We start from the raw sequence: 57,671 nt of genomic DNA, 5'->3' as shown, positions 1-57,671 counted from the left end.
GCCGCTCGCCTATCACCGCGCTTTCCTCGATCAGTGTGCGGAACTGGAGCACCAAGTGCGTACCGACACGGGCGTCGACACCGACAAGCCTTTCCGCTCGCTGCACATGAGCAGCGGACCGGGCGAGGCACCCGACGTCCTGTATGGCTTCTTCACCATGCTGGTACCGGAGCGCACCATGGGCAGCTTCGGCCTGCGCCCGCTGGTGATGCTGTTCTTCTACCATCCGAGCTCGGCCCAGGAAATCGATTCGGACCTGCTCGCGGCCGCCTTCGGCCTGTCGCATGCGGAATGCCGCATCGCCTCGCTGCTGGCCGACGGCCTGCCGCTCAAGAGCATTGCCGATACACTCGGCGTCCAGTACGACACGGTGCGCAAGCAGCTGATGTCGATCTACCAGAAAACCGCGACCAACCGCCAGCCGGAACTGGTGCGGCTCCTGATGAACCTTCCCGCGTCGGCGGTGCAACGCGCACTCAAGGCCGACGGCAACATACCCAAAGGATGTGCCTCTTGACTCCGACCGCTTCACCGACCATCTTCATCAGCATCGCGTCCTACCTCGACCCCATGCTGTTCTTCACCCTGAACGACGCGGTAGCCAAGGCCAGCCGTCCCGAGCTGCTGTCGCTGGGCGTGGTCGACCAGCACGTCGAGGACCAGCGCGCCGCGATCGCCGCCCTGCCCTTCGCGCGCCAGGTGCGCTACGTGCACCTGCATCCGCAGGACACGCTGGGCGTGAGCTGGGCGCGCAGCACCGCCTTTTCGCTGTATGACGGCGAAGCCTTCCTGCTGCAGGTCGACTCGCACACGCTGTTCGAGCCGGGCTGGGACGAGCAGCTGCGCAGCCTGCACGCCAGGCTGCGCGAACGCTCGGCCAAGCCGATCGTGAGCACCTATCCCTACCGCTTCGACATGGTCGACGGCGTGCCGCAGTACACCCCGAGCGAGGGCCGCACCGCGCTGGTGCTGCGCCCGCATCCGGAAAAGAACCCGACGCCCGGCGACGCCGTGCTGCGCTTCATGGCGCGCCACCTGTTCACCAGCGAACCGGTAATGGGCTGCCACGTCTCGGCCGGCTTCCTGTTCGCGGCCGGCGCCTTTGTCGAGGAAGTGCCCTACGACCCCTACCTGTACTTCCACGGCGAGGAGCAGAGCCTGGCGGTGCGCGCCTTCACGCGCGGCTGGGACATCTTCCACCCGCTCACCACCCCGGTGTACCACCTGTACAAGACCGAAGGCACGCCCTACGAAACCCACCACTGGCACGGCGAGACCGATGCGCAGCGCGCCTTCCAGTCGGCCTACCTGACCGAACGCGCCAAGCAGCGCCTGAACCGGCTGCTGACCGGCGACGGCCTGCCCGGCGCCTATGGCCTCGGCAGCGCGCGTACGATGGAACAGTACAAGGAACTGAGCGGGATCGACTACGCCAACGGAATCGTCACCGATCCCTTCGGCGGCCAGCTCTGCTGAACGGATTTTTCGCCGCGCCATGAAAAAACCCCCGGCAGCCGCAAGCGGCTGCCGGGGGTTGTCGTTTGCGGCCCGTAGCGGCGCCGCCGTCATGCTCAGGTCGGGAAGCCCACCAGCGTAATCATGCCCTGCGAGTGAGTGACCTCGGTGTTCGCATCGTTGGTGTAGTCGCGCTGGCCATCGCCGTCCTTGTCATCCCAGATATGGACGTTGTAGTGCTCGATGCCCTTGACGTAGTTGGTCTCGCCGGCGGCGACGATCTTGTACTGGTAGCCGGCCGCCTGGGCCGCGGCATCGTCTCCGCTCAGCGTGCCGGTCAGTACGGTGAACTTCACCGCGTCGCGCTCAGCCGCGCTGCCGACGTAGATATCGAGGATATCCCCGGCCGCGCTCCGCGAGGAGTTGCCCAGGCTGGTGCCGCCATCGAGGTAGTTGACACCCTTGCCGAGCACGAAGCTGTCCGCATACGCGGTACCGACGATGGTGTCGCCACCCCCGCGTGCATCGAGGTACACACCGCCCCCAAACTGCGCCATCAAGGCCTTTACCTCGGTGGACAGCAGGTCGCTGGCCAACACGTTCTCGCTGAAGCTAGTGCCGTTGATCCAGGCAAAGTTGCCCATGGTCGCCAGGTCCTGGCCATCGGTGGACTTGGTCGGGTCGGCCGCGCTTGCCTTCTGTTCGCCGACATGGACCGCCAGCTCGATCTGCTTGACGAAGCTGATCTCGCCATTCTCGCGGATGCCGTCGCCGTCGTCGGCCCAGTGCGAGACGCCAACCGACTCGATGCCCTTGAGGTAGTCGAACTCGGCTCCGCGCTCGAGCTTGAAGGTGTAGCCGGCCTGGAAGGCCGCCAGGTCGTCCCCGGTGGCGCTTGCCGTCAACTGCACCGCGCGTACTGCCGCAGCTTCTACGGCGCTGCCGGCGTAGACGTTCATGTAGTCGCGCGCGGCGTTGCCCTGCGGATCAAGACCGGTGTTCGTGCCGCCGTCGATGCGGTTGAAGCCTGCGCCGGCTTCGATGTGGTCACCGTAGGCCGAACCGGTGAAGCTGTCGTTGCCGCCACGGAGATCGGCGTACACGCCCCGCTTGTACTGGTCCATCAGGCCACGGGTCGCCGCCGACACGTCGGTCGCCACGTTCACGCTCTCGCTGCCGGCCCAGCCATTCACCCAGGCAAAATGCATGGAGTTGGCCAGCGGACGGCCGGAGGAATCCTGCGCCGGATCGGTGGCGCTGAGCTGCACCTCGCCCACGTAGGTCGACATCCATTCGCCACGCAGATGCTGCAGTTCGCCGCCCTGAGCCACGCCATCGCCATTCGCATCCTGCCATTGCCAGATGTTCAGGTTTTCGATGTTGCGCACGTAGCTGACATTGTTGGCGCCGTCGACCACCTTGGCGCTGTAGCCGGCCGTGGCCGCGGCCACGTCGGCGGCGCTGCCGTCCAGCGCCAGCACACGTACCGCGTCGGCCTGCGCCTGGTCGGCGACCAGCACGCGCAGCGTGTCGCGCCCCGGACCGCCGAACAGATTGCCGGTGTTCGCGCCGCCGTCGATATGGTCGGTGCCGGTCCCCATCGTGAACTCGTCGCTGTAGACAGTGCCGGTGGCGCGGTCGTCGCCGCCGCCCATCTGGAAGCGGGCGCCGCGCTGGAACTCGTCCATCAGGGCGCGCGCCGCCGCCGAGAAGCCGGTCGGGGCGAAGGTTTCCCCATGGGCCGAGCCGTTCACGCTGGCGAAGTAATCGACATTGGCCAGCAGGCGGTTTTCCGTGCTCATCGCCGGGTTGGCGTAGGCGCGCACGACCTCGGTCGTGACCAGGCCGATCTCCACCGTCGTGGTGCCGACCGTCTCCAGCGCGCCGCCACGGCCCTGCTGTCCGCCGTTACGGTCCGAGAAGCTCCATTCGATCGTGACCGACGACTGCGGGGCGGCCGAGGTGTTCGCGTAGCCGATGCCGTGCAGCGCACGGTTGACCAGGTCCTGCGGTGCCGGATAGTTGAAGCCCAGCGTCAGCGTGCCCGATCCGTGCTGGACCCAGCCCAGCTGAATGCCCGCGACGGTGATCTGGCCGTTGGCGAAGCTGACCTCGCCCATGGCCGAGAACACGTCCTGGGCATTCGCGCCGCCCTGGCGCGTCAGCGTGAGCGTGGCGCCGCTGTAATCGTCGCGTGCCGACATTTCGGCATCGTAGATGGCGGCATTGGCGTCCAGTACCACAGGACGCAGGCCGTCGCTCCGGACCGTGCCGCCGAGCGAATTCACCTGGCTGGCGTGGAAGCCGGTATCGAGGCTGCCGTCCAGGTTGAAGCGCGCCAGCACCATGCTGGCGTCGCCCGCCAGGTTGAAGTGGGCCGTGCCCAGCACGACCAGCTTGCCGCCGACCAGTTCGATTCCGTTGACGATATCGCCGATCCCGCGCAGCGGCAGCGCCGCGACGCCGCTCGCGCCGAAGCCGGCGTCGAGGGTGCCGTTGGCATTGAAACGCAGCAGGGTGATGTCGCCCCCGAGACCGCCCTTGCCGTCGCTCGAGCCCGCCACGATGATTTTGCCGTCGTCCAGCACCAGCATGTGCGCGCCGCGGTCGTCGAAGCCGGTGGTGTGCACCAGGGTCTTGCCGCCCGTGCCGAAGCTCGTGTCGAGCGTGCCATCCGCGTTCAGGCGTACCAGCGACACGTCGTAGTCGCTGGTCGATTCTGCTCCGCTGCGGCTGCTGCCCGCGAGCAGGATCTTGCCGCCGGCAAGCAGGCTAACGGCGGAGACCGTGTCAGCACCGGGGCCGATCGGCAGCACCGTCTTGCCGCCGTTGCCGAAACCGGCATCGAGGCTGCCGTCTTGGTTCACGCGGAGCAGCGCCAGATCGGTGCCCGCCTGGCCCGGCGCGGTACCGGCCAGCAGCAGTTTGCCGTCGGACTGAACCAGCATGGTGTTCGGCGTGTCGAAGCCGGCTCCGAAGGGAACCACCAGCTTGCCGCTGCCGTTGAAGCCCGTGTCCAGGCTGCCGTCTGCGTTCAGACGCACGATGCCGAAGTCGTTATCGGTGCTGCCGATGCCGATGGCGCCCGCCAGCACGATCTTGCCGTCGGCCTGCACCAGCAGGTCACGCGGCGTTTCCTGCCTGTCGCCCAGCGAGACGACCGCCTCGCCGTTCACACCGAAGCCCGTGTCCACGCTGCCGTCGGCGTTGTAGCGCACCAGCTTCAGGTCGGAGCTGGCAGCGAGGGAGGTCGAGAACGGCACCAGGATCTTGTCGCCCTGGAGGACGGGCGCGCCGATGCTGCCGAAGAAGGTCGGCAACATGACACGGCCGCCGTTGCCGAAGCTGCTGTCGAGCGAACCGTCCGCATTCGTGCGCAGCAGCGCCGCGACGTAATTGCTGCCGGCGTCGACACTGTCGATCAGCGCCACGGTCACCGCCTTGCCGCTGGCGGCGGTGGCGAAGCCGATCGGCGTCAGGTCGTAGCCGGCATCGATGACCGCCACACCCGCCGGGGCGCCGGCGAAACTCGGTGCGGTATTCATGCCGAGCGTTTCGCTGCGCACCCAGGTGACTTCATTGGCCGGATCATCGTTGCCGCGGTAGTCGCGCTGTCCATCGCTGTTCTTGTCGTTCCAGATCTGGATGTTGACCCGCTCGATGTTCTTCACGTAGTCGGTCGAGACCGAGCCGTTGGCGATCTTGAAGCGGTAGCCCTCGATGAAGGCCTGGGCATCGGCGCCGCTCATGGCGGCACTCAGTTCGGTGATCTGCAGCGCGTCGGCAGCGGCCTGGTCGGCGACGAAGACGTCGAGGACGTCCTCGGCCGGCCGGCCGCCATTGTTGACGCCCAGGTTGGCCCCGCCGTCGAGCTTGTTGGTGCCGGTGCCAAGCATGAAGAAGTCGCCAAACGCCGATCCGACGACACTGTCGTTGCCCGCCCCGACGTCCACATAGACGCCGCGGCCGTACTGGCTGATCAGCCCCTGGGTCTTGGCGCTGACATCGCTCGCGACGGAGAAGCTGTCGTCTCCCTGCGCGCCATAGGCCCAGGCAAAGTGCGAATGATTCGACAGCGGGTTGCCACCACTGTCCTGGCCTGGATTGGTGCTGCTGACGACTACTTCGTCCACCTGCAGGGCCAGCGGGATGCGGCGCAGGTACTGGACTTCGCCGTTGTGCTCGCGCTGGCCGTTTCCATTGGCATCCTTCCAGGCGAAGATGTTGACCGTTTCGATGTTCTTCACGTAGTCGATCTCGGCGCCTGCCACGATCTTATAGGCGTAGCCCTTGTCGTAGGCCAGCGCATCGTCGCCGCTCATGCCGGCGGTGAGCGTCACCGCCTTGACCTGCGCACCTGCCGCGGCGTCCGCCACGTAGATGTCGAGCGCGTCGCGCGCACGGCCGCCTTGCGGCATGTTGCCGGCCTGGGCGCCGCCGTCGATCCAGTTGGTGCCGGCGCCGGCGGTGAAGTTGTCGCCATAGGCCGAGCCGACGATGGTGTCGTTGCCCGCACCGGTGTCGGCGTACACGCCGCGTTGGTAAGTGTCCATGCGGGCGCGGGTCGCGGCCGACACGTCGACATTGGCGTCGAAGCGGTCGTCCTGGTCCCAGCCGTTGGCCCAGGCGAAGTGCATGATGTCGGACAGCGCGGCGTCTGGGTCGATCTCGTCGACACGCAGCTTCACCGGGATCTCGCGCACCCAATGCATCGTCTCGCCGGCATCCTGCTGGCCATTGCCGTTGGCGTCGTTCAACTTGAAGATGACGATCGACTCGACATTCTTGACATAGTCGGTTTCGCTACCGTTGACGACCTTGACGTCGTAGCCGGCCGTAAACGCGGCGGCATCCTCGCCCGTCGCACCGGCGTCGAGCCTGGTGACCTTCACCGCGGCGGCCTGCGCGTCGCTCGTGACGTAGACGTTGAGGCGGTCGAAGCCGGCTCCATTGGCATACGGATGGGCGCCATCGTTGGCGCCGCCATCGATCCGGTTCACGCCGCTGCCCATGGTGAAGTCGTCGCTGTAGGCGGTGCCGGTAACGGTGTCATTGCCCGGGCCCATCACGAACGTGGCGCCGCGCTGGTACTGCTGCATCAGGCCCTGCGTCGCGGTCGAGAAGCCGGTGGTCGCGTCGAAAGCCTCGCTGCGGGCGCTGCCGTTCACCTGCGCCAGGAAGTCGAGGTCGGCCATCGGCTGGCCGGAGGTCGACACGCCAGGCTGGCGTTCGGCCACTTCGCGCACCAGCACGCCGATGCGAACCTGGGTGCTGGCGAGCGCGCCGAGCGCGCCGCCGATGCCCTGGCTGCCGTCGTTGCCGTCGCTGAAGCGCCAGTCGATCGTGACCGTGTCCGGCGGAGTGGCACTGGCATTGGCGTAGGCGATGCCGTGCAGTGCACGGTTGACCAGGCCCTGGCTGGCCAGGTTGTTAAAGGTGATCGCGAGGGTGCCGCCGGCCTGCGATACGCTGCCGATGGTGATCCCGCCGACCCGCAGGGCCCCGTCGGAGATCAGCACTTCACCGCTGCCCGAGAACAGGTCGTCGGCGCTGGCGCCGCCCTGGCGCTCCAGCGTGATCCTGGCGCCGCCATAGTTGCCGCGCGCGGCCAGCTCGGCGTCGTACACGGCGACGTTACTGTCGAGGACCTGGGGGCGCAGCCCGTCGGCGCGAACCAGGCCGCCATCGAGCGTCGACACCGGCGCCGGGTTGAAGGTCGGGTCGAGCCGGCCGTCCGCGTCGAGGCGGGCGATCAGGCTGTTGGCGTCGTACTGCATGCTGATATAGGCGGTGGCGAACACGACGATCTTGCCGTCCGCGAGCGCCAGGCCGACGGCGTTGACGCCGGCGCCGTTGGACGGGATCCTGGCCGTGCCGTTGATGCCGAACGCAGTATCGGGGCTGCCGTCCTGGTGGTAGCGCGTCAGCGCCAGGTCGCCGCCGGTGCTGCTCGTCAGCGGCTCGCCGACGCTGCCGAGGACGACGATCTTGCCGTCGGCCTGCACCTGGATCCGGTTGTAGAGGTCATTGCCTTCGCTCAGGCGCGCCTTGACCATGCCGCCGCTGCCGAAGCTCGCGTCCAGCGAGCCGTTCGCGTTCAGGCGCACCAGCAGCCCGTCGACGTCGCCGCTGCCGTCGCCGGTGCGCATGGTACCGGCCAGCAAGAGCTTGCCGTCGGGGAGCACGATCACGTCACGCGCGGTGTCGGTGCCCGGACTCACCGGCAGCATCACCTGGCCGCCGGTGCCGAAGCCGGTGTCGAGGGTGCCGTCGGCGTTGAAGCGGGCCACCGCGACGTCCAGCCTGGCGCTGCCGGTCGCATAACCGACCAGCACGATTTTCCCGTCCGGCTGCAGGGTCGCGCCTGCCACCGTGTCGTTCCCGGCCGCGATCGACAGGGTCGCGAAGCCGGTCTGGTTGAAGCCGGTGTCCAGGCTGCCGTTCGCGTTCAGGCGGGTCACCGCCATGTCGCCGGTCGCGCCCGCGGCGGTCCAGCCGGCCACCACGATCTTGCCGTCGGGCTGGACCATCAGCTTGACCGGCTGGTCGTTGCCGGCGCTAACGTTGATGACCGCCTGGCCACCGTTGCCGAACGTGGTGTCGGGCGAGCCGTCCGCGTTCAGGCGCAGCACGCGCATGTCGTAGGGCTGGCCGGTCGTGGTGGCCGCCACCAGTACCTTGCCGTCCGCCAGTTCCACCGGCGCGGCGTTGGAGAAGCTGCGCAGGCCGGCTATCTCGACGCGGCCGCTGCCGCCGCCATAGGATGTGTCGACGCTGCCGTCGGCATTGTGGCGCGCCAGCACGCCGCGGCTCGGTGTGCCGTCGTTGGTGTAGAGGACGTGGAAGCTGAGCAGCTTGCCGCCGGCGAGCACGGTGCCGCCCGTGGTCGAGTAGCTGTCGCCGACCGCGTCGATCGCCACGCCTGCCGGAGCGCCGGCGAAGGTCGGCGCGCTGTTGGACCGGTCCGGCTGCTGCGGCTGCTCACCCAGCTGGATCGAACGGGCGAAGCTGATTTCGTTGGCAGGATCGCCCTGCGGACCGCCGTCCTGGAAGCCGTCGCCGTCCTTGTCGTTCCAGACCAGCACGTGGACCTGCTCGACGTTCTTCACGTAGTCGACTTCGATGGTGCCGTTGGCGACCTTGTACTGGTAGCCGAGGGCGAAGGCGTCGGCGTCGGCGCCGGTGGAGCTGGCGCTGAGTTTCGTGACCGCGACGGCGTCCGCCGCGGCCTGGTCGGCCACGTACATCTGGATCACGTCGGCCGCGTTGCCGCCGCCCGGGCTGGTGCCCTGGTTGGCGCCGCCGTCGATGTAGTTCACGCCGGCGCCGGCGACGATGTTGTCGCCGTAGGCACTGGTGACGATACGGTCGTTGCCGGCGCCGGTGTCGACGAAGACGCCGCGTCCGGCCGTGTCCATCAGGGCGCGGGTCGGCGCCGAGACATCCGTCGCGGCATTGAAGCTGTCGTCGCCGGCGGTGCCGGTCGCCCACGCCAGGTGCATGTAATTGGCCGTGCTGGTGCCGGCAGCGATCTCGTGGACCTCGAGCGCCAGCGGGATATGCCTGCCGGTTCCCGCGCCGGGCACGTGGATCGACACTGCTTCGATGTTCTTGAGGTAGTCCTTCTGGCTGCTGTCCGCGCCGTAGGTGACCATCCAGGTGTAGTCCGGGTTGTCCGAGGCCACCACCTTCACCGCGTTCATCGCGGCGACGCTGGCCACCTCGATCTGGAACACGTCGCTGGCCTTCTTCCCGTCCGGACCGGTGTTGGCGCCGCCGTCGACACGCGAATTGCCGGCACCATTGCGGATGAAGTCGCCGTAGCCGGTGCCGACGATGGTGTCGTTGCCATCGCCGCCGTCGATCCACACGCCGCGGCCGCGACTTGCCATGGCCGCCGTCAAGGGGCTCGACAGCATGCCGGCCGCGCCCATGTCGATGCTGTCGGCGCCGGCGGTGCCGTTCACCCAGGCCAGGTGGGAATAGTTGCCGACGTTGCTGTCGGCCAGGTTGGCCTCCTGCACGGTCACCGTCAGCGGGATGTCGCGCGCGAAGCTGCTGCCGCCGTCGCCCGTGGCAATCTGGATGGAGACGCGCTCGATGCCCTTGATGTAGTCGGTCTCGGCGCCTGCGCTTACCTTGTGGGTGTAGCCGGCCGCGAGTGCCGCTGCATCCTCGGCCGTCCCGCCGGCAGCCAGCGCGGTGACCTGCACCGCATCGGCTGCGGCCTGGCTGGCCACGGTCACGCGCAGCACGTCCTGGGCCTTGCCTCCCCAGGGCGCGGTGCCGGTATTGGCGCCGCCATCGACGTAGTTGATGCCGGCGCCGGCATCGATGTCGTCGCCGTAAGCCGAGCCGGTCACCGTGTCATTGCCGCCTTCCATGTCCGCGTAGATGCCGCGGCCGTGCTGGGCCATCAGCGCGCGGGTCGCGGCGGACAGGTCGGATGCGGCATCGAAGCGCTCGGCGCCCTCGGTACCCTGGGCCCAGGCGAAGTGCATGTGCTGGTCCAGGTTCTGCGTGCCGGATGCGATCTCCTGCACCCGCAGCGCCAGCGGAATCCATTTACCGGTGCTGGTGCCGCTGACGTGGACCGAAATCGCTTCCACGTTCTTCAGGTAATCCTTCTGGGTGTTGCCGGCGCCATAGGTCACCATCCAGGTGTAGGCATTGTCGTCCGATGCCTCGATCCGGATCGCGTCCATCTCGGCGGCGCTGCCGACCGAGATCTCGAACACGTCCTGGCCGCCGATGTTGGCGCCGCCGTCGATCTTCGCATTGCCGGCACCGTTACGGATGTTGTCGGCATAGGCGCTGCCGACGATCGTGTCGGCGCCCGCGCCGCCGTCGATCCACACGCCGCGGCCATGGCTCGCCATGGCGGCCTTCAGCGGGGCCGACAGCAGGGTCGAAGCGGCGCCGGCGTCGATGCTGTCGCCGCCGGCAGTGCCGTTGACCCACGCCAGGTGATAATGGCTGGCCAGGTTCGGCGCGGCCAGGTCGGCCTCACGCACTACCACCGCGAGCGGGATGTCGCGCGCCCAGGTGCTGCCGCCGTTGCCGGTGGCGATCTGCACGGTGACCCGCTCGATGCCTTTCAGGTAGTCGGTCTCGTTGCCTGCCACGACCTTGTGCGTGTAGCCGTCGGTGATCGCCTGATCGTCCGCTCCGCTCATGCCGGCAGCCAGCTGCGTTACCTGCACGGCATCCGCGTCGGCCTGGCTGGCGACGGTCACGCGCAGCACGTCCTGGGCCTGGCCGCCCCATGGCGGCGAGCCGGCGTTGGCGCCGCCGTCCACGTGGTTGGTGCCGGCGCCCATGCTGAAGTCGTCGCCGTAGCCGCTGCCCTGCGCCCGGTCGTCACCGGCGCCCATGTCGACCCAGACGCCACGGCCGTGCTGGTCCATCAGGGCCTTGGTCGCCGCGGACAGGTCGGTGGACGCACTGAAGCGGTCCGCGTGTTCGGTGCCCTGGACCCAGGCGTGGTGCATCTGGGTCGCGGCGTTCTGGCCGGCGCCGATCTCGTGCACCTGCACGGCCAGCGGAATCCATTTGCCGGTCGAAGTTCCCGTCACGTTGACCGAGATCGCCTCGATGCTCTTCAGGTAGTCCTTTTCGGTCTTGCCGTCGCCATAGGTGACCATCCAGTCATAGGCCGGGTCGTCGGATGCGACCACGCGCACGGCGTCCATCTCGGCCTGGCTTGCCACCGAGATCTCGAAGACGTCCTTGCCGCCGATGTTGGCGCCGCCGTCGACCTTGGCGTTGCCGGCGCCGTTACGGAAGTTGTCGGCATAGCCGGTCCCGGTGATCGTGTCGTTGCCGGCGCCGCCGTCGACCCAGACCCCGCGCCCGCGCGCGCCGATCGCGGTCTTGAGCGCCGCCGACAGCAGGGCGGTGTCGCCGGACAGGTCGATGACGTCGACGCCCTGGGTGCCGTTCACCCAGGCCAGGTGGTAATAATTGCTGCTGGTATTGGTCAGATCGGCCTCGTGCACGACCACGGCCAGCGGGATGTCACGCACCCAGCTGCTGCCGCCGTCAGGGTTCGCGACCTGCACGGTGATGCGTTCGATGCCCTTGATGTAGTCGGTCTCGCCGCCCGCCACCACCTTGTGGGTGTAGCCGTCGGCGAGGGCCTGCGCATCCGCTCCGCTCATGCCGCTGGCCAGCTGGGTCACCTGCACGGCATCCGCGGCGGCCTGGCTCGCCACGAGCACGTGCAGCACGTCCTGCGCCTTGCCGCCCCAGGGCGGGGAGCCGGCGTTGGCGCCGCCGTCCACGTAGTTGGTGCCGGCGCCCATGGTGAAGTCGTCGCCGTAGCCGCTGCCCTGCGCCGTGTCGTTGCCGGCGCCGGTGTCGATCCAGACGCCGCGTCCGTGCGTGGCCATCAGGGTCTGGGTGGCGGCCGAGACGTCGGCCATGGAGAAGTTGTCGTTGAAGCTGGTGCCCTGCACCCAGGCCAGGTGCATGAATTCGGCCGGCTTGCTGTCCGCGGCGACTTCGTGCACGTCGAGCGCGAGACGGATCGTCTTGACGTAGCTGTTGTCCGTGGACAGGAACACGTTCACCTGCTCGACGTTCTTCACGTAGTTGGTATCGGTGCCGTTGACGATCTTGAAGCGGTAGCCGGCGGCATACGCCTCGCCATCCGGGCCGGTGGCCGAAGCGGCGATCTCGACCGCCTTCAGGGCGGCGCCGGCGGCGGCACTGTCGACGAAGACGTTGAGGACGTCGCGCGGCTTGCCGCCGTGCGGCAGCGAACCGCCGTTGGCGCCGCCGTCGATCCGGTTGTTGCCGCTGCCGGCGTCGATGATGTCGGCATAGTCCGAGCCGATGACGGTGTCGTCGCCTGCGCCCATGTTGACCACGATGCCGCGGTTGTACTGGATCATCAGCGCGCGCATCGCCGGAGTAATGCTAGCGCTCGCGAAATCGAAGATCTCCGCCGCGGCCGTGCCGTTGGCGATGACAAAATAATACTGGGCGCTCAGCGCCGAACCCCACTGGGTCTTGGTGTTGTCGGTCGGGTCGAGCGGAATTTCGTTGATAGTGATGGTCATTGCGTTGTCCTCGGTGCGTCCGTGTCGTGTGCGTTCGTTGTCGCCTGCTTAACCGCGCGGGAAGTCGCTCGGCGGTGGGGCCGGAGCGGCCGTCGGCGGCGCGGTCGGCGCGGCGGTCGGGGCCGGGGTCGGCGCACTGGTCGGGGCCGCGGTCGGCGCGGCAGTCGGGGCAGCGGTCGGAGCAGGAGTTGGCGCGGCGGTCGGGGCTGCGGTTGGCGCGGCAGTCGGAGCCGCGGTTGGTGCCGGCGTCGGCGCGGCGGTCGGCGCGGCGGTCGGTGCCTGGGTCGGCGCCTGCGTTGGTGCCTGGGTCGGTGCCTGGGTTGGTGCCTGCGTCGGCGCCTGGGTTGGTGCCTGCGTCGGCGCCTGGGTCGGGGCCGCGGTTGGCGCCTGGGTCGGCGCCGGGGTCGGGGCCGCGGTCGGTGCCTGGGTCGGCGCCGCCGTCGGTGCCGGGGTCGGTGCCTGCGTCGGGGCCGGGGTTGGCGCCTGGGTCGGGGCCTGGGTCGGGGCTTGCGTCGGAGCGGGCGTCGGCGCCAGGGTCGGTGCCTGGGTCGGGGCCTGGGTCGGCGCCGGCGTCGGTTGCGTCACGGGCAGTCCCTGGATCGCCTGCAGCACGCCGGCAAGCAAGGTGGAGGGCTGGGCGGATGCAGCCGGTACGCCGGTCAGCGCGCTGGTGGCGCTCACCAGCGCCACGGTGACCGCCGGCAGGCCGGCTTCGGCCGCGACCGTTGCAAGGCGCAGCGGCTGGCCGGCAGGCGCCTGGGTGATCGTGGCCGCCACCGTCTCGGCGCGGTTCTGCACGTCGTCGACGATACGGATGATGGGATCGACGTACAGCGTCAGCAGCGGCTGCAGCGCCGCACCGGTCGCACCCGGTGCCGCCTGCATCACGCGGCCCACGCCGACCGCCAGGCTCGCTTCCACCAGGTTGGCTACGTCGGCCGCCAGCATCACCGTACCGCGGGCGGCGGCGCGGTTGGTCAGCAGGCGGTCCTGGTTGGTGACGGCACCTTGCACCAGTCCGCTGACCGAGGTCGCACCGCCGGACACGCTGATGCGCGTCAGTTCCGCGGCCACCGCCTGGGCCACCCGGCCATAGGCAGCGGTCGCGTCGGCTTCGGTACTGGTCTTCTCGGTACGCGCCATGACTTCCATGGCCTTCTGCAGGGCGACCATCTTCTGGATCAGGGTCGGCTCGGTGGCGGCCACCGTCAATGGGTCGCGGTCGAGCACCAGGACCGAGGACAGGCCGAACACGCGCGCCACGGTCTCGCGCGCCTGGGCCAGGTTAGGCGCCGCGCCGGAGGCGACCATCGCTTCGGCGAGCGTCGTGAGAGGCGTGATGGTCACCGAGGGCTTGCTGGCCGCGTCTTCGACCATTGCGCTCATCGCATAGCTGAACGGCAGCCCGGTCGAGGTGTCGGTGCCGCCCGTCACCCGCAGGCGCTGGCCGTTGACCTGGGCGATGGCCGCGGCCACCGTCAGGCTGAACTTGCCGCTGGCGTCGGTCACTGCGGACGGCTCGGCGCCGTCGCGCTGGCCGTTGTTGTTCTGGTCGAGCCAGACCGTCGAGCCGCTCAGGTAGCCGTCGACGATCACGCCGGTCAGTACCGTGCTGGGCGCCGGCGGTTGGGCAATCGGGCCGGGGCCGGCAGGCGGGGCGGAATCGCCTCCTCCACCGCCACAGCCTCCGAGGGCAAAGGCGATAGTCAGGGCGAGGGTGGATCGTTGTGGCAGGGTCGGTTTGGGCATGGTCCTTGTCTTTCAGCGCGAGTGCATGAGCGCGCCGGGCGACAAGCTGCAGGTGCGAAGACACCTGCGACATGGCTCCGCCATGCACGCGCACGGCGGAACGCACCATGCCGCATGGAGCGGCATGGATCTCTTTCAGGTCGGTGGTTCTCTCACCTGCGCAGTTTGTCTTTTTTTGTAACCGGAGCGCAGTTCACGCGAGACTAGGGGAGTTATTGACTCTTAGCAATACCTCAATTGAGGAATGTATCTGAACGACAACAAAAGTATCCAGTAGAAATGAAAGCGGCGCACCGCAGTGCGCCGCCAGGTCATCCGGAGGGAGTTTCAGGGCGCGGCGTGCGTGCGCAGCACCGGATACAGGTTGAAGCGTTCGTCCCAGGACGAATGACGCTTGTAGAAGAAGTCCAGGCGCGCGTGCGGGTTCCCGGCGAAGGCCGGGTCGGTCTCGACGCGGCGCTTGAACTCCGCCGCCAGCGCCGGATCCGCCGCCATCTGCTCGCGCGCCACGTCCTCGGCCACGTATTCTTCCATGTACTCCTTGCGCTCGAAGGCGTTGTTGAACAGGCCCCAGGCCAGCAGCGAGTCCGGTGCCTGCGGCTCCAGCATGGCCACCACCAGGCGTGCCTTCGGCTGGTTGACCGGCACGTACAAGGATCCCGGCAGTACCGGGCGCGGCTCGGCCTTCCAGGCGCCGTCCAGCGTCAGGCGCTGGTGCGACTCGAAGGAAGTGGCGCCGAAGCTCGCCTTGTCGGCACGGAAGGTTTCCACGGGCGCCTGGGCGATCGCCTTGTCCAGCTTGCGGAAAGCGATGCCGTGCAGCGCCAGTTTCTTCCCGACGATGTCGGCGTAGGCGGCCGGCACGATGTAGCCGGCGCGTGGCGCGCTGACCAGGCGATCCGGCACGACTTCCTCGCGCAGCGGCACGCGCCAGACCTGCGGCTTGCTCTCGTCATAGCGGGTCATCAGCATGCCGGACACCTCGGACTGGGTACGGGTGTACGCGTAGCCCTGGAAGTCGACCATCTCGGTCTTGTCGGTGGTGCGGTAGCTCAGCGCCACCTGGGTGCCGGCCAGTTTGGTGGCGCGGGCGTCGGCGGCCAGTGCGGCCTGCTGCCATTGCTTGCCGTTCTGCGCGACCTGTTCCAGGATCGAGATCACGGTGTTGTGGGTCACGCGCACGCGGGTCGGGTAATCCTTCCACGAATGGGTCTCGACCAGCAGCGCCATGCGGTTACGCAGCGGGAAGTAGCCGGTCGAGAAGCGCGGGTCCGAGACGCTGTCGACGAAGCCGGACTGCGGATCGTCGGTCTTGGCGAAGGACATGTAGTAGGACTGCGGCATCGAGCCCTGCTTGGCGATGTCGGCGATGACCTTGCTGCGCAGGGCCAGGCCGGCCTTGCGGAATTCCGGGTCGCCCGAATACACCGGCTCGACCTGGATCGAGACGTCGTGCTGGAACTTGGCGCCGTCGGTGACGTGCAGGTCGACGTAGGTCAGCGGGTCCCAGGCGTTGACCAGCTTGAGCATGGCCTGCATCTCGGGCGCGTCGGCCTTCACGTAGTCGCGGTTCAGGTTGAAGTTCTGGGCGGTGGTGCGCCAGCCCATCTCGACCGGGCCGCGCTGGTTCGGGCGGTTCCACTTGCCGAAGCGCTCGTGGCCGTCGACGTTGAACACCGGGACGAAGACCAGCACCTGCTTGTCCAGGGCGCCTTTCGCCAGCTTGCCGTTCAGGGTCTCGCGCAGGGCCAGGAAGCCGGCATCCTTGCCGTCGATTTCGCCGGCATGGATGCCGCCCTGGATCAGGGTCACCGGCAGGCCCTGCTTCTTCGCGGCCTGCGGCGTGAACGCGCCGCTGTTCGAGACGATCAGCGCCATCATCGGACGGTTCTCCGGCGTGCGGCCGAACTCGATGCACTTCACCTGCTTCGGATAGGCCTTCGCGAAGTCGCCGCACAGCTTGATGACTTCATCATAGCGGCCGGTCGCCTGGAAGCCGGAGCGCTCGGAAATGGTGGTCAGGTCGGGGGCGGCTTGGACAGCGGGAACGGCGGCCAGCAGGGCCAGCAGCAAGGCGGAACGGATCATCGGGAAAACTCCAGCAATCGTCGAGGTGGCAAAGCCGACGATTATAGACCTGTTTCCAGAATGAAAAGAGCCCGGCAGCATGCGCTGGCCGGGCTCGTTTGTATCAGGCGAAGCTTACTGGCGCGGCTTCGTGTAGATCGAGATTTCCTTCGCCGGATGGCGCACCAGCTCCATGTTTACCTGGCGCGCGCGGGTGGCCGGCGGGCAGGTACCGGTTTCACGGTAGGCCAGGGCCGCGGCCAGCAGGCCTTCGCTGCGGTCGCCCAAGGGGCGCGTCAGGTCATCGGCCACCTGGCAGGTCGGCGCCAGGCCATCCGAGAAATCGCCGAAGCCCTTGTTGTTCACGCCCTTGAACTCGATCGAGAAGTAGGTGGTGCCGCAGTTCGGCACCGGCGTGAAGCCGTAGGGCTTGCCGCAGGTCTGGCTGCCGATCACGTCGACCTGGATGTCGGCGCCGCGCAGGCCGTTGATCACCGCTTCGCTGGCCGAGCAGCTGCCCGAGGTGGTCAGGACGGTGACGCGCTTCAGGCCCAGGTAAGGCAGCGGCGTACCGGCGCGCACCGGGTTCGGCGAGCTGAAGCCGTAGGCCATGCTCAGGAAGGGAATCGCCTGCTGCTGCGGGGTCTTGTCATTGAACTGAGGACGCTCGAAGATCTTGCCTGCAGTCAGCTCCGGACCGGCGATCATGTAGGACAGCTCGCTGGCGATGTACAGCAGGCCGCCGCCGTTGTAGCGCATGTCGAGCACCAGGTCGCTCACGGCGGCCTGCTTGAAGGTGGTGAAGGCATCCACCAGTTCCTTCTCCGACACCGCGTTGTGGGTCTCGAAGCTCAGGTAGCCGACCTTCCCGGTCGGGGTGTCGAGCACCTGCACGTGCTTGACCGGGTCGATGCGCACTTCCGCGCCGGTCATCGACACGTCGAAGCTGGTACCGCCGCGCTGCAGGGTGAACTGGTGCGCCTGGCCGGCCGTCTCCGGGAACAGGCCGGCATTGATCCTCTCGACCTGGTCGGCGGTGCTGCCGTTGACGAAGTCGACGCCGTCCACCTTGAGCAGCATGTCGCCGCGGCGCAGGCCGGCGGCTTCGGCCGGCGAGCCCGGCTCCACCAGGGTCACGAGCCAGGTGCGCGGCACGGTGGCGCTGTTGCGCTTCCAGGTCACCCCATAGCCCAGGTCGATGCCGGAGGTCTGCAGCTTTTCCCAGTCCTCGGTGGCGTAGGTGAAGTGATACTTGTCCTTCGGCTGGCCCGACTCGGTCAGGGCCGAGGTCTTGAGCACGTTGAAGTAATCGATGGGGTTGGTGAAGTCCGCCATCCGATAGGTGTTGGGGATCTCGTTGTACCAGAGGTAGTACTGGTTGGCCCAGGCGCGCAGGAACTTCAGCTCGTCGAGCAGGGTGCCCTGGCGGTCCGGGAAGGGCTTGCCCTCGCTGTCCAGGCCGGTGCGCGGCTTGGCGCACAGGTTCCAGTAGGTACCGAAGGCATCGCCCAGCAGATTCGGATTGAGGTCTTCCGGCGTCGCCGTGCCGCCCGGCGGGGTCGGGGTTGGCGGCGTCGGGTTGACCGGCGCGGGCGGCGGCTGTTGGCCGGTCTGGCCCGAATTCGAACTGGCGCCCGGCGAACCCCCGCCACCGCCACATCCGGCGAGGACGAAAGCTGCGGCGAGCAGCGATGCGATCAGGCGGGGAGTGGTCGTCGCACGACCATGTGCAAATGGCGGTTTCATGCGATTGATTATAGACGCGGCTACCGGGCCCAAGTGCAACCAACTGTAACAGTTGGATCTGATGGACAACAAGAAATGCTAAGGGGAATCCAAAAGAACAAGACCACCAGCGGTGGCCTTGTTTCCTTGTCATCCGAGCTGGGTCAGGCTGCGCGCGGCGCGGCGCCGGAAGGCAGGTGGAAGGCCGCGACCAGGGCCGCTTCCTTCTGCCTGGCCGCCTTCAGGTGACGCTCCTTGACGTGGCCGTAACCGCGGATGTCTTCCGGGATGCTGGCGATCGCCACTGCCTGCGCGAGGTTCTCCATGGTCAGCTTCGGCAGCAGCGCTTCCACGGTCTGGCGGTATTCCCCGATCAGCGCACGCTCGGTGCGGCGCTCGGCGGTGTAGCCGAACACGTCGAACGGGGTGCCGCGCAGCCCTTTCAGTTTTGCCAGCACGCCGAAGGCGCCCATCATCCACTGGCCGTATTCCTTCTTCAGCGCGCGGCCTTCCTTGTCGTGCTTGGCCAGCAGCGGCGGCGCCAGGTGGAACTTGAGCTTGATGTCGCCTTCGAACATGTTGGCGATCTTTGCACGGAAGGCAGGATCGGTATGCAGGCGGGCGACTTCGTACTCGTCCTTGTAAGCCATCAGCTTGTAGAAGTAGCGCGCCACGGCTTCCGCCAGGCGGCTTCCTTTACCCAGCTTGGCTTCCTCGGCGCGCACCTGGTCGACGAAGGCCTTGTACTTCGCGGCATAGGCGGCGTCCTGGTAGGCGGTCAGCAGTTCGACGCGGCGCTTGATCACGTCGTCCAGGCTGTCGCTGCGCTTGAACTCGATCACCTGGGCCGGGGTGGCCAGCTTCTTCACCGCGGCCAGGTCGTGGGCGGCAGTGCGGCCCCAGTGGAAGGCGGCCTTGTTGAACGGCACCGAGACGCCGTTCAGTTCGATCGCCTTGATGAGCGAGGCTTCCTGCAGCGGCACGTGGCCCTTCTGGAAGGCGTAACCCAGCATGAACATATTGGTCGCGATCGCGTCGCCCATCAGCGCGGTGGCGATCTTGCCGGCGTCGACGAAGTCGACGTTCTCCGCGCCGCAGGCCTGGACGATGGCGCCGCGCGAACCCTCGGCCGGGAATTGCCAGTCCGGGTTCTTCACGAAGGCCGCGGTGGTGGCGCCGGTCGAGTTGACGGCGGCCCAGGTACGGCCCTCGCCCATGCGGCTCAGTGCATCGCGGGCAGCGGTGACGATCTGGTCGCAGCCGATCACGAGGTCGGCGCTGCCGGTGCCGACGCGGGTCGAGTGCAGGTCGGCCTGGTGCTCGGCCAGGCGCACGTGCGACATCACCGGGCCGCCCTTCTGGGCCAGGCCGGACTGGTCGAGCACGAGCGCGCCCTTGCCTTCCACGTGGGCTGCCATCGCCAGGATCTGGCCGACGGTGACCACGCCGGTGCCGCCCACGCCGGCGATCAGGATGCCGTAAGGCTCCGCCACCGACGGGATGATCGGTGCCGGCAGTGCCGGCGGGGTCGCGTCAGCGGTCGCCGCTTTCTTTGGCTTTTTCAGGCCGCCGCCTTCGACGGTGACGAAGCTCGGGCAGAAGCCCGACACGCAGGAGAAATCCTTGTTGCACGAGGACTGGTTGATCTGGCGCTTGCGGCCCAGTTCCGTCTCCAGCGGCTCGACCGACAGGCAGTTCGACTGCACCGAGCAGTCGCCGCAGCCTTCGCACACGGCTTCGTTGATGACCGCGCGCTTGGCCGGGTCGGGGAACTCACCTTTTTTCCGGCGGCGGCGCTTCTCGGAGGCGCAGGTCTGGTCGTAGATCACGGCCGACACGCCCGGCATCTCGCGCAGTTCCTTCTGCACGTCCATCAGCTCGGAACGGTGGCGCACGGTGACGCCTTCGGCCCAGGCGTAGTCGTCCGGGTATTTTTCCGGCTCGTCGGTGACGACGATGATCGGGCGCACGCCTTCGGCGGCGATCTGGCGCGTGATCATGCCCGGATCGAGCGGGCCGTCGACGTTCTGGCCGCCGGTCATCGCGACCGCGTCGTTGTACAGGATCTTATAGGTGATGTTGACCTTCGCGGCCACGGCCGCGCGGATCGCCAGAATGCCCGAGTGGAAGTAGGTACCGTCGCCCAGGTTCACGAACACGTGCTTCTCGTCGGTGAAGGGCGACTGGCCGATCCAGGTCGTGCCCTCGGCACCCATGTGGGTGAAGGTGGAGGTCTCGCGGTCCATCCACAGCACCATGTAATGGCAGCCGATGCCGGCCATGGCGCGCGAGCCTTCCGGCACCTTGGTCGAAGAATTGTGCGGACAGCCCGAGCAGAAGTAAGGGATGCGGTCGGTTTCCGGATTCGCCTTGGCCGGGATGTTCTTCAGCACCAGCTCTTTCTGCTCGAGGTAGGCGATGCGCTGTTTCACGCGCTGCTCGACCGGATGGCCGGCGCAGTAGTGCGAGATGCGCGAGGCGATGGCGCGGGCGATCTGGGCCGGGTTCAGCTCGTAGGTGGCCGGCAGCAGCCAGTCGCCGTGACCCATGCGGTCCTTGTTGCTCCATTCGCCGGTGTCGTCGAACTTGCCGACCACGCGCGGACGCTCGCCGTCCGGCAGGTTGTACAAGGCTTCCTTCAGGGCGTATTCCATCACCTGGCGCTTCTCTTCGACTACCAGGATCTCGTCCAGGCCGCGCGCGAACTCGTGCACGCCTTCGGATTCGAGCGGCCAGGTCATGCCGACCTTGTACAGGCGCAGGCCGATGTCGGCCGCCGCCTGCTCGTCGATGCCGAGGTCGGCCAGGGCCTGGCGGGTGTCGAGGTAGCTCTTGCCGGCGGTGATGATGCCGATCTTCGGCCGTGGGCTGTCCCAGATGATGCGATTGAGCTTGTTGGCGCGCGCATAGGCCAGCGCGGCATACCACTTGAAATTGCTCATGCGGACTTCCTGGTCCAGCACGGCGTCCGGCCAGCGGATGTTCAGGCCGCCAGGGGGCAGTTCGAAATCGGTCGGCAGCGCGATTTGCACGCGGTCCGGGTCGAGGTCGACCACGGCGCCCGATTCGATGATGTCGGTGACGCACTTCATCGATACCCACAGGCCGGTATAGCGGCTCATGGCCCAGGCGTGCAGGCCGAAGTCCAGGTATTCCTGCACCGAGGACGGATACAGCACCGGGATGCCGCAGTGGGTCAGGATGTGGTCGGACTGGTGCGCGGTCGAGGAGGACTTGGCCGCATGGTCGTCGCCGGCCAGCACCAGCACGCCGCCGTGCTTCGCGGAGCCGGCATTGTTGCCGTGCTTGAAGACGTCACCGCAGCGGTCCACGCCCGGGCCCTTGCCGTACCACATGGCGAAGACGCCGTCGTACTTGGCGTCCTTGTACAAATTGGTCTGCTGGGTGCCCCAGACGGCGGTCGCCGCCAGGTCTTCGTTCATGCCCGGGTGGAACTTGACGTGGTGGGCCTCAAGGTGCTTCTTCGCCTTCATCGCGGTCTGGTCGACGGCGGTGACCGGCGAGCCGCGGTAGCCCGTGATGTAGCCGGCGGTGTTCAGGCCGGCTTTCAGGTCACGCTCGCGCTGGAGCATCGGCAGGCGGACCAGGGCCTGCGTACCGGTCATGAACGCACGGCCGCGGTCCAGGGTCCACTTGTCGTCGAGGGTGATGTCGTGCTGCGGCAGTGCCAGGTCGGCGCGCTCGAGGGGTGCGTTCATGCGGTGTCTCCGTCAACTTTTATCAGGGATACAGGGCGCTGCGGCTCTTGGCGGCCATCGTGTGCGCGGACTGGTTTTGACCAGCCTGATCCATCAGGCGCACAGTATATTCCTGGGTCACCGGCATTAAATTCCAATCAATTCCCCCCGCCGGACGATTTGCGCAATAAAATTGCTGGGTTCGCGAATCCACCGAGGAAAACATGTCAAAAATTGAGCTCGACAAGACTGACCGCAAGATCCTGGCAGTGCTGCAGACGGATGGCCGGCTGTCGAACCAGGACGTGGCCGAGCGCGTCAACCTGTCCCCTTCCCCCTGCCTGCGCCGCATCAAGCGCCTGGAAGAAGCGGGCGTGATCCGCCAGTACGTGGCCCTGGTCGACCCGGACAAGATCGGCCTGGGACTGCTGGCCTATGTGAACGTGCGCCTGGAAAAGCACAGCGAAGTGGCGGGCGGCGCCCGCGGCGCCCCCAGCCTGCCGGCGACCTCGCCGCGCAATGATTTCGCGGTGTCGGTGGGCACCTGGCCGGAAGTGGTGGCCTGCTATGCGATGACCGGGGAGATGGATTTCCTGCTGCGCGTGCACGTGGAAGACATGGACCACTTCTCGCGCTTCATGATGGGGACCTTGCTCAAGCATCCGGCGGTGCTGGATGTGAAGTCGAGTTTTGCGCTGCAGAGGATCAAGGAAACCACCGCACTACCTGTAGTTGCGTAGGGTGGACGGCTTCGCCGTCCGCGCGTTCGACTGACGTTGAATACCACGGAGCGGGCCATTTCTGCACGATTTGAACGCGCGGTCGGCAGAGCCGACCACCCTACTTCTTCGGCCCCAACCACTTCGCCGCCGCGCGCGCATTCGCCTTGACGGTGTAATCGATCACCGCCCACTGTTCTTCCAGCGCCTCCGCCATCACGCTCGCCGGGCTCGGCGGCGGCAGCTGCAGGTAGGCATCCGCCTCGCCGTATTCGCGCTTGATCTCCATCCCCGCCTTGCGCGCGATGTGCATCATGGTCTGGTTGGAGGTCAGGCACTGCATGTACAGGGTGTCCACGTCCGCATTGCGGCAGTGGATCGCCGCGCGCTGGAACAGGCGTGAGCCGACCCCCTGGCCGCGCGCCGACTTCGACACCGACACGCCAAACTCCGCTACCCGCTCCTTTTGCGTCGGCTTGCCCTTGTCGGCCTTGGCGAAGGCCAGGTGCCCCACCCCGACCAGCTGGAACACGCGGCTCACCACGCCGAACACGATGTCCTGCCTGAAATCGATCTTCTCGACGTACTTGGCGATCGCATCGTCGGGAATGACGCTGCCGAAGCGCAGCAGGCGGTCGTTGTCGTCCAGCGCCAGGAAATGGCGCAGGATGCGGCGGCGGTCGCGCTCGCCCAGTTCCTTGACGAGCACGGTCGGGCGGCCGGTCTTGCCGCCGAAGCCCTTCAGCCAGCGGAAGAGCGCGTTGTCGAACATGGTTGGCATTCTTTTGTGCAGTGCAACATAAACCGCATTGTAGCGGATTCTACTGTGCTACGCTGTTCTGCACCGGCACGGTCCACTGCGCCTGGGGGCTGACCACGAACACGCCCTTGCCCGCCTGCTTGGCCTCGTACATCGCCTTGTCGGCTTCGGCCAGCAGCGCCGCCGATCCGCGTGCCGCCCCCACTTGCCCGCGCGCGCTCGAGATGCCGATGCTGGCCGAGATCCTGACCGGATTGCCGTCCGCCTCGGTCACCGACTTGATCTGGTCGAGGGCCAGCTGGGCCACGCGCAAGGCGCCTTCGCGCGAGGCAACCTCTTCCAGCATGATGACGAACTCGTCGCCGCCCAGGCGCGCCAGCGCATCCTCGGCGCGCAGCTTTTCCTGCACCCGGCGCGCCACCATCTGCAGCACCAGGTCGCCGGTGGCGTGGCCATAGGTGTCGTTCACGGCCTTGAAGCCGTCGAGGTCGATGAACATGATGACCACCACCGAATCGCGGCGGGTGGCCCGGGCCAGGGCCCGCTCGAGCAGGCGGGTCAGCTGGCGATAGTTGATCAGGCCGGTCAGGCTGTCGTGCTGGGCCAGGCGTTCGAGCTGCTTCGATTGCGTTTCCAGCTCGGCGGTGCGCTCGGCCACGCGGTGCTCGAGGTTTTCGTTGGCCGCCTGCAGGCGGTGGTTGACCTCGCCGATGATGCGGTAGCTGCGCCGCAGGCGCATGCCGGCATAGGCCAGCAGGAGCAACAGGAAGGCCGAGTAGGCGAACAGGTAGCCGCGGTAGCGCTCGCGCACCGCCAGCGCGGCGTCGAAGGAGCGGTCGAACTCGCGTCCCAGGCCGTCGAGGGCGGCGCCGGTGGCGGTGGCGGCGATCTGCGCCTCGAGCCGGTTTTCCAGCGGGCGTTTTTCGAGGATCACACGCGCGGCCTTGATGATGGCGTCCATCTTTTCGACCACGGCCGGCGAGAACGCGATCTCCTGGGCCGCGATGTCGCCCAGGATCTCGTCGATGCGCGCTGCCAGCGGCGGGCTGGGAACGACGTTGTAGCGCAGGATCTCGGTCAGCAGCGCATTCAGCGAGGCATCCAGCCGGATCACGAGGCGGGCCGGCGCCAGCGCTCCTTCGATGCCGCCCAGTTCGGTTTTCAGGTCGGCCACGGCCGGCGGCAGGAAAGTCAGGGCCTCGCGCAGCGGCGGGTTGTGGCGCGCAAACTGGGCGGTGAGCAATTCCTTGCGCTGGATGGCGTCGCGCAGCTGGGAATAGGACTTGTCCACGGCCGGCGCACCGGCTTCCGGCACCACCTCGCCGAGGCGTGCCAGCAGGTCATGCATGCGCGGCAGCTGGGTGGTCAGGTGCGGGGTGGCCGGCGCGCGGCCGATGTGGGCGCGCAGGATGTTGGCGTCCCATTCCGCGTCGAGCTTTTCGAGCTCGCGCAGGTTGAGCATCACATCGTTGCGGATCTCGGGATCGGTTCCTTCCGAGCGGATATAGAAGTAGGCGAGCAGCAAGGCCAGCACCAGCACCGCCAGGCCGGCAAGTTGCAGGCGGCGACGCGGTTTCAAGCTCGCTACGCGCTGCGCCAGCACGGCAACCATCTTTCCTCCGTTACATTATTACAAACATCGCATTGTTATCTGGAGAAGGATAGCAAAGGCTTGCGGTTCAGCCGTGCACTGTAGGGACAGCCGCCGGTTCAGGCCTCGCGCAGCGCCGCCTTGACGGCCGAGACGCGCGCCGCGTGCACCGCTTCCGGAATCTTTTGCCGGTCCTCGGCGTAGCGCGCCGCGACTTCGCCCGCATTCACGGCGCGCGCCGCGTCGAGGGCACGCTGCAAATGCGGCCGCTGCGGATAGTCCTGGAAGCGCATCGGATGCCCTTCGTGCCCGCGCCCGCGCGCATCGCATTCGGAGGCCAGCAGCATCTGCGCGAAGCGCTCCGGCTTGCGGAAGGCGTCGCAGCGCTCGAACAGGGTGACGATGGTATTCGCCCGCAGTTCGAGGGCGCGGCTGACGTTGCCGTGCTCGCGCGCCGTCATCAGGGCCAGGTCGCGGCATTCGTTGGGCACCTTCAGGCGCTTGCACACGGCCGTGACCAGTTTCATTCCCTTGAATTCGTGGCCGTGGTGGGCCGGCCAGGTTTCCTCCGGCGAGATGCCCTTGCCCAGGTCGTGCACCAGCGCGGCGAAGCGCACTTCGAGCGGCAGCGCCTGCGAGGCGGCGTAGTCGATCACCAGCATGACGTGCACGCCGGTGTCGACTTCCGGATGGTGCAGCGGCGGTTGCGGCACGCCCCACAGGGCGTCGAGTTCGGGCAGGATGCGTTGCAATGCGCCGCAATCGCGCAGCACGGCGAACATGCGCGAGGGCCGCTCTTCCATCAGCCCGCGCGACAGTTCCTGCCACACGCGTTCGGGCACCAGGGCGTCGACCTCCCCCGCCTCGACCATGCCCTGCATCAGCGCGAGGGTGGTCTCGTGCACGCGGAAGTCCGGGAAGCGCGCGGCGAAGCGCGCCAGGCGCAGGATGCGCACCGGGTCTTCGGCGAAGGCGCCTGACACATGGCGGAAGACGCGGTCGCGCAGGTCGGCCTGGCCATTGTAGGGGTCGACGATGCTGCCGTCCTCGGCGCGTGCCATGGCGTTGATGGTCAGGTCGCGCCGCACCAGGTCGTCCTCCAGCGTGACCTCGGGCGAGGTGTGGAATACGAAGCCGTGGTAGCCGGGCGCGGTCTTGCGTTCGGTGCGGGCCAGCGCGTATTCCTCGTGCGTCTCGGGATGCAGGAAGACCGGGAAGTCCTTGCCGACCGGGCGGAAGCCCTGCGCCACCATCTGTTCCGGGGTGGCGCCGACCACCACGTGGTCGCGGTCCGTCACCTGCCGCCCGAGCAGTTCGTCGCGCACGGCGCCGCCGACCACGTAGCTGCGCATGCGCTTATTCCTGCGGCAGCTCGAGGTCGTGCAGCGGGGTCGAATCGTCCTCGCGCATCGCTTCCTCGACCCAGCGCGCCACCGCCGGGTGGGCCAGCACGCGCTCGCAATAGGCCTGCAGCGCCGGGGCCAGGGCCACGCCGTAGGTTTTGAAGCGGCATACCACCGGGGCGTAGAAGGCGTCGGCGATCGAGAACTCGCCGAACAGGAAGCTGTGGTGGCCGAAGCGCGCCAGGCAGTCTTCCCAGATCTCGCAGATGCGGCCGATGTCGGCCTGGGCGCCCGGCGTGCGGCCGCGTCCCGGCAGCCGGGCCTGGATGTTCATCGTCATCGCGGTGCGCAGCTCGCTGAAGCCCGAGTGCATCTCGGCCACGACCGAACGCGCCAGCGCGCGCGCGGCGACGTCCTGCGGCCACATGTGCTTGTCCGGGAACTGCTCGGCCAGGTATTCGACGATGGCCAGGCTGTCCCAGATCGTCATCTCGCCCGCCAGCAGCACCGGCACCCGGCCGGCGTGCGAGTAGCGCGCGATGTTGGCGGCGGTGTCGGGCTTGTCGAGCAGGACGCGGACCTCGGTGAACGGAATCCCGAACGCCACCGCGGCGACCCAGGGCCGCATCGACCACGACGACACGTTCTTGTTGCCGATGACGAGGGTCAGGCCGGGCTGGCGGGCCTGCTCGAGGGTGGAAGACAGGGTCGGGTCGAGTTCGATGGTCTGCATGGCGTCCTATGATGGGTGGTTGAAATCAGCGGCCTGCGTGCTCGCGGTAATCGTCCAGGCCCCGCGGCGTGGCCAGGTAGTGCGGCGCGGCGGCTTCGAGCGACGTCAGCTTGATTCCCAGCGCCTCCGCTGTCAAGGCTTGCGTACGCGGATCGACGACATTATCCGTCTTCATCGAAGCGAGGTTGTCGCGGCTGATCACGGGGTCGCCGGGCAGCAGCTCGAACACCCGTGCCTGCAGGCGCGCGGCCCAGTCGGGCAAGCCCAGCACGCGCCGCTCGTGTCCGCTGTAGCGCCCGGCCAGGTGCGCCAGCTCGGCCAGGGTATAGACCCGCGGGCCGCCCAGTTCGATGGTGGCGCCGCGTGTGTGCGGCTCGCGCAGGGCCAGGGAAAAGGCGGCGGCCACGTCTTCGACGTACACCGGCTGGAAGCGCGCGCCCGGACAGGCCAGCGGCAGCACCGGCAGGTGGCGCTGGAGCCTGGCGAACATGGTGAGGAAATGGTCGCCCGGTCCGAACACCACCGAGGGACGGAAGATGGTGCTCGCCACCTGCGGCTGACTGCGCGCCGCCAGCTCGCCGTCGGCCTTGGAGCGCTGGTACATCGAGGCGCCCTGAGGGCTGGCGCCGAGCGCGCTCATGTGCAGGTAGCGCGCCACGCCCAGGTCGCGGCAAGCCTCGGCGATGCGGCGCGGCAGGTCCACGTGCAGGCGCCGGAAGCCCGGGCCGTAGGGCTTGCCATGGCCGCCATGGAGCACGCCGACCAGGTTGATGACGGCCATGCTTCCCGCCAGCAGGCGGCGCAGCGTGGCGTCGTCGTGGATGTCGGCCAGCTCGAGGTCGAGGTAGGGCAAGGTGGTGAGGTGCTTGGCGCGTTCGTAGTGGCGCGCCGCGACCCGCGTGCTGATGCCGTCCGCCGCCAGACGCGCCAGCAGGTGGCCACCGATGAAGCCGGTACCGCCGATGACCACCACGTACTGGTCGCGCATGGTCGCTCTCCTCAGTGGGATTCAGGGCAGGATCGATGTACGCTCGCGTGGCTGCACGGGGCGCACCCGGGTCCGGATCGACTGCGGCTTGTTCTCGAATACGGCGGCATAGTTGGTGGCATTGGCCAGCACGTTGCGCACGTAGCCGCGGGTTTCGGAGAACGGGATTGATTCGACGAACACCGCGCCTTCCATCGGCTGATCGAGCACGCCGCGCCAGGCACGGGCGCGCGAAGGACCGGCGTTGTAGGCGGCGGTGGCGAGGATTTCATCGCCATCAAAATTCTCCAGCACCATGTTCATGTAATTGGCGCCGAGCGTGATGTTGGTCCGCAGGTCGTTGAGCATGCCGTGCACGAAGTTGTCCATCCCGATCTTGGCCGCCACCCACTTGCCGGTGGCGGGCATCACCTGCATCAGGCCGGAGGCGCCGACGCCGGAGCGCGCATCGCTGATGAAGCGCGACTCCTGGCGGATCAGGCCGTAGACCCAGGCCTTGTCGAGGCCCAGGCCCTGCGCGGTCGGGTGCAGGACGTCCAGGTGCGGCGCCGGGAAACGCTGCGCGTAGTCGAGTTCGGTTCGGGTGCGCAGCGAGGTCTCGACCGTACGGTCGAGCAGGTCATTGCGGCGAGCGAGTTCTCCGGCGGCCAGCAACTGACGGTCAGACATGCCGCGCAGCCCCCAGTTCCATTCGCGGTTGCCTTCCGCGCGCAGGCGCAAGGCATAGAACTTCAAGGCGCGCTGCAGGCTCGGGTTGGCGCCAGCCTGGGCCAGCTCGTCCGCACTGATGGCTGCGGCCGGCGGCGGCGCCACCACCTGCCGGCCGAGCTCGTCCAGCGCCAGCTGGCCATAGAAATTGTGCGGACTGGCGATGCGCTCGAAGGCCGCGTTGGCTTCGGCAGTCCTGCCTTCGTGCTTGTCGGCGCGTGCCAGCCAGTACACCCAGGCGCTGTCGGCGCGCAGGTTCGGGGGCATCGCCTCGATGGTCGCGCGTACGGCCTTCCAGTCGCCGCGGCGCAGGGCGATCCGGGTCTTCCACTGCAGCTGCTCACCCGTCAGCCGGATGCCGTTGGCGCGCTGCCACCACGTATAGGCTTCGGGCTCCAGCTTGATCGAGGCCGCATGCGCGATGCTGGCCCAGCCGATGGCGCGTTCTTCGGCACTCAGTTGCGGGCTGTTTTTTTCCAGCGCGACCGTGGCCACCTTGAGACTGGTGCGCGCCATGCGGCCGATGGCCACCAGATAGATGGCGCGCTCGGCCGGAGTCTTGCCGATCCCGCGCGCCATCGCCACGGCGGGCGCGTCCACTGCCTGGGCGGCGCGGGTATCGGAGGCGCCGAGCAAGGCCGCGGCCCGGCGCGCCGGTCCGGTAGCGTCGGCCTCGCCGGCCAGGCGCAGCTGCCAGCGGAGGTCATCCTCGCTGAACTGGCGGTCTTGCACCAGCTGGGCGATCAGGGCGGCGCAGGCTTCGCCGTAGTACTCCGGATCGAGCAGCAGGCCGCGTGCTTCCTGCGCCACCGCTTCGCCGCGGCTGGCGCGCGCCAGCAGGGCGTAGCAGCGCAGCTGCAGGTTGCTGCCGGCCAGCTGCCCCACTTCACGCTCGAAGCCGGCCCAGTCGCGCCGGCGGCCCATCTCGAGCAGCCACTCGCTGCGCAGCAGTTCGGCGGCGGCCGTGCCCTCGTGGCGGCGCAGGGCCTCGCGGATTTCCTCAGCGCTGGCGTCGCGTATCCGGGGTTTCAGACGATAATAGTCCACGTAGGACGCCAGCGGATAGGTCGGCGGCAGGCGCGATGCGAGGGCGTTGGTGCCCGCGGCGTCGTTCTTGCGCGCGGCTTCGCGCAGGAGCAGGAAGTTGTCGTCGTCGGCGCGCGTGTCGGCTGCAGGCGCAGGGGCCGGAGCGGCCACGGGTGCGGTGGGCACGGTCGGTGCGCCGGGCGGCACCGCGGGAACCGGCTGGGCGGATTGCCCCGCCTGGGGGGCGGACTCAGCGTGGACTATGCCAACAGGCAGCGTCCACATTGCAAACACGACAGCAAGGGCGACCGGCAGGGAGCCGGTTGTCAATCTCGATTGAAACATCCACAACTCTCAATGTACGCTGCATTCAAACCATGACCGGCGAATCAAGAATACCATGTGCCCCCGGGCTTCTGCCAGACGCAGGCGCAAGCGCCACGCTGGACAAACCAGGCTTGCGCCGCATGCTCAAGGAACGCCGCCGCGCCATCGACCACGACACCAAACGTGCATGGGACGACCGCATCGGGGCACGCGTGCTGGCCTGGTGGCAGGCCAATCCGGGCAGCACGCTGGCGGTCTATTGGCCCCTCGCCGGCGAACCGGACTTGCGTCCAGCCTACGCGGAATTGGCCGAGGCAGGCGTACGGCTGGCCCTGCCTGTCGTGCTGGCGCGCGATGCGGCGCTCGGCTTTGCCGAATGGGTGCCGGGCGAACCGACCGTGGCGGACAGCCTGGGCGTGGCGGTGCCGGCGGAACTGCGGATGGTGGAGCGACCGGACGTACTCTTGATTCCCTGCCTGGGCTTCGATGCGCGCGGCTACCGGCTGGGGTATGGGGGCGGGTTTTATGACAGGACGCTGGCGGCGCAGCCGCGTCCCAGGACGCTGGGCATCGCGTATGCGTGCCAGCAGGCGGAATTCGGGATCGGGGAATATGACATTCCGCTCGATCAGATCATCACGGAACTGGAACTGTAAATCCTGTTGGATCGGATTACCAGGGAACTGTAGGGTGGGCGGCTCCACCCGGCTTTACGATCAGTCCGGACTGTGTACGCCGCCCACGCGTTCAACCAGAGAGGGTGCAGCCGCACAGACAGCATTACCACGGTTTGAACGCGTGGGCGGCCTTGAAGGCGTCGTTTTGCACATTCCAGGGTATAGCCGCCCACCCTACGACCGCAGCAGATACAGCACCGCGGCCGTCACACCAATTACTTCACGAGCCTTTGCCAGATCGCGGTGGTCGCCGCCGCCTGGTTCATGCTGTAGAAGTGCAGGCCTGGCGCACCGCCCGCCAGCAGGCGTTCGCACAGGCTGGTGACCACGTCCAGGCCGAAGGCCTTGATCGAGGCCGAATCGTCGCCGAAGCTGGCCAGCTTGTTGCGCACCCAGCGCGGGATCTCGGCGCCGCACATGTCCGAGAAACGCATCAGCTGCGTATAGTTCGTGATCGGCATGATGCCCGCCACCACCGGCACGTCCACGCCCAGCTTGCGCGCATTGTCGACGAAGTCGAAGTAGGCGTCCGCGTTGTAGAAATACTGGGTGATCGCGGCATTCGCGCCGGCTTGCACCTTGCGTGCGAAGGCTTGCAGATCGTCCTGGGGCGAACGGGCCTGCGGGTGCATTTCCGGATAGGCCGCGACCTCGATATGGAACCAGTCGCCGGTTTCCTTGCGGATGAACTCGACCAGCTCGTTGGCATAGCGGAATTCACCGCCGCCGCCGTAGCCGCTCGGCAGGTCGCCGCGCAACGCGACCAGGCGGCGGATGCCGCTGTCCTGGAACTGCTGCAGGATGGTGCGCAGCGACTCCCGGGTGCCGCCGACGCAGGACAGGTGCGGCGCCGCGTCGTGACCTTCGGATTTGATCTCGAGCACGGTCTGCAAGGTGCCCTGCTGGGTGGTGCCGCCGGCGCCGAAGGTCACCGAGAAGTATTTGGGCCGCAGCTCGGCCAGCTTCTGGCGCACGACACGGAGCTTCTCGGCGCCTTCGTCCGTTTTCGGCGGGAAGAACTCGATACTGAAATTATGGGTTTCCATCTTTGTCTTTGAGGATCAAGGTAGAAAGCGCCCACGAAATGATGCTGTACAGGATGGCTGCCAGGAAGGCCGACCAGAATCCGGCCACTTCGAAGCCTTCGATCCAGTGCGATACCAGCCAGAACAGGATGGCGTTGATGACGAGGATAAACAGGCCCAGCGAAATCACGGTCACCGGCAGGGTCAGGATGACCAGCACGGGACGGATCAGGGTATTGACCAGCCCCAGCACGAGCGCAGCGATCAGCGCGGTCGTGAAATTGGTGACGGAAACGGAAGACATCAGGTAAGGCAGGGCCATCAGGGCCACGGCATTGATCAGCCAGGTAACAAGCAGGCGCATCGCATCGACTTTCGTGGTGCGCGGGCGCTCGGGGAGCGCCCGGCTGGTAGAAAAGCGGGCGCTCTCGGCGCCCGCAGTGTTTGCTTACCGATTAATAACGGTAGTGGTCCGGCTTGTAAGGACCTTCCTTGCTCACCGAGATATAGGCGGCTTGCTCTTCGGTCAGCGTGGTCAGCTGGGCGTTGAGCTTTTTCAGTTGCAGGCGTGCGACCTTCTCGTCCAGGTGCTTCGGCAGCGTGTAGACGCCGACCGGGTACTTGGCGGTGTTGGCGAACAGTTCGATCTGGGCGATGGTTTGGTTCGCGAACGAGGAGCTCATCACGTAGGACGGGTGGCCGGTACCGCAGCCGAGGTTCACCAGGCGGCCTTCGGCCAGCAGGATGATGCGCTTGCCGTCCGGGAAGATCACGTGGTCGACCTGCGGCTTGATGTTTTCCCACTCATACTTCTTGAGTGCGGCAACTTCGATCTCGTTGTCGAAGTGGCCGATGTTGCAGACGATGGCCTGGTCCTTCATCTTGAGCATGTGCTGCTCGGTGATGACGTGGTAGTTGCCGGTGCAGGTGACGAAGATGTCGCCGTGTTCGGCGGCGTAATCCATGGTCACGACGCGGTAGCCTTCCATCGCGGCCTGCAGGGCGCAGATCGGATCGATCTCGGTGACCCAGACCTGGGCCGACAGCGCGCGCATGGCCTGGGCCGAGCCCTTGCCCACGTCGCCGTAGCCGGCGATCACGGCGATCTTGCCGGCGATCATGACGTCGGTCGCGCGCTTGATGCCGTCCACCAGCGATTCGCGGCAGCCGTACAGGTTGTCGAACTTCGACTTGGTGACCGAGTCGTTGACGTTGATCGCCGGGAAGGCCAGCTTGCCTTCCTGGTGCATCTGGTACAGGCGGTGCACGCCGGTGGTGGTCTCTTCGGTCACGCCCAGGATGCATGGCAGGCGCTTCGAGTACCAGGCCGGGTCACGCGCGAGACGGCCCTTGATCGAGTTGAACAGGCAGATTTCTTCTTCCGAACCCGGCTTGTCCAGCACCGAGATGTCCTTCTCCGCGCGCACGCCCAGGTGCAGCAGCAGGGTGGCGTCGCCGCCGTCGTCCAGGATCATGTTGGCGTGGTTTTCACCCGGCCATTCGAAGATGCGGTGGGTGTATTCCCAGTACTCGTCCAGGGTTTCGCCCTTGACGGCGAACACCGGGGTGCCGACCGATGCGATGGCGGCGGCGGCGTGGTCCTGGGTCGAGTAGATGTTGCACGATGCCCAGCGCACTTGCGCGCCGAGGGCTTCCAGGGTGCGGATCAGCACCGCGGTCTGGATGGTCATGTGCAGCGAACCGGCGATGCGCGCGCCCTTCAGCGGCTGGGCGGCGGCGTATTCCTCGCGGATCGCCATCAGGCCCGGCATTTCGGTTTCTGCAATGCGGATTTCCTTCTCGCCCCAGGATGCCAGGGAGATGTCTGCTACGAGGAAATCGTTGATGTCTTTGAGTACGGCGCTCATCACGCCCTCCTTTCAATGGTTGAAAAAAGTAACGTGAGCGCAGTTGCTGATATCCGAGCCTGGCGAAGATGGGGATCTTCGTCGCAACGCTCCTCGGAATAGGCGAGTTTACCACGAGTGGCGGCCTGGTGGGCCGCCACTGTTGCTGCCAGGGCTTAGGCCAGGCCGGCTTCGGCGCGCAGCAGCGCAGCCTTGTCGGTGCGCTCCCAGGTGAACTCCGGCTCTTCGCGGCCGAAGTGGCCGTAGGCCGCGGTCTTGGCGTAGATCGGGCGCAGCAGGTCGAGCATCTGGACGATGCCTTTCGGGCGCAGGTCGAAGTGTTCCATCACCAGCTGGGCGATCTTCTCGTCGGAGATGAGGCCGGTGCCTTCGGTGTAGACGGTGATGTTGATCGGACGGGCCACGCCGATCGCGTAGCTGACCTGCACCTGGCACTGGCGTGCCAGGCCGGCGGCCACGATGTTCTTGGCGACGTAGCGTGCGGCATAGGCTGCCGAACGGTCGACCTTGGACGGGTCCTTGCCCGAGAACGCGCCGCCGCCGTGCGGAGCTGCGCCGCCGTAGGTGTCGACGATGATCTTGCGGCCGGTCAGGCCGCAGTCGCCCTGCGGGCCGCCGATGACGAAGCGGCCGGTCGGGTTGACCAGGAACTTGGTGCCTTCCAGCCATTCGCGCGGCAGGACCGGCTTGATGATTTCTTCGATTACCGCTTCCTGGATCTGCGAGTGGGTGATTTCCGGTGCGTGCTGGGTCGACAGCACCACGGTGTCCACGGCCACCGGGCGGCCGTCGACGTAGCGCAGGGTGACCTGCGACTTGGCGTCCGGCCGCAGCCATGGCAGGCGGCCATCCTTGCGCAGCTGCGACTGGCGCTCGACCAGGCGGTGCGCGTAATAGATAGCGGCCGGCATCAGTTCCGGGGTCTCGTCGCAGGCATAACCGAACATCAGGCCCTGGTCGCCCGCGCCCTGGTCGAGGTCGAGGCCAGCGCCTTCGTCGACGCCCTGGGCGATGTCCGGCGATTGCTTGTCGTAGGCCACCAGCACGGCGCAACCCTTGTAGTCGATGCCGTACTCGGTGTTGTCGTAGCCGATGCGCTTGATGGTGTTGCGCGCCACCTGGATGTAGTCGACGTTGGCGTGGGTGGTGATTTCACCCGCCAGCACCACCAGACCGGTGTTGCACAGGGTTTCGGCAGCGACGCGCGCGCGCGGATCCTGTTCCAGGATGGCGTCGAGGATGCTGTCGGAAATCTGGTCGGCGACCTTGTCGGGATGGCCTTCCGAGACGGATTCGGACGTGAAGAGATAGTCGTTGGACATGGGGGCTCCGGTTACTGCTGTTTTGAACGTGCCGCAGCAACAGGTGCCTGCGACGCTTTAGCGACATTTATATTCCGCTTCGCAAGTTGTCTATTAACTCGGCGGATCCTGCATAAAGTGGTATTTTACGCTTCCTTCGAGAATTTTGCTCTACCACGACCCCTTCTTTCAACCCTGGTCAATCGCATGTTAGTTTCTTTATTCCGTGCACTATCGGTATTTCCATTGCCGTTTTTGCATGCCCTCGGCGCGGCCCTCGGCTGGCTCGTCTATTTACTGTCCGGTTCCTACCGCCGCCGCCTGCGCGCCAACCTGGCCCAGGCCGGCTACGAGCAGCACCTGAACGCGGCCGTCGCCGAAGCCGGCAAGGCCATCATCGAACTGGCCTTCGTCTGGTGCGCCGACCCGCGCCGTGTGGCGCGCCATGCCAGCGTCGAGAACTGGGAGCTGGTGCAGGAACGCCTGGACGCCGGCCGCGGCATCGTCTTCCTGACGCCACACCTGGGCTGCTTCGAAATGACGGCCCAGCAGATCGCCCTGCACATGGCGCTGACCGTCATGTACCGCCCACCGCGCAAGAGCGCGCTCAAGCCGCTGGTCGAGGGCGCCCGTGCGCGCCACAACCTGAAGCTGGCCCCGGCCACCCTGTCCGGCGTCCGCATCCTGGCCAAGACCCTCAAAAGCGGCGAGCCGATCGGCCTGCTGCCCGACCAGGTGCCGCAGGAAGGCGAAGGCGTGTGGGCGCCGTGGTTCGGCCGCACTGCTTATACGATGACCCTGCCGGCCAAGCTGGCACAGCTGGGCAAGGCCGACATCCTGCTGGTGTATGCCGAGCGGCTGCCGCACGGCCGCGGTTATGTCGTGCGCTTCGTGCCCTTCGAGGGAAGCCTGGAAGGCTCGGCGGCGGAACAGGCGGCGTCCATCAACCGCGCCATGGAGCAGCTGATCGCGCGCTGCCCGGCGCAGTATTTCTGGAGCTACAACCGTTATAAACAGCCGGAAGGCGTGGCCGGTCCGGAAAGCGGGGCCGCGGCATGAGGCTCCTGCTCGGTATCATGTGGCTGCTGCATTTCCTGCCGCTGCCCATCCTCGGCCGCCTCGGCGAAGCGGTCGGCAGCCTGATGTTCCGGATCATGGGCAAGCGCCGGCGCATTACCTTGACCAATCTGCGCCTGTGCATGCCGGAGCTATCGGAGCGCGAGCGCCACGCGATCGCGAAGCAGCATTTCCGCGCCTACGCGCGCAGCATTTTCGAGCGTTCCATCCTGTGGTGGGCGCCGGAAGCGCGCGTGCGCAGCCTGATCCATGTCGAGCCGGCAGTGCCGAAAGCCGAGATGGAAGCGGGCCCGACCATCCTGCTGTGCCCCCACTTCGTCTGCCTCGACGTGGCCGGCGTGGCCTCGCGCGTGATCCCGGTATGCAGCATGTACGTGCCGCAGAAGAACGCAGCCTTCGACAGACTGCTGCGCCACGGCCGCGAACGCTACGGTCCGGTGCGCCTGGTGACGCGCAAGGAAGGCATCAAGCCGATCCTGCGCGCGCTGCGCGACGGCCTGCCCTACTTCATGCTGCCCGACATGGACTTCGGCGAGAAAGATGCCGAGTTCGTGCCTTTCTTCGGCATCCCGGCCGCCACCCTCACCGCGCTGGGCCGCATCGCGGCCACCACCGGCGCCAAGGTGATCCCGGTGGTCGCCACCTACCTGCCGAACTACCAGGGCTGGCGTGTGCGTTTTTATCCGGCATGGGAGAATTACCCGGGAGACGACATGGTCGAAGCCACACGCCGCATGAATGCCTTCATCGAGGAGCGCGTGCGCGAAGCCCCGGCCGAGTACTTCTGGACGCACAAGCGCTTCAAGACCCGGCCGCCGGGCGAGCCGTCCTTCTATGAATAATGAAGCAGAACTGACACCGACATGAAACTCAAATTCACCAAGATGCACGGCGCGGGCAACGACTTCATCGTCGTCGACGCCATCCACCAGGACGTCAATCTGAGCGCGGAACAATGGCGCCGCCTGGCGGACCGCCGCTTCGGCATCGGCGCCGACCAGATCCTGGTGGTCGAGCGCCCGGTGAGCGAAGGCTGCGACTTCCGCTACCGCATCTTCAACAGCGACGGCGGCGAAGTCGAACAATGCGGCAACGGCGCGCGCGCCTTCGGCCGCTTCGTCAGCGACAAGGGCTTGTCCAGCGAACGCAGCATCCGCGTCGAGACCATGAAGGGCATCATCGCCCCGCGCCTCGAGGATGACGGCAGCGTCACGGTGGACATGGGCGCGCCGCGCCTGGATCCGCTCGACGTGCCTTTCGATGCCGCCGGTTTGGCTGGATGGGCCGAGGGCGAGGACACCACCTGGCCGCTGCCGGTCGGCGGCAAGACCGTGTTCGTGTCGGTGGTCTCGATGGGCAACCCGCATGCGGTGCAGGTGGTGGAGAACGTCGATACCGCGCCGGTGGAGAGCATGGGCCCGGCGATCGAGGTGCACCCGCGCTTCCCCAAGAAAGTGAATGCCGGCTTCATGCAGGTGGTGGACCGCCACCACATCCGCCTGCGCGTGTTCGAACGGGGCGCCGGCGAGACCCTGGCCTGCGGCACCGGCGCCTGCGCCGCCGTGGTGGCCGGGATCCGGCGCGGCCTGCTCGATTCGCCGGTGCGCGTGTCGGCGCGTGGCGGCGAGCTCAGCATTGCATGGGCCGGACCAGGCCAGCCGGTCTACCTGAGCGGGCCGGCGGTGACCGTGTTCGAAGGCGAAGTCGAGATCTGAACGGATGAGCGTCATGCCCTGGGAAGGTGAGCAATGAGACTGAAGATCGTTTTGTCCGGACTCCTTGGCTGCCTGATCGGCGCAGCATATGGCGCGCCCTCGCTGTGCACGAAGAGTGAAACGGTCTATTTCTCTTGCACGGCAAAGACCGGGAAGATCATTTCACTCTGCGGCCAGGTCTTCAAGCCTGGTCCGTCTGGATGGCGCGAGGCGAGCGATGCGCCATGGCTGCAATACAGGTACGGCCGCCCTGGGGCATCGGAGCTCGTCTTTCCCTCATCCACAAAGGATTCGTTACAGCGCTTTGCCGCGCAACGCATTCGCGCCCAGGGCGGCCAGCTAAGAATCGATGCAATTGCTTTCGTCAGCGGCGGAATTGGCTATAGCGTGCAGTCCGTAACGCCTGACTCTGCCGAATCGTGGGAAGGCCTGGACATTGGCGATCCGCGCTCCTTCGATCTGGACCGTGGCCCCAAGCCCCGGGACCGCTATCCACGCGCAGAAATCCGTTGCACCAAAGGCGCCAATACTGCGGAATTTTTCGATCTCGTCGAATACCTGGACGGGAATTAGCCCAGTAACAGCAGCCATCACCAGGGCAGCGGGATCGCTTCGCCACGTTCATCGCCGACCGGCACGGGCGCGCAGGAACTCGTCAAGCAAGGAACGCCAGGGCTGCCTGCCGGCTATAAGCACGCCGGAAAGTGTTTGTCAGGCTTCCGAAGGCTTGCTTATGCCGCCAAGCCGATCTCCGCCGCGGCATCCCCTTCGTCCTCGGTCTTGCCCGCCGATCCCACCAGCGTCCGCAGCCGGTACAGGCGCTGCCGGTAATTTCCTTCAGGTCCGGACGGGCCGCAATCGATCCCCTCGAACAGCCGCGCAATGCGGTCGAGCGCATGCCGTTCCTGGGCCGTGTCGACCAGCACCAGGCGGCGCTTGCTGCGCCCATAGCTGGCGCGGATGTCGACCACCAGGCAGTGGCCGTGGTCGGCGGCGGGCACGTCCAGCAGCAGCGCTTCGGCGCGCGACAGGCCGAACAGCCCGGCCAGCTCCAGCCGTGCCTGCAGCAAGGGGTGCGCCTGCAGCAGCTTCTCGTGCCCGGCCAGCAGCTTGCCGGTCTCGGCATAGGGCGGTGTGGACAGGCGCGGTGCGATCTTGCGCAGCAAGGCCTGCGCTTCGGTGCTGCCCTGGGCGGACGCCTTCTGCAGCCAGTAGACGGCACGCACATCGTTGTTCTCGTTCTCGCGGCGCGCGCGCCAGGCGTTATGGCCGCATTCGAGCTGGGCATCGCGGTAACCCATCTCGGCCGCACGCTCGAGGTAGCGCTGGGCGTCGGCGACGTTGCGCTGTGAGAACTCGGGCTTGATATAGATGCGCGACAGCGCATACCAGGCCTGGGCCAATCCCTGCTCGCCCGCCAGCGTCAGCCAGCGGATCGCCTTCTTGAAATTGGCGGCGCCGCCGCCGGCGGCGATGCGGCGGCCGTCGACGCCCATGCGTGCGCAGCGCAGGCCCATCGCCAGCTGGGCGTAGCGGTCGTGCTCGGCCGCGGCGAGTTCCCAGAAGCACAAAGCCTCATCCGGGGCGAGCGGGCCGCCATGCCGGATGTCCGTACCCCGCCCTTCGTCGAGCAGGCGCGCCACCCGCGACAGCAAGGCGATGTCGCCCGGCGCCAGCCGGTGTATGCCGTCCTGGCTGGCGGCCATGTGCACCACGGCCCGCGCCAGCGGCAGCGCGCGCACCAGGTAGTCATCCCAGTGCCCGGCAGTCCAGGCCTGGTCGAGCACGGCTGACTGGGCCTCGGCCACGCCGCTGTCGGCCGCGCGCCGCAGCCAGCCCTGGGCCGAGACCGGCGCCCCCGTGCCGGCCGGCCGCACGGGCACGGCGTCGCGGCGGCGCGCCAGCAGCCATTGCGCATCGGGGAAGCCGGCGCGGGCGGCGTCTTCGAGCGCGCGCAAGGCCTTGGCCAGCACCGCTGTCTCGGCCGGGATAGCGGCGCCGCTGACGCCATCGCCCAGCACCAGCTGGGCGAACACCAGCCCGGCATGCACGCTGCCGTCGTCGTAGGCGCGCTCGTACCAGGGGGCGAGCGCCGCTGCGCCGGGCTGCGCCAGCGCCAGGGGAATGTGGTTGCCGATCAGTTGCCAGGCCGGCCGGCAGTCCTGCCGGGCAGCGCGCTCGAGCCAGTGCAGCGCAGTCGGCAGGCTCTGCGGCAAGCCGGCGCTGCCGAACAGGTAGAGCTTGCCCAGTTCGAGCTGGGCAGCGGCCTGCCCGGCGCGTGCGTTGCGGATGATCGCCAGTTCTTCGCGGTTTGCCATTGTTGCTTGTCGTGGTGTGGAATCGGCCAGCGCGGCCATGATGGCAATACCGGAAAAACGATGGCAGCTTGCTGGTGGTGCCAGCACGGGCTCCACGCCAAAAAAGTTGCCAATATACAAGAAATTCCAGATTGCCGTCGCCGCGCACCTCAGTGGGACGCAGAGAGTCTACGGCGTCGCCGCGGCCGCTCCGGTTCAATTCCCGGCTTCCTTGAGGCGGCGCAAACCCATCCATCCAGCTATCCATCTGTATCTTTGAAGCAATTTGTTACATGTTTCTGACTCGCGTTTCGAAAATACAACAACACAATTGGATTTATTGGCTTTCGACCAACTACGCCCTTCATAATTGACAAAACCGACAATCTTGACGACTCAAGCATTTAAGGTGCAGCTATCCGGGCATTTAACATTTAGGTCTCAATGCCAGGGATAAAGCTGAGATTTATTTAAGAAAAAGGAAACACGAATAATGAAACACTCCCTCATGGCCGTCGCTCTGCTTGGCGCATTCGCTGCCGGCACCGTGCACGCACAAACCTCGGTCCAGATCTACGGCACCATCGACGCTGGCGTCATCAAGCGCAGCGGTCAGAGCCTGAACATCGGCAAGCGTGCCTCGAACACCCTGGGTTTCAAAGGGACTGAAGAACTGGGCAACGGCCTCAAGGCACTGTTCCAGCTGGAAATGCGCTACGAGCCGGACACCGGCACCAATGAAATCGGCGGCAACGGCACCCAGCGTCCGCTGTTCCAGGGCCAGACCCGCGTCGGCCTGCAAGGCGACTTCGGCATGGTCCGCATCGGCCGCGGCCTGACCCCGTACCATGAAACCGTGGGCGCCTTCGAGCCCTTCCACGCTTCGCCGAGCCCGGCCGGCTTCTGGACCGACCTGGCCGTCGCCGGCTACAGCTCGCAGCCGCTGGACGTGGCTGGCTACTCGAGCAACCGCTTCTCGAACGGCGTCTGGTACAACTCGCCGGTCACCAGCGGCTTCCAGCTGAACGCAGCCATCGCCACCAAGGAAGGCGGCGGCGGCCCGGCCGTCATCGGCCGCGGCACCCCGGCCGCGCCGCAGTACCCGGTTGGCGCCGAAGCGTCGGCCAACCCGTTCTCGATCACCGGTACCTACAACAACGGTCCGGCCGCCTTCATGGCCGGCTACGAGCGTAACGCCATCGAGTCGAAGGTCTGGTCGATCGGCGCATCGTTCGCCGCCACCCCGGAACTGAAGCTGATGGGCCTGTACTCGAAGCAGGACCAGGAGCACAACCGCTTCGCCAACGCCAACACCAAGGCATGGGTGCTGGGCGCCAACTACACCATGGGCCCGGGCAAATTCCTGGCTGGCTATGGCCACAAGGACACCGATGGCCTGCAGAAGGTCAAGCAGCTGTCGCTCGGCTACGAGTACAGCCTGTCGAAGCGTACCTACCTGTACGTGGACGCATCGCGCAAGAAGGGCACCACCGCCATCCCGTCGACCGTCAACCACTACGACGTCGGCGTGAATCACTCGTTCTAAGCCGTATCCGGGCGCGGGCCTGCGGGCCTGCGCCCTGCAGCGGGGGCGGACATGGGCGACCATGCCCGCCCCCGTCGTTTCATCCCTTGTTCTGTAGTTTTTAAGCAACGCCGGCCAAGGCGCCGTCTCCTCCTGCATCGGGAGTCTGTACAGTGCACTGAAGCAATGGCATATTGGCAAGGCGCGTATTAAAACGCTCGTTCGCAAATAATTTGGAGACCCAATGAAGAAAAGTATCCTGGCCGCGCTGCTCGGCACCTGTTTCGCAACCTCGGCCTTCGCGCAGACCAGCGTGCAAATCTACGGTATCGCCGATGCCGGCGTGATGTGGCAGAAAGGTGGCCCGACCAAGATCTATAGCGGCGGCGCCGACGGTTCGCGCATTGGTTTCAAAGGCACTGAAGACCTGGGCAACGGCTACAAGGCGATCTTCAACCTCGAAGCGCGCGTCGAACTCGACACCGGCACCCAGCAGCCGACCCTGATGAACGACAATCCTGGCACCTTCCTGCTCAAGGGCATGGACGCGATCCCGGTCGCCATCCGCTCGCGCCTGCAGTCGCTGATCCAGCCGCCGGGCGGCCCGGCCGTCAACCAGGAACGCGCCCTGTTCGACCGCACCGCGATGGTCGGCGTGATCACCCCGGTCGGCGCCATCCTGCTGGGCCGCATGTACACCCCGGGCTATGAAGTCTTCAACATGGCCGACACCTTCGAGTCGGGCACGGCCGGCACCTGGGGCCACGTGACCGGCGGCACCGCCGGCTTCACCGCACTGGGCGCGGACATCCGCTCGCAGGAAGCCGTCCAGTACCGCATCGCCCTGCCGAACGGCATCGGCGCATCGCTGATGTACGGTCCGAAGGGTTCGGGCTACCTGGGCCGCTACAACAAGTTCCGCGCCGCCGCCGTGACCTACAAGGCCAACGGCTTCGACGTCGGCCTGGGCTACAACCACGGCTACGACCAGCAGAACCGTCCGAGCCTGCGCACCCTGACCGTGGGCGGTTCCTACGTCCTGGACGACAGCTGGAAACTGTTCGCCGGCTTCCACAGCCAGCGCAACCAGAACTCGGCCCTGCTGGCCGACTACATCGGCGGCTGGGATGCCGGCGTGACCCCGGTCCTGACCCAGCAGGGCGTGCCGGCGGCAAACCAGGCTGCGCTGCGCAACATCTTCGTGACCAACATCACCCGCAACACCCTGCAGGATGCACGCAGCTGGCAAGTCGGCGCGCACTACAAGATCGGCAGCGGCCGCATCATGGCCTCGTACGCGCACCAGGATGACCGCCTGGCCTCGAACAGCGACGCCGACCTGTACGCGATCGGCTACGACCACTTCCTGTCGAAGCGCACCGACCTGTACACCGTCGCCGCCATCATCCGTAACCAGAACGATGGCCAGTACGCACCGGGCACCGCCGGCAATCCGGGCGGCTTCACCAAGCGTCCGGGCGAAGACGGCCGCGCGCTGCAAATCGGCATCCGCCACCGCTTCTAAGCTTCGGCTTTCCGCATCAGAGACGCCCTTCGGGGCGTCTTTTTTTATGTCCGTCGAACTCTGCCCGTCAGGTAAAATGACGGACGAACTTTTCCCTCTGCATACTTTCATGACCATCGAGACACTCGACGCCAACGCCGTTGCCCAATACCTCATCGACCACCCGCAATTCTTCGAGGAGCACGCCGGCCTGCTGGGCGAAGTGAAGCTGTCGAGCCCGCTGACCGGCCGCGCCGTGTCGCTGCAGGAGCGCCAGATGGAAGTCATGCGCGACAAGTACCGCGTCCTCGAACTGCGCCTGGCCGAACTGACCCGCCGCGCCGAGGAAAACCACGCGATCGCCAATCGCTTCCACGCCTGGAACCAGGCCCTGCTCGCCTCGCAAGGCGGCGCCGCGATTGCGCGCGACCTGGTCGATGCGCTGCGCACCGAATTCATGGTGCCGCAGGTGACGCTGCGCCTGTGGAACCTGGCGCCGGAGCACGCCGACGCCTGGTTCGCGAACGGCGTCTCGGACGACGCGCGCCTGTTCGCCTCCAGCCTGCGTGCGCCCTACTGCGGCCTGAACAACGACTTCGAAGCGGTGCGCTGGCTCGACGACCCGGCCGCGGTGCGCTCGACCGTCCTGATGCCGCTGGTCGCCGACGGCAAGACCTTCGGCCTGCTGGTGCTGGGCGCCCCCAACGACGACCGTTTCACCGCGACCATGGCGACCGACTTCCTGGTCCACATCGCGGCCACCGCCAGCACCGCGCTGGCCACGCTGCGGGCATAAGCACCATGGCGGCGGCGCAGATGGATTGGCCCGCACGCTACCTGGGCGAGCTGACTACCCAGCGCCAGCTGTCGCCGCACACGGTCGCGGCCTACCGCCGCGACCTGCAAGAGCTCGCCACCCTGGCCGGTCACGAGGACTGGCCGAAACTGACCCACCACGACATCCGCCGCTTCGCCGCCAAACTGCATGCCGGCGGCCAGTCGGCGCGCTCGATCGCGCGCAAGCTGTCCGGCTGGCGCGGCTTCTACGACTGGCTGTCGGGCCAGGCGGCCTTGCCCGCCAACCCGGTCGAGGGCGTGCGTGCGCCGCGCCGCCCGAAGACCCTGCCCAAGGCCCTGTCGGTCGACGACGCCGTCCAGCTGATGGAAGGGAATGCCCACGGCCACCCGGAACCGGCCGAGCTGTGCGACCGCGCCATGTTCGAACTGCTGTACTCGAGCGGCCTGCGCGTGTCGGAACTCGCCGGCCTCGACATGGTCTATACCGAAGGCGGCAATGGTATGCCCGCCTCGCTCGGCTGGCTCGACCTGCAGGCCGGCGAGGTGGTCGTTACCGGCAAGGGCAAGCGCATGCGGCGCGTGCCCGTGGGCGCACCGGCACGCACGGCACTGTCCGCCTGGCTGGCGGTGCGGCCAGTCGCCCGCGACGGCAGCACCGCGCTGTTCCTGTCCGCCCGCGGCACCCGCATCACGCCGCGTGTCGTGCAGACCCGCCTGAAGGCGCACGCATTACGCGCAGGCACGCCCGTGCACGTCCACCCGCACGTGTTGCGCCACTCCTTCGCTTCGCACGTGCTGCAATCCTCGGGCGACCTGCGCGCGGTACAGGAATTGCTCGGGCACGCGAGCATCACCTCGACCCAGATCTATACGGCGCTCGACTTCCAGCACCTGGCGGCCGTCTATGACAAGGCGCATCCGCGCGCCAAGACCAAATAAGCGGCAATGGCTTGAGCGGCGTCAAGACGCTGCACGGTTGATGGTGGTCTGACACGAAATCCGGCATAATCGCCCGATTCTCCCGCCTTGATGCGGACACAAGCGACAACATAGCGACTATGGAACCTATCCCAAGCACCATCCTCACCGGCTTCCTCGGCGCGGGCAAGACCACCCTCCTCAACCGCATCCTGCACGAAGAGCATGGCCTGAAGATCGCGGTCATCGAGAACGAATTCGGCGAGGAAAACATCGACAACGAGATCCTGGTGCGCGACACCGGCGAGCAGATCGTCGAGATGAACAACGGCTGCATCTGCTGCACCGTGCGCGGCGACCTGATCGTGGCGCTGACCAGCCTGGCTCAGAAGCGTGCCGCCGGCGAAATCAGTTTCGACCGCGTGGTCATCGAGACCACCGGCCTGGCCAACCCGGGCCCGGTGGCGCAGACCTTCTTCGTGGACGAAGAAGTGGGCGCTAACTACATGCTCGATGCCGTGGTGACCGTGGTCGATGCGCGCCACGCGATGGACCAGCTGGACCGCCACGAGGAAGCTCAGCGCCAGGTCGGCTTCGCCGACAAAATCCTGCTCTCGAAGACCGACCTGGTCGATGCCGCCGCCGTCGATGCCCTGAAGGCCCGCCTGCACCGCATCAACCCGCGCGCGCCGATCTCCACCAGCGATTTCGGCCGTGCGCCGATTTCCGAGGTGCTGGACCTGCGCGGCTTCAACCTGAACGACAAGCTGGAGCTCGACCCGGACTTCCTGCTCGCCGAAGAAGGCCACGATCACGACCACGATCACGGGCACGGCGAGGATTGCAAGCACCACGACCATCACCACAGCCACCATACCGACGACATCGCCGCCTTCGTGTTCAAGAGCGAGCGCGCGTTCGACCCGGAACGCCTCGACCAGTTCCTGGGCAGCATGGTGCAGGTCTTCGGCCCGCAAATGCTGCGCTACAAGGGCGTGCTGTCGATGGCCGGCGCCGACCGCAAGGTCGTGTTCCAAGGCGTGCATCAAATCATGGGCAGCGACCTGGGGGCAAAGTGGGGCGAAGCCGAAACCCGTGGCAGTAAAATGGTGTTTATTGGTAAAAATTTACCAAAAGACGTATTTATCCGCGGACTCGAACAGTGTTTGGTATAAACTACATCAGTTTTGCGGGCAGCTCCGGGCCCGCCGACGACCTGCTGCGATAGTGGCAGGCCGGGCGCCAGCGCTACCGGCGCAAGCGCCTCCGGGCATGGTCCCACACGCCAGCCAGCATGTCGGGACAGGCAGTGAAGGACGGCGGTCGCCGTCCGGGCAGCGGCCCTGGCCCATGCACCTGTTGCCAGGGTGTTAATGCCGAGTTTGCTGCTAAAATGAAAACCTCTGTCGTATCGAAGGCATCATGACTAAAACAACGAAACCGAATACCGCCGCGCAGCTCGAAGAACGCCTTCTGACGGAAGAAGAAATTCGGGCGATGAGCGACGACGACTACATGAATCCGGCGCAGCTGGCGTTTTTCCGCAACCGCCTGCAAGAGCTCGAGAAGGAACTGCTGAAAAATGCCGGCGAAACCACCGAGCACCTGCGCGAAACCGTGCTGGTGCCGGATCCGGCCGACCGCGCGACCATCGAAGAAGAACACGCGCTGGAACTGCGCACCCGTGACCGCGAACGCAAGCTACTCAAGAAGGTCCAGCAATCGCTGCAAGCCATCGACAACGGCGAGTACGGCTGGTGCGAGGAAACCGGCGAGCCGATCGGCATCCCGCGCCTGATCGCCCGTCCCACCGCGACCCTGTCGCTGGAAGCCCAGCAGCGCCGCGAACTGAAGCAAAAACTGTACGGCGACTGATACGCCGTCCACCTGCTACCGAACAGAGCATGCCCCGCAAGGTGCATGCTCTTTTCTTTTGGCGTGCATATATTCCGTTTCTCATGGGATACACTAACGCTGCGACGCATGCGCTGTATATGCTCGCGTGTGTGCGCAGCACATGCCGCCCGCAGCCGTGCTACCGTCATGCTCGTGCCGGGACTTGTTCAATTATCCATTGGGGACCATGGGGCTGTTCTCCTTCCTGAAAAAAAAGAGCGACGCGCCAGGCGACGAGATCCTGGCGCTGGACACGCGCCTGCGCGCCGGCGAGCCTTCGCGCCTCGACAGCGAAGCTGAACGCGAGCGCCAGCGCGCCATCGCGCGTGCCACCGCCGCCAAGATCGACGAGATCGAGCTGGAGATGACTTCCGCGATCTTCGACGACGAACCGGCCTGGGGCAGTGCAGCGCGCCGTCCCGCTGCGGCGGCTCCTGCGCCCGTGCCCGAAGCAGCCGCAGAGGAGCTCCCCGATGCCGCGGCCGTGCCGGCTACCGCGCCGGCCGTCGAGGAAAGCGCCATCCTGTACGCCAACGGCCAGGCCATGGCCGCCGAAGGCCTGCTGCTCGACAGCCTGGCCGGTTTCGGCCAGCACGAACGCCTGCCATGGTGGATGCTGTTCGACCTATACCAGGCCACCGGGCAGGAAACCCGCTTCGAGAGCATTGCAATCGACTATGCCAGCCACTTCGAGACCTCGCCGCCGGCCTGGCAGCCCCTGCTGCCCGCCCAGGCCGCGCCCCAGCTGGCCGGGGTGGCGGCCAGCGAAAGCTTCGGACCCGCACTCGACGGCGCCATCGAGGCGCGCCTGCAGCGCCTGCTGGCGTCAAGCGCCCCATTGGTGCGCATCGATCTCGGCGCGGTGCGCAGCGCCGATGCCCAGGGCTGCGCCCTGCTGCTGAAGACCCTTCAATCGCTGCGCAAGGAAGGACGCGAACTGGTGCTGGCAGGCGCCGACACCCTGATGGCGACCCTGCGCCCCATGCTGGCGGTGGGCGACCGCGCCTGCGGAGAAGCGCCCTGGCTGCTGCTGCTCGAACTGCTGCTGCTGTCCAAGCGCGAAAAGGATTTCGAGGAATCGGCGATGGACTACTGCGTCACCTTCGAGCTGTCGCCGCCCTCGTTCGAAACGCCGACGCACGTCTCGACGGCCGTCCCGGCCCCTAGCGCGGGCGACCGCTTCCTGCTGCCGGCACTCGCGCTGGGCGACTGCGCCGCGCTGCTGGACGCCATCGACGCCTATGCCGAGGGACGCGAGCTGCTGGTGCTGGACTGCTCGCGCCTGGCGCGCATGGACTATGCCTGCGCCAGCGCGCTGCAGGGTCGGCTGCGCCTGCACGCGGAACAAGGGCGCCGGGTCGAGCTGCGCGAACTGAATCATTTGGTCGCCGCCCTGCTGCGCCTGCTCGGCTATGCACATGGCGACAGCGGCATTCGTCTTTACCCGCACCGGTATTAATTCAAGCTTTTCCCTTTGTCCATTTATAAACCCGTGTCCACGTTACGTGGACACAGCGTAGAAGTGGACAGTGCGGCAGCGGTTTCTATGCGATATCCGAATTAACGCTGAGCTCATCTTGCAATTCCAAGCACCCACCCCATCTGCGGCTTGCTAGACAACCACGAGGCTAAAAATGGAACAATTTCACGGCACCACCATCGTCACTGTGCGGCGCGGCAGCCAGGTCGCACTGGGCGGCGATGGCCAGGTCACGCTGGGCAATGTCGTCATGAAGGGCTCGGCGCGCAAGGTGCGCAAGCTGTATCAGGGCAAGGTCCTGTGCGGATTCGCCGGCGCCACCGCCGACGCCTTCACCCTGCTCGACCGCTTCGAAGCCAAGCTGGAAAAACACCAGGGCAACCTGCTGCGCGCCTCGGTCGAACTGGCCAAGGACTGGCGCACCGACCGCATGCTGAGCAAGCTCGAAGCCATGCTGCTGGTCGCCGACAAGGAATCGACCCTGATCATCACCGGCAACGGCGACGTGCTCGAGCCCGAAGACGGCCTCGGCGCGATCGGCTCGGGCGGCGTGTACGCCCACTCGGCCGCCAAGGCCCTGTTCGAGAACACGGATATGGCGCCCGCCGAGATCGTCAAGAAGTCGCTCACCATCGCCGGCGAGCTGTGCATCTACACCAATCTGTCCCACATCATCGAGACCCTGGAATGAACCAGTCCCCCATCATGAACATGACGCCCCCCGAGATCGTCTCGGAACTGGACAAGCACGTGGTCGGCCAGGGCAAGGCCAAGCGCGCGGTCGCGATCGCGCTGCGTAACCGCTGGCGCCGCCAGCAGGTCGCCGAGCCGCTGCGCCATGAGATCACCCCGAAGAACATCCTGATGATCGGCCCGACCGGCGTCGGCAAGACCGAGATCGCGCGCCGCCTGGCCAAGCTGGCCGATGCGCCCTTCATCAAGATCGAAGCGACCAAGTTCACCGAGGTCGGCTACGTCGGCCGCGACGTCGACACCATCATCCGCGACCTGATCGACATCGGCGTCAAGCAGACCCGCGCCAGCGAGCAGAAGAAGGTGCGCCAGCGCGCCGAGGATGCCGCGGAAGACCGCATCATCGACATCCTGGTGCCGCCGGCACGCGACTTCGGCTTCAACGTCAGCAATGGCGGCAGCGACGCCAAGGAAGGCGACGCCACCCGCCAGACCTTCCGCAAGCGCCTGCGCGAAGGCTCGCTGGACGACCGCGAGATCGAGATCGACGTGGCCGACCAGGCCCCGCAGATGGAAATCATGGCGCCGCCGGGCATGGAAGAAATGACCGAGCAGATCAAGTCGATGTTTGCCGGCGTCGGCAACGCGCGCAAGAAGCCGCGCAAGATGAAGATCAAGGAAGCGATGAAGCTGCTGGTCGACGAGGAAGCCGCCAAGCTCGTCAACGAGGACGAGCTGAAGCAGAAGGCGATCGCCAACGTCGAGCAGAACGGCATCGTGTTCCTGGACGAGATCGACAAGATCGCGACCCGCTCGGAACACGGCGGCGCCGACGTCTCGCGCGCCGGCGTGCAGCGCGACCTGCTGCCGCTGGTCGAAGGCACCACCGTGAACACCAAGTACGGCATGATCAAGACCGATCACATCCTGTTCATCGCCTCGGGCGCTTTCCACCTGTCGAAGCCGTCGGACCTGATCCCCGAGCTGCAGGGCCGCTTCCCGATCCGCGTCGAACTGGAATCGCTGTCGATCGAAGACTTCAAGAGCATCCTGACCTCGACCGACGCCAGCCTGACCAAGCAGTACGAAGCCCTGCTGGCGACCGAAGGCGTGAAGGTCGACTTCACCGACGAAGGCATCCACCGCCTGGCCGAGATCGCGTTCTCGGTCAACGAGCGCATGGAGAACATCGGTGCGCGCCGCCTGTACACGGTGATGGAAAAACTGCTCGAGGAAGTCTCGTTCACGGCCGGCGCCACCCAGGCCCAGACGGTCACGATCGACGCGGCCTACGTCAACGGACGGCTCGACGCGCTGTCGGTCAACGAGGACCTGTCGAGGTACGTGCTGTAATGCGCGTACTGTAATTATCCAAGGAGGAGGACTGGCGATGGCAAACAAGGCACTGGCGACGCGGCAGAAGATGCGGCTGCGGGTGGAGCCATCTCAGCAGTTCGGCAAGCCGCGCAATCCGTTTGCGGCATTGGCCAAGGCGCGTTCGGCCGGCGCGCACGCCAAGCCGCTCTCCAGCGAGCGGCAGGAGGCCAAGCGCATGCTGAAGAAGGCCAAGCTGGTCGCGGACGACGACTGAAGAACGGCCCTTCTCTGACCGATTTCCCCTTTGGCGGGCGCGCTTGCGTGTCCGCCTTTTTTACGTCCATCTCATCGGCAGCTTGTGCCGCGCCGGATTCGGCTGTACATTTTTCGCTGTTATCCACCTGACAGGAATCGCATGAGCTCACCGGAGTTGGTACTCGACGTGCTGCGCGCGGAAATGCGCACCGCAAGCATTACCTACAAGGACTTGGCCACACGCATCGGCGTGAGCGAATCGAGCGTCAAGCGCATGTTCGGGCAGAAGGACATGGCCCTGTCGCGCCTGGCCCAGATCTGCCAGGTGACCGGGATCGCGCTCGAAGACGTGCTGCGCCGCGCCGCCGACGCCCGCCCCCAGTCCGACGCCCTCACCCTGCCGCAGGAAACCTCGCTGGTCGCCAATCCGCGCCTGCTGCTGATGGCGATCTGCTGCCTCGGGCACTGGTCGCTGGAACAGGTGATCGAAACCTACCGCCTGACCGAACCGGAATGCATCACCCTGCTGGCCGAACTCGACCGGCTCGGGCTGATCGAACTGAAACCCCTGAACCGCTACAGCCTGCGCGTATCGAACGCCTTCCGCTGGCTGCCGGACGGCCCGGTGCAGCGCTACTTCCGCGAACACGTGGTGAAGGATTATTTCGCGGGCGGCTTCGACCGGCCGGGCGAAGCGCTGATGTGCCTGCCGGCGCGGCTGTCCAGCGCCAGCGCCCAGGAACTGGCGCAGAAGATCGAACAGCTGGCGGGCGAACTGGCGCGCCTGCACCGCAACGACCGCCGCCTGCCCTTGCAGGAGCGCGACGGCTATACCTTGCTGCTGGGCTTCCGGTCCTGGGAATTCGCGGCGTTCACGGCTTTGCGCCGGGGGTAAGCCAAGCGGGTCAAGCCGGCCTGGTCTGGGTATCGCCGCCCTGCCATATGCCTTGCTGTATGATCCCGCACCTGAATACGAAAGCCGCACATGCTCACCATTACCATCAAGCAGGGCAAGGAAAAAAGCATCCTTGCCGGCGAACCCTGGATTTACCTCTCAGCCATCGACAAGGTCGAGGGCAAGCCCGCGGAACGCAACAAGCAGGGCGTCACGGCCACCGTGCAGTCCTCGTCGCGCCAGTTCCTGGCGCGCGCGGCCTACAACGCCAAGTCGCAGATCGCCGCCCGGGTCTGGACCCTGCGCGAGGACGAGCCGGTCGACCACGCGCTGATCAAGCGGAGGGTGCAGACCGCCGTCGAGCGCCGCCTCGACATGTGGCGCAGTGCCGATCCGCAGGCGCTGGTCCAGCTGGTCGACGCCGAACAGGACGGCTTGCCCGGCTTGCTGGTGCACGGCTATGGCGGCGCCGAGGGCTACCTGGTCTGCCAGTTCAATGCCGCCGGGGTCGACCTGTGGAAGGTGCCGGTCGTGCAGGCCCTCCTCAAGGCCACGGGCTGCCCGAATGTCTACGAGCGCTGCGACGAACTGGTGCGCAAGGCAGAAGGATTGCCGATCACGCGGCGCACGCTGGCCGGTGAAGAACCGCCCTCGCGCCTGAGCGTGCGCGAGGGAAGCCGGCTGCTGCCGATGGACATCCGTACCGGCTTCACCTACCCGCGCTGAACGCCCTTGTCTGGCCGGCTGACTTCTGGCATCAACCACAGCAGGGCCAGCAGCACGTGGATGAGCGCGCCGAGCGGCGGGTAGACCAGCGACAGCAGGATCGCCAGCGCATACAGCGCGACCGACAGCCGGTTCTTGCCGCTGCTCCAGGAGTGCAGACTGGCGGCGCCGCTGTCCACGTCCAGGCGCCAGGACAGCAGGATGAAAGAGATCGAGCACAGCAGCAGTGCCACCCCGTACAGCGCGACCGGCACCGGCGCCATCGGGTTCTCGCCGGCCCAGGCCGTCACGTAGGGAATCAGCGACATCCAGAACAACAGGTGCAGGTTGGCCCACAGGGTGGCGCCGTCGACCTTGGCCACCCGGTCGAGCAGCGCATGGTGGTTGACCCAGTAGATGCCCACGTAGACGAAGCTGAGCGCATAGCGCAGCCAGCCCGGCAACACCTCCGCCAGGTCGGCGACGGCAGTGCCGTGGGGCGGCTTCAGTTCCAGCACCATGATGGTGATGATGATCGCGATCACGCCGTCGCTGAAGGCCTCGAGGCGGTTCTTGTTCATGGGGCCTCCGGCTCTGCCTGCACCAGGTGCAGGCACAGGATCACCACCGGCACGATCAAAGCCACGAAACCGAAGGCGCGGTAGGCGAAGGCCGCGGCGGCACAGCCGAGGGCGAAGGCCAGCACCGGCCAGAAGAACTTGGCGCAGCGTGCCTTGGTGGCCGCGTCGGCGGCGCCGCGCAGGCGGTCGACCGTGTCGATCACGAGCTGGGTGACGTTCCCGGTCATCATCGAGGTCGGCGCCAGCTGGGTCAGCAGCAGCTTGCTGGCCGCGCTGTGCGCGCCCATCGCGGCGGCGCCGAGCAGGCCGGCCGCCATCGCAAAGGCACCGGCGCTGCTGCCCACCGGTTCGGCCAGCATGCCGCAGGCCATGAAGCCCAGCAGCAGCACCAGCTGCAGCAGGTAGGACGGCTTGAGAGCCGCCTTGCCACGCCGCTCGCAGCCCGCCACCAGCAGGCGGGCTGCGGCGATACCCAGGATGAAGGCCGGGAAGGCCAGCAGCTTGAGCAGCGAAGGTGTCTGCGCCGGGTCGGCCAGCGCGGCCGCGATCAGGACGAAGTTGCCGGTGACGTGGGCCGTGAACAGGCCGAACAGGGCGACGAAACCGAGGGTGTCGACGTAGCCGGCCATGAAACCCATGCTAGACGCCTGCAGGCGCTGGAAGCGTGCGCTCGTCATGATCAGAACGCGAAGCAGCTGCAGCCGAAGGCACCCCAGAAGCCGCCGAAGTCCGAGACCGGAACATTCGACTTGCGGGCACGGTCATGGCTGTGGGCGTGCACGCCGCAAGGGCCGGAGCACTGGTGCGGCAGGGCCATGTGCGATTGCTGCGGCTGCGGGGCGGCCTTGCGCCAGTGGCCCGGTACCTTCTGCACCGGCGACCATTCCGGCAGCACGGGAATCGGCGCCGGCCCAATGTCGCTGAATTCGGCGGCGCCGTAGACCACCTTGCCGCCGACCACGGTCAGCACCGATTCGATCGCCTTGATGTCTTCCGCGTCCACGCTGAAGAAATCGCTTGATAAGGCCACCAGGTCCGCCAGCATGCCTTCCTTGATGCGGCCCTTGCGGCCCTGCTCGTTCGAGAACCAGGCACTGCCCGAGGTCCACAGTTCGAGCGCGACGCTGCGGTCGAGCAGGCCCTTGTCGCCATACAGCGGCAGGCCGCCGACGGTGCGGCCGGTCACCAGCCAGTACAGGGCGGTCCAGGGGTTGTAGCTGGCCACGCGGGTGGCGTCGGTGCCGGCGCCCACCGGCACGCCCATCTCCAGCATCTGCTTCACCGGCGGCGTGGCCTTCGCCGCTTCGGCGCCGTAGCGGTCGACGAAGTATTCGCCCTGGAAGGCCATGCGGTGCTGGATCGCGATGCCGCCGCCCAGCGCTTTCACGCGCTCGATGTTGGCCTGGCTGATGGTCTCGCAGTGGTCGAACATCCAGTGCAGGCCGTCGAAAGGAATCTCGCGGTTGATCTTCTCGAACACGTCGAGCATGCGGGTGATCGATTCGTCATAGGTCGCATGCAGGCGGAAGGGCCAGCGCTCGCTCACCAGGTGGCGCACCACCTTTTCCAGTTCGTCCTCCATGCCCTCGGCCAGCTCGGGGCGCGGCTCCAGGAAGTCCTCGAAGTCGGCCGCCGAGAACACCAGCATCTCGCCGGCGCCGTTGTGGCGGTAGTAGTCGCTTCCCTGCCCCGGCGTCACCATGCCGGTCCAGCGCTGGAAGTCTTCCAGCTCCTTGCCCTTGTTCTGGGTGAACAGGTTGTAGGCGATGCGGATGGTGAGCTGTTCGTTGCGGTCGAGTTCCTCGATGACGGAGTAATCCTCGGGGTAGTTCTGGAAGCCGCCGCCGGCGTCGATCGCGCTGGTGATGCCGAGACGGTTCAGCTCACGCATGAACTGGCGCGTCGAGTTCACTTGCAGGTCGTAGGGCAGCTTCGGGCCCTTGGCCAGGGTCGCGTACAGGATCATCGCGTTGGGGCGGGCGATCAGCATGCCGGTCGGGTTGCCGGCGGCGTCACGCTGGATCTCGCCGCCCGGCGGGTTCGGCGTGTCCTTGGTGTAGCCGACCGCGCGCAGCGCGGCGCGGTTGAGCAGCGCGCGGTCGTACAGGTGCAGGATGAACACCGGGGTGTCGGGCGCGGCGGCGTTGATTTCCTCGAGGGTCGGCATGCGCTTCTCGGCGAACTGGAATTCGTTCCAGCCGCCGACCACGCGCACCCATTGCGGGTTCGGAGTGCGCAGGGCCTGTTCCTTCAGCATGCGCAGCGCGTCGCCAAGTGACGGGACGCCTTCCCAGCGCAGCTCGAGGTTGTAGTTCAGGCCACCGCGGATCAGGTGCAGGTGCGAGTCGTTCAGGCCGGGGATCACGGTGCGGCCGTTCAGGTCGATGACCTGGCTGCCCGCTTCCCGGAAGCGCATCACGTGCTCCTGGTCGCCGACCGCCAGGAAGCGGCCGTCGCGGATGGCGACGGCGCTGGCGTTCGGACGCGCGCGGTCGAGGGTGGCGAACTTGCCGTTGATGAGGAGGGTGGTCTGTGCTTGCATGCTGCTGCTCCTGGCTGTGGTGGCGTGGTGGTCCGCCCTGGGGCGGACCGGTTCGGCGTGATTAGCGTACCGGTGCCGGGACCGGCGCCAGGACTTCGTTCTGGCCCTGGTTGCGGGCCGCGGCCTTGTGGACCATGGTGTAGGCGTAGTCCACACCCATGCCGTAGGCGCCCGAGTGCTCGGTGACGATCTTGATCACGGCATCGTAGGTGTCGCGGTGCGCCCAGTCGCGCTGCCATTCCAGCAGGACCTGCTGCCAGGTGACCGGCACCACGCCGGCCTGGATCATGCGCTGCATCGCGAAATCGTGGGCATCCTTCGAGGTGCCGCCCGAGGCGTCGGCCACCATGTAGATCTCGTACTCGCCTTCCAGCATGGCGCACAGGGCGAAGGTGGTGTTGCAGACTTCGGTCCACAGGCCGGCCACGATGACCTTCTTCTTGCCGTTCCTGGCCAGCGCGTCACGCACCTTCTGGTCGTCCCAGGAATTCATCGAGGTACGCTCGAGGATGGGGTGGTTCGGGAACACGTCCAGGATTTCCGGGTAGGTCTTGCCGGAGAAAGACTCGGTCTCGACGGTGGTGATGATGGTCGGGATGCCGAAGGCCTTGGCTGCCTTGGCCAGGCCGACCACGTTGTTCTTCAGGGTCTGGCGGTCGATCGACTGCACGCCGAAGGCCATTTGCGGCTGGTGGTCGATGATGATCAGCTGCGAGTTTTGCGGGGTCAGGACTTCGAGTTTGGCGTTGGTCATGATGTGCTCCTTCAGGGTTTGATCAAGTAAGTAAGAATCGAATCAGCCTGGACGGGACTCGTCGGCGGCTTCGCGTTTGGCGCTGGGGACGCCGGTAATCCGGGGCTTGCATTCGCTGGCGAACCAGGCTTTGGTGACCGGCACGCCGTCGAGCATGCGTTTGGCGACCGGCACCACCTGTTCACCGATCAGCATGCCGAGCAGGCCGACCAGGGCGATGGCGGGTGGCGCCGGCGAGCGGACGTTGATCAGTCCGTAGACCACGCCTGCCAGGATGCCGGCGCCGAGAGAAACGAGGTACATGCTGTGCTCCTTTGCCTCAAAACCATCGAACTCTTCGATGCTTCAGGAACCGTGCTTCTCTGCTCCTGCTCGCCCTTGTGTTCGATGCGATGGAGTCATTATGCGTGGCTCAAACAGAAATGAAAAACGGATAATTTGCAGCCATACAATCGAAATTTTCGAATGTATGCTGGGAGGCGAAGACGCGCGGGATGGGTCGTCTTCAACGGGCGTGGGATACCGGGTGGGCATGCGCCTGAGGTGCTAGCGCATGCTGCAACAGCTGCGCGCCCTTGGCAAGGGAAGATGCGAATCGATCAGTGGGACATCATGTTACCAATGAAGCCGCAATGGCCCGGTGTACCGGGCGGTACGACAAAGCCATTGCGGCTGCCTGCTCAGAATGGCATGGCGAAGTCGATTGCGCCTCTCAACTGCTCGACATCGGCAATTCCGACCAGGACAAGCGAGGTACCCGGCAAGCTGATGAGCAAATCCTCGCCCGTATCGGTCACATATTTCGACAGGAAGGCATCGATGCTCATCGGCGCCGAGAAGAAGCCGGCAAGGAACAGCTTGTCGCCCTCGCTGGCATTGAAGCCGTGGATGCGATCGTTGCCGTTTTGGGACTCGAATACGTACTTGTCGGCCCCCGCGCCGCCGGTCAGGACGTCATTGCCCTTGCCACCGAAGAGGAAGTCGCCTTCGCTTCCCCCATCGAGCGTGTCATTGCCACTGTCTCCGTACAGATAGTCGATCCCCGCCCCACCGCTCAGCTTATCGTCACCGTTCCCGCCATAGAGTGCATCGGTGCCACCGAAGCCGGACAGCAGGTCATTGCCATTGCCGCCCTGCAGCACATCCTCGGCATTGTTGGTTGCATTGCCCGACAGGGTATCGTTGCCATTGCCCCCATTCAGATTGACACCCTTGTCGTTGGTCGACCCATTGATGGTGACATTGATGACATTCCTGCTCGACAGGCCGCCTGCGTCCGTTGCCGTGTAAGCGAAGCTGGCCCTCAAGGTCTGACCGGTGAGCATCCAGTCCAGCTCGGGAGGTGGCGTGATGGTCACGGTCGTCCCATCGGCCGAGAGCGTGGCTTTCACGCTCAGGAGATTCAGGTCCACCGCTGTTTTGGTCACCGGATTGATCAACTTCGGCAGCTCGTCGCCGCTGGTCACCCAGCTCAACTGGGCCACATTGCTATCGAAGGACAGGGTGTGCCTGTCGCCGGCATCCTGGTCGGAGACGGCGTCCGTGAACTGGACAATGATCGGCGCATTCTCGAAGGTCGTCAGGTTGAGTTTGACCGGGTCCGGTGCTTCATTGACGTTGCTGATACCGAGCGCGACGCTTTGCTCGCTGCGGTTGCCCGCAGCATCCGTTGCCGCCACGGTGAAGCTGTAGGCATTGCGGGTTTCGTAATTCGGATTGTCGACCAGGATCACACTACCGTCGTCACGGATCGCGAACTTGCCGGCATCGCTGCCGCCCAGGCTGTAAACCACCGCGTGCTGATCCGTTGCATTGCTCCGATAGACAAGCTGTCCCTCACCGATGTTTTCCGCGACGCTGATGTGGGTCGGCGAAGTGAATTGTGGCCCCGTACGA

The 57,671-nt window shown here is 66.4% G+C and carries 41 protein-coding genes, 1 pseudogene and 1 riboswitch (1 of these 43 running past the window's edge); of the genes and pseudogenes, 20 read left to right on the top strand and 22 right to left on the bottom strand.

Annotated features, from left to right (window positions below):
* Both ACSQ25_RS25305 and ACSQ25_RS25300 read left to right on the top strand, forming a co-directional pair.
* Positions 1-517, top strand: partial view of a helix-turn-helix transcriptional regulator gene (locus tag ACSQ25_RS25305; RefSeq protein ID WP_436108501.1) — the final stretch only. Its footprint begins 683 nt before the window's first position; the window shows 517 of its 1,200 coding nt (coding positions 684-1,200); the start codon falls outside the window, past its left edge; the stop codon is at positions 515-517.
* Positions 514-1,476 (top strand): GlcNAc-transferase family protein, encoded by a 963-nt coding sequence (locus ACSQ25_RS25300; RefSeq protein WP_436108500.1) that lies wholly within the window; start codon positions 514-516, stop codon positions 1,474-1,476. Before ACSQ25_RS25305 ends, ACSQ25_RS25300 begins: the two co-directional genes overlap by 4 nt.
* 95 nt (positions 1,477-1,571) lie before the next feature.
* Here the strand turns inward: ACSQ25_RS25300 and ACSQ25_RS25295 are convergent, their stop codons facing one another.
* The 5 genes from ACSQ25_RS25295 to ACSQ25_RS25275 all read right to left on the bottom strand — a co-directional run bounded on the left by ACSQ25_RS25295 (position 1,572) and on the right by ACSQ25_RS25275 (position 21,778).
* The gene (locus ACSQ25_RS25295) at positions 1,572-12,518 is read right to left on the bottom strand and encodes a hypothetical protein (protein WP_436108499.1); all 10,947 of its coding nucleotides are present in this window, start codon (positions 12,516-12,518) and stop codon (positions 1,572-1,574) included.
* A 48-nt stretch (positions 12,519-12,566) separates the two neighbouring features.
* Positions 12,567-14,267, bottom strand: a complete 1,701-nt coding sequence (locus tag ACSQ25_RS25290) for a hypothetical protein (RefSeq protein ID WP_436108498.1) — start codon at positions 14,265-14,267, stop codon at positions 12,567-12,569.
* Positions 14,268-14,594: 327 nt separating this feature from the next.
* A complete protein-coding gene (locus tag ACSQ25_RS25285; protein WP_436108497.1) occupies positions 14,595-16,355 on the bottom strand; it encodes a M14 family metallopeptidase in 1,761 nt (586 codons plus the stop codon).
* Between the two features lie 114 nt (positions 16,356-16,469).
* The gene (locus tag ACSQ25_RS25280) at positions 16,470-18,080 is read right to left on the bottom strand and encodes a S41 family peptidase (RefSeq protein ID WP_436108496.1); all 1,611 of its coding nucleotides are present in this window, start codon (positions 18,078-18,080) and stop codon (positions 16,470-16,472) included.
* Between the two features lie 143 nt (positions 18,081-18,223).
* Positions 18,224-21,778 carry an indolepyruvate ferredoxin oxidoreductase family protein gene (locus ACSQ25_RS25275; protein ID WP_436108495.1) on the bottom strand — a complete coding sequence of 1,185 codons (3,555 nt, stop codon included), beginning with the start codon at positions 21,776-21,778 and terminating at the stop codon, positions 18,224-18,226.
* 203 nt (positions 21,779-21,981) lie between these two features.
* Here ACSQ25_RS25275 and ACSQ25_RS25270 point away from each other — a divergent pair, with 203 nt between their 5' ends.
* The gene (locus tag ACSQ25_RS25270) at positions 21,982-22,497 is read left to right on the top strand and encodes an Lrp/AsnC family transcriptional regulator (protein WP_436108494.1); all 516 of its coding nucleotides are present in this window, start codon (positions 21,982-21,984) and stop codon (positions 22,495-22,497) included.
* 100 nt (positions 22,498-22,597) lie between these two features.
* Here ACSQ25_RS25270 and ACSQ25_RS25265 read toward each other — a convergent pair whose 3' ends face one another.
* From ACSQ25_RS25265 to ACSQ25_RS25240, 6 genes are all read right to left on the bottom strand, one after another.
* Entirely contained in the window at positions 22,598-23,248 is a 651-nt protein-coding gene (locus ACSQ25_RS25265; protein WP_436108512.1) for an N-acetyltransferase family protein, read from the bottom strand.
* Positions 23,249-23,297: 49 nt separating this feature from the next.
* Positions 23,298-24,848 carry a DAHL domain-containing protein gene (locus ACSQ25_RS25260; RefSeq protein WP_436108493.1) on the bottom strand — a complete coding sequence of 517 codons (1,551 nt, stop codon included), beginning with the start codon at positions 24,846-24,848 and terminating at the stop codon, positions 23,298-23,300.
* Between the two features lie 98 nt (positions 24,849-24,946).
* Positions 24,947-26,179 (bottom strand): multifunctional CCA addition/repair protein, encoded by a 1,233-nt coding sequence (locus ACSQ25_RS25255; protein WP_436108492.1) that lies wholly within the window; start codon positions 26,177-26,179, stop codon positions 24,947-24,949.
* A 4-nt stretch (positions 26,180-26,183) separates the two neighbouring features.
* Positions 26,184-26,903, bottom strand: a complete 720-nt coding sequence (locus ACSQ25_RS25250) for a glutathione S-transferase family protein (RefSeq protein WP_436108491.1) — start codon at positions 26,901-26,903, stop codon at positions 26,184-26,186.
* Positions 26,904-26,928: 25 nt separating this feature from the next.
* The gene (locus tag ACSQ25_RS25245) at positions 26,929-27,891 is read right to left on the bottom strand and encodes a complex I NDUFA9 subunit family protein (protein ID WP_436108490.1); all 963 of its coding nucleotides are present in this window, start codon (positions 27,889-27,891) and stop codon (positions 26,929-26,931) included.
* A gap of 21 nt (positions 27,892-27,912) precedes the next feature.
* Complete coding sequence (locus tag ACSQ25_RS25240) at positions 27,913-29,811, bottom strand: transglycosylase SLT domain-containing protein (protein WP_436108489.1); 1,899 nt, start codon at positions 29,809-29,811, stop codon at positions 27,913-27,915.
* 191 nt (positions 29,812-30,002) lie between these two features.
* Between ACSQ25_RS25240 and ACSQ25_RS25235 the strand changes: the two genes are divergently transcribed.
* Entirely contained in the window at positions 30,003-30,608 is a 606-nt protein-coding gene (locus ACSQ25_RS25235; RefSeq protein WP_436108488.1) for a 5-formyltetrahydrofolate cyclo-ligase, read from the top strand.
* A gap of 236 nt (positions 30,609-30,844) precedes the next feature.
* On the opposite strand, the gene metF is transcribed toward ACSQ25_RS25235, so the two are convergent.
* From metF to metK, 4 genes are all read right to left on the bottom strand, one after another.
* Complete coding sequence (metF, locus tag ACSQ25_RS25230) at positions 30,845-31,675, bottom strand: methylenetetrahydrofolate reductase [NAD(P)H] (protein WP_436108487.1); 831 nt, start codon at positions 31,673-31,675, stop codon at positions 30,845-30,847.
* Positions 31,662-32,018 carry a phage holin family protein gene (locus ACSQ25_RS25225; protein ID WP_436108486.1) on the bottom strand — a complete coding sequence of 119 codons (357 nt, stop codon included), beginning with the start codon at positions 32,016-32,018 and terminating at the stop codon, positions 31,662-31,664. The genes metF and ACSQ25_RS25225 overlap by 14 nt, the downstream gene beginning before the upstream one ends.
* Positions 32,019-32,109: 91 nt before the next feature.
* Positions 32,110-33,522, bottom strand: a complete 1,413-nt coding sequence (gene ahcY, locus ACSQ25_RS25220) for an adenosylhomocysteinase (protein ID WP_436108485.1) — start codon at positions 33,520-33,522, stop codon at positions 32,110-32,112.
* Between the two features lie 28 nt (positions 33,523-33,550).
* A riboswitch (S-adenosyl-L-homocysteine riboswitch) is annotated at positions 33,551-33,623 on the bottom strand.
* 54 nt (positions 33,624-33,677) lie between these two features.
* Complete coding sequence (metK, locus tag ACSQ25_RS25215; protein ID WP_436108484.1) at positions 33,678-34,844, bottom strand: methionine adenosyltransferase; 1,167 nt, start codon at positions 34,842-34,844, stop codon at positions 33,678-33,680.
* Between the two features lie 186 nt (positions 34,845-35,030).
* Here metK and ACSQ25_RS25210 point away from each other — a divergent pair, with 186 nt between their 5' ends.
* The 4 genes from ACSQ25_RS25210 to ACSQ25_RS25195 are packed head-to-tail and all read left to right on the top strand — an operon-like array spanning position 35,031 to position 38,188.
* Positions 35,031-35,882 (top strand): lysophospholipid acyltransferase family protein, encoded by an 852-nt coding sequence (locus tag ACSQ25_RS25210; protein ID WP_436108483.1) that lies wholly within the window; start codon positions 35,031-35,033, stop codon positions 35,880-35,882.
* Entirely contained in the window at positions 35,879-36,742 is an 864-nt protein-coding gene (locus ACSQ25_RS25205; protein ID WP_436108482.1) for an LpxL/LpxP family acyltransferase, read from the top strand. The genes ACSQ25_RS25210 and ACSQ25_RS25205 overlap by 4 nt, the downstream gene beginning before the upstream one ends.
* Before the next feature lie 21 nt (positions 36,743-36,763).
* A complete protein-coding gene (dapF, locus tag ACSQ25_RS25200) occupies positions 36,764-37,615 on the top strand; it encodes a diaminopimelate epimerase (RefSeq protein WP_436108481.1) in 852 nt (283 codons plus the stop codon).
* Between the two features lie 33 nt (positions 37,616-37,648).
* The gene (locus ACSQ25_RS25195) at positions 37,649-38,188 is read left to right on the top strand and encodes a hypothetical protein (RefSeq protein ID WP_436108480.1); all 540 of its coding nucleotides are present in this window, start codon (positions 37,649-37,651) and stop codon (positions 38,186-38,188) included.
* Between the two features lie 158 nt (positions 38,189-38,346).
* On the opposite strand, the gene ACSQ25_RS25190 is transcribed toward ACSQ25_RS25195, so the two are convergent.
* Positions 38,347-39,933 carry a hypothetical protein gene (locus tag ACSQ25_RS25190; RefSeq protein ID WP_436108479.1) on the bottom strand — a complete coding sequence of 529 codons (1,587 nt, stop codon included), beginning with the start codon at positions 39,931-39,933 and terminating at the stop codon, positions 38,347-38,349.
* A gap of 472 nt (positions 39,934-40,405) precedes the next feature.
* Between ACSQ25_RS25190 and ACSQ25_RS25185 the strand changes: the two genes are divergently transcribed.
* The 12 genes from ACSQ25_RS25185 (at position 40,406) to ACSQ25_RS25130 (ending at position 51,919) form a co-directional block, all read left to right on the top strand.
* A complete protein-coding gene (locus ACSQ25_RS25185) occupies positions 40,406-41,458 on the top strand; it encodes a porin (RefSeq protein ID WP_436108478.1) in 1,053 nt (350 codons plus the stop codon).
* A gap of 223 nt (positions 41,459-41,681) precedes the next feature.
* Positions 41,682-42,962, top strand: coding sequence for a porin (locus ACSQ25_RS25180; RefSeq protein WP_436108477.1), 1,281 nt, complete (start codon positions 41,682-41,684; stop codon positions 42,960-42,962).
* Positions 42,963-43,071: 109 nt separating this feature from the next.
* Positions 43,072-43,737 (top strand): DUF484 family protein, encoded by a 666-nt coding sequence (locus ACSQ25_RS25175; protein ID WP_436108476.1) that lies wholly within the window; start codon positions 43,072-43,074, stop codon positions 43,735-43,737.
* A 20-nt stretch (positions 43,738-43,757) separates the two neighbouring features.
* Entirely contained in the window at positions 43,758-44,678 is a 921-nt protein-coding gene (gene xerC, locus ACSQ25_RS25170; protein ID WP_436108475.1) for a tyrosine recombinase XerC, read from the top strand.
* A 119-nt stretch (positions 44,679-44,797) separates the two neighbouring features.
* Complete coding sequence (locus tag ACSQ25_RS25165; RefSeq protein ID WP_436108474.1) at positions 44,798-45,832, top strand: CobW family GTP-binding protein; 1,035 nt, start codon at positions 44,798-44,800, stop codon at positions 45,830-45,832.
* Between the two features lie 247 nt (positions 45,833-46,079).
* A complete protein-coding gene (gene dksA, locus ACSQ25_RS25160) occupies positions 46,080-46,532 on the top strand; it encodes an RNA polymerase-binding protein DksA (RefSeq protein WP_369091468.1) in 453 nt (150 codons plus the stop codon).
* 208 nt (positions 46,533-46,740) lie between these two features.
* Complete coding sequence (locus tag ACSQ25_RS25155) at positions 46,741-48,012, top strand: STAS domain-containing protein (protein WP_436108473.1); 1,272 nt, start codon at positions 46,741-46,743, stop codon at positions 48,010-48,012.
* 175 nt (positions 48,013-48,187) lie between these two features.
* The gene (gene hslV / locus ACSQ25_RS25150) at positions 48,188-48,724 is read left to right on the top strand and encodes an ATP-dependent protease subunit HslV (RefSeq protein WP_436108472.1); all 537 of its coding nucleotides are present in this window, start codon (positions 48,188-48,190) and stop codon (positions 48,722-48,724) included.
* Positions 48,725-48,738: 14 nt separating this feature from the next.
* The gene (gene hslU / locus ACSQ25_RS25145; protein WP_436108511.1) at positions 48,739-50,079 is read left to right on the top strand and encodes an ATP-dependent protease ATPase subunit HslU; all 1,341 of its coding nucleotides are present in this window, start codon (positions 48,739-48,741) and stop codon (positions 50,077-50,079) included.
* 37 nt (positions 50,080-50,116) lie between these two features.
* Positions 50,117-50,317, top strand: a complete 201-nt coding sequence (locus ACSQ25_RS25140; RefSeq protein ID WP_436108471.1) for a hypothetical protein — start codon at positions 50,117-50,119, stop codon at positions 50,315-50,317.
* A gap of 141 nt (positions 50,318-50,458) precedes the next feature.
* Positions 50,459-51,193, top strand: coding sequence for a helix-turn-helix domain-containing protein (locus tag ACSQ25_RS25135; protein ID WP_436108470.1), 735 nt, complete (start codon positions 50,459-50,461; stop codon positions 51,191-51,193).
* Between the two features lie 90 nt (positions 51,194-51,283).
* Complete coding sequence (locus tag ACSQ25_RS25130) at positions 51,284-51,919, top strand: SAM-dependent methyltransferase (protein ID WP_436108469.1); 636 nt, start codon at positions 51,284-51,286, stop codon at positions 51,917-51,919.
* Here ACSQ25_RS25130 and ACSQ25_RS25125 read toward each other — a convergent pair.
* The 6 genes and pseudogenes from ACSQ25_RS25125 to ACSQ25_RS25100 form a co-directional block, all read right to left on the bottom strand.
* Complete coding sequence (locus ACSQ25_RS25125) at positions 51,907-52,479, bottom strand: TMEM175 family protein (protein ID WP_436108468.1); 573 nt, start codon at positions 52,477-52,479, stop codon at positions 51,907-51,909. The genes ACSQ25_RS25130 and ACSQ25_RS25125 overlap by 13 nt on opposite strands.
* A complete protein-coding gene (locus tag ACSQ25_RS25120; protein ID WP_436108467.1) occupies positions 52,476-53,156 on the bottom strand; it encodes a YoaK family protein in 681 nt (226 codons plus the stop codon). The genes ACSQ25_RS25125 and ACSQ25_RS25120 overlap by 4 nt, the downstream gene beginning before the upstream one ends.
* A gap of 2 nt (positions 53,157-53,158) precedes the next feature.
* Positions 53,159-55,021 carry an amidohydrolase gene (locus ACSQ25_RS25115; RefSeq protein ID WP_436108466.1) on the bottom strand — a complete coding sequence of 621 codons (1,863 nt, stop codon included), beginning with the start codon at positions 55,019-55,021 and terminating at the stop codon, positions 53,159-53,161.
* Positions 55,022-55,082: 61 nt separating this feature from the next.
* Positions 55,083-55,775, bottom strand: a complete 693-nt coding sequence (locus ACSQ25_RS25110; protein ID WP_436108465.1) for a hydrolase — start codon at positions 55,773-55,775, stop codon at positions 55,083-55,085.
* Positions 55,776-55,817: 42 nt separating this feature from the next.
* A complete protein-coding gene (locus ACSQ25_RS25105) occupies positions 55,818-56,078 on the bottom strand; it encodes a XapX domain-containing protein (RefSeq protein WP_436108464.1) in 261 nt (86 codons plus the stop codon).
* 377 nt (positions 56,079-56,455) lie between these two features.
* Positions 56,456-57,671: pseudogene (locus ACSQ25_RS25100) on the bottom strand (hypothetical protein); the annotation flags it as partial.

Source organism: Massilia sp. LjRoot122, from assembly GCF_964252725.1.
Taxonomy (GTDB): domain Bacteria; phylum Pseudomonadota; class Gammaproteobacteria; order Burkholderiales; family Burkholderiaceae_D; genus Telluria.
This window is presented reverse-complemented; position numbering and strand designations above follow the sequence as displayed.

Coding starts and splice junctions, on each gene's coding strand:
- ACSQ25_RS25295 (WP_436108499.1), bottom strand. CDS start 12,518: ATGACCATCACTATCAACGAAATTCCGCTCGACCCGACCGACAACACC.
- ACSQ25_RS25290 (WP_436108498.1), bottom strand. CDS start 14,267: ATGCCCAAACCGACCCTGCCACAACGATCCACCCTCGCCCTGACTATC.
- ACSQ25_RS25285 (WP_436108497.1), bottom strand. CDS start 16,355: ATGATCCGTTCCGCCTTGCTGCTGGCCCTGCTGGCCGCCGTTCCCGCT.
- ACSQ25_RS25280 (WP_436108496.1), bottom strand. CDS start 18,080: ATGAAACCGCCATTTGCACATGGTCGTGCGACGACCACTCCCCGCCTG.
- ACSQ25_RS25275 (WP_436108495.1), bottom strand. CDS start 21,778: ATGAACGCACCCCTCGAGCGCGCCGACCTGGCACTGCCGCAGCACGAC.
- ACSQ25_RS25270 (WP_436108494.1), top strand. CDS start 21,982: ATGTCAAAAATTGAGCTCGACAAGACTGACCGCAAGATCCTGGCAGTG.
- ACSQ25_RS25265 (WP_436108512.1), bottom strand. CDS start 23,248: ATGTTCGACAACGCGCTCTTCCGCTGGCTGAAGGGCTTCGGCGGCAAG.
- ACSQ25_RS25260 (WP_436108493.1), bottom strand. CDS start 24,848: ATGGTTGCCGTGCTGGCGCAGCGCGTAGCGAGCTTGAAACCGCGTCGC.
- ACSQ25_RS25255 (WP_436108492.1), bottom strand. CDS start 26,179: ATGCGCAGCTACGTGGTCGGCGGCGCCGTGCGCGACGAACTGCTCGGG.
- ACSQ25_RS25250 (WP_436108491.1), bottom strand. CDS start 26,903: ATGCAGACCATCGAACTCGACCCGACCCTGTCTTCCACCCTCGAGCAG.
- ACSQ25_RS25245 (WP_436108490.1), bottom strand. CDS start 27,891: ATGCGCGACCAGTACGTGGTGGTCATCGGCGGTACCGGCTTCATCGGT.
- ACSQ25_RS25235 (WP_436108488.1), top strand. CDS start 30,003: ATGACCGGCGAATCAAGAATACCATGTGCCCCCGGGCTTCTGCCAGAC.
- metF (WP_436108487.1), bottom strand. CDS start 31,675: ATGGAAACCCATAATTTCAGTATCGAGTTCTTCCCGCCGAAAACGGAC.
- ACSQ25_RS25225 (WP_436108486.1), bottom strand. CDS start 32,018: ATGCGCCTGCTTGTTACCTGGCTGATCAATGCCGTGGCCCTGATGGCC.
- ahcY (WP_436108485.1), bottom strand. CDS start 33,522: ATGAGCGCCGTACTCAAAGACATCAACGATTTCCTCGTAGCAGACATC.
- metK (WP_436108484.1), bottom strand. CDS start 34,844: ATGTCCAACGACTATCTCTTCACGTCCGAATCCGTCTCGGAAGGCCAT.
- ACSQ25_RS25210 (WP_436108483.1), top strand. CDS start 35,031: ATGTTAGTTTCTTTATTCCGTGCACTATCGGTATTTCCATTGCCGTTT.
- ACSQ25_RS25205 (WP_436108482.1), top strand. CDS start 35,879: ATGAGGCTCCTGCTCGGTATCATGTGGCTGCTGCATTTCCTGCCGCTG.
- dapF (WP_436108481.1), top strand. CDS start 36,764: ATGAAACTCAAATTCACCAAGATGCACGGCGCGGGCAACGACTTCATC.
- ACSQ25_RS25195 (WP_436108480.1), top strand. CDS start 37,649: ATGAGACTGAAGATCGTTTTGTCCGGACTCCTTGGCTGCCTGATCGGC.
- ACSQ25_RS25190 (WP_436108479.1), bottom strand. CDS start 39,933: ATGGCAAACCGCGAAGAACTGGCGATCATCCGCAACGCACGCGCCGGG.
- ACSQ25_RS25185 (WP_436108478.1), top strand. CDS start 40,406: ATGAAACACTCCCTCATGGCCGTCGCTCTGCTTGGCGCATTCGCTGCC.
- ACSQ25_RS25180 (WP_436108477.1), top strand. CDS start 41,682: ATGAAGAAAAGTATCCTGGCCGCGCTGCTCGGCACCTGTTTCGCAACC.
- ACSQ25_RS25175 (WP_436108476.1), top strand. CDS start 43,072: ATGACCATCGAGACACTCGACGCCAACGCCGTTGCCCAATACCTCATC.
- xerC (WP_436108475.1), top strand. CDS start 43,758: ATGGATTGGCCCGCACGCTACCTGGGCGAGCTGACTACCCAGCGCCAG.
- ACSQ25_RS25165 (WP_436108474.1), top strand. CDS start 44,798: ATGGAACCTATCCCAAGCACCATCCTCACCGGCTTCCTCGGCGCGGGC.
- dksA (WP_369091468.1), top strand. CDS start 46,080: ATGACTAAAACAACGAAACCGAATACCGCCGCGCAGCTCGAAGAACGC.
- ACSQ25_RS25155 (WP_436108473.1), top strand. CDS start 46,741: ATGGGGCTGTTCTCCTTCCTGAAAAAAAAGAGCGACGCGCCAGGCGAC.
- hslV (WP_436108472.1), top strand. CDS start 48,188: ATGGAACAATTTCACGGCACCACCATCGTCACTGTGCGGCGCGGCAGC.
- hslU (WP_436108511.1), top strand. CDS start 48,739: ATGAACATGACGCCCCCCGAGATCGTCTCGGAACTGGACAAGCACGTG.
- ACSQ25_RS25140 (WP_436108471.1), top strand. CDS start 50,117: ATGGCAAACAAGGCACTGGCGACGCGGCAGAAGATGCGGCTGCGGGTG.
- ACSQ25_RS25135 (WP_436108470.1), top strand. CDS start 50,459: ATGAGCTCACCGGAGTTGGTACTCGACGTGCTGCGCGCGGAAATGCGC.
- ACSQ25_RS25130 (WP_436108469.1), top strand. CDS start 51,284: ATGCTCACCATTACCATCAAGCAGGGCAAGGAAAAAAGCATCCTTGCC.
- ACSQ25_RS25125 (WP_436108468.1), bottom strand. CDS start 52,479: ATGAACAAGAACCGCCTCGAGGCCTTCAGCGACGGCGTGATCGCGATC.
- ACSQ25_RS25120 (WP_436108467.1), bottom strand. CDS start 53,156: ATGACGAGCGCACGCTTCCAGCGCCTGCAGGCGTCTAGCATGGGTTTC.
- ACSQ25_RS25115 (WP_436108466.1), bottom strand. CDS start 55,021: ATGCAAGCACAGACCACCCTCCTCATCAACGGCAAGTTCGCCACCCTC.
- ACSQ25_RS25110 (WP_436108465.1), bottom strand. CDS start 55,775: ATGACCAACGCCAAACTCGAAGTCCTGACCCCGCAAAACTCGCAGCTG.
- ACSQ25_RS25105 (WP_436108464.1), bottom strand. CDS start 56,078: ATGTACCTCGTTTCTCTCGGCGCCGGCATCCTGGCAGGCGTGGTCTAC.